General features: G+C 62.4%; 43 protein-coding genes and 1 pseudogene (1 of these 44 running past the window's edge). 28 read left to right on the forward strand and 16 right to left on the reverse strand.

Features of this window, described 5'->3' with window-relative positions:
* The first annotated feature begins 562 nt into the window (after positions 1–562).
* Entirely contained in the window at positions 563–1402 is an 840-nt protein-coding gene (locus ASF77_RS17845; RefSeq protein ID WP_056342352.1) for an HNH endonuclease, read from the forward strand.
* Positions 1403–1644: 242 nt separating this feature from the next.
* Here ASF77_RS17845 and ASF77_RS23800 read toward each other — a convergent pair whose 3' ends face one another.
* The 4 genes from ASF77_RS23800 to ASF77_RS17860 form a co-directional block, all read right to left on the reverse strand.
* Positions 1645–1899: a PAAR domain-containing protein gene (locus ASF77_RS23800; protein WP_082493871.1), complete on the reverse strand. Its 255-nt coding sequence runs from the start codon at positions 1897–1899 to the stop codon at positions 1645–1647.
* 84 nt (positions 1900–1983) lie between these two features.
* Positions 1984–3603: a tetratricopeptide repeat protein gene (locus tag ASF77_RS17850; RefSeq protein WP_056342356.1), complete on the reverse strand. Its 1620-nt coding sequence runs from the start codon at positions 3601–3603 to the stop codon at positions 1984–1986.
* A gap of 3 nt (positions 3604–3606) precedes the next feature.
* Positions 3607–5640, reverse strand: coding sequence for a phosphatidylserine/phosphatidylglycerophosphate/cardiolipin synthase family protein (locus ASF77_RS17855; protein WP_056342359.1), 2034 nt, complete (start codon positions 5638–5640; stop codon positions 3607–3609).
* A gap of 26 nt (positions 5641–5666) precedes the next feature.
* Positions 5667–8420, reverse strand: coding sequence for a type VI secretion system Vgr family protein (locus ASF77_RS17860; protein ID WP_082493872.1), 2754 nt, complete (start codon positions 8418–8420; stop codon positions 5667–5669).
* A 158-nt stretch (positions 8421–8578) separates the two neighbouring features.
* On the opposite strand from ASF77_RS17860, the gene ASF77_RS17865 reads away from it, so the two are divergent.
* The gene (locus ASF77_RS17865) at positions 8579–9196 is read left to right on the forward strand and encodes a hypothetical protein (protein ID WP_156648932.1); all 618 of its coding nucleotides are present in this window, start codon (positions 8579–8581) and stop codon (positions 9194–9196) included.
* A gap of 102 nt (positions 9197–9298) precedes the next feature.
* Positions 9299–9763: a hypothetical protein gene (locus ASF77_RS17870; RefSeq protein ID WP_056342364.1), complete on the forward strand. Its 465-nt coding sequence runs from the start codon at positions 9299–9301 to the stop codon at positions 9761–9763.
* Between the two features lie 198 nt (positions 9764–9961).
* Here the strand turns inward: ASF77_RS17870 and ASF77_RS24410 are convergent, their stop codons facing one another.
* On the reverse strand, positions 9962–12709 hold the full coding sequence (locus ASF77_RS24410) for an AAA family ATPase (RefSeq protein ID WP_156648933.1): 2748 nt from the start codon (positions 12707–12709) through the stop codon (positions 9962–9964).
* Between the two features lie 504 nt (positions 12710–13213).
* Here ASF77_RS24410 and ASF77_RS23805 point away from each other — a divergent pair.
* The 3 genes from ASF77_RS23805 (at position 13214) to ASF77_RS24415 (ending at position 16519) form a co-directional block, all read left to right on the forward strand.
* Positions 13214–13570, forward strand: a complete 357-nt coding sequence (locus ASF77_RS23805) for a CCCH zinc finger protein (protein ID WP_082493873.1) — start codon at positions 13214–13216, stop codon at positions 13568–13570.
* A complete protein-coding gene (locus ASF77_RS17880) occupies positions 13549–15705 on the forward strand; it encodes a hypothetical protein (protein WP_156648934.1) in 2157 nt (718 codons plus the stop codon). The genes ASF77_RS23805 and ASF77_RS17880 overlap by 22 nt, the downstream gene beginning before the upstream one ends.
* A gap of 400 nt (positions 15706–16105) precedes the next feature.
* Complete coding sequence (locus tag ASF77_RS24415; protein ID WP_156648935.1) at positions 16106–16519, forward strand: hypothetical protein; 414 nt, start codon at positions 16106–16108, stop codon at positions 16517–16519.
* Positions 16520–16634: 115 nt separating this feature from the next.
* Here the strand turns inward: ASF77_RS24415 and upx are convergent, their stop codons facing one another.
* Positions 16635–20450 (reverse strand): anti-phage protein Upx, encoded by a 3816-nt coding sequence (gene upx, locus ASF77_RS17885; protein ID WP_056342373.1) that lies wholly within the window; start codon positions 20448–20450, stop codon positions 16635–16637.
* Between the two features lie 119 nt (positions 20451–20569).
* Between upx and ASF77_RS24990 the strand changes: the two are divergent.
* Positions 20570–20688, forward strand: a pseudogene (locus ASF77_RS24990) (IS5/IS1182 family transposase); the annotation flags it as partial.
* A 467-nt stretch (positions 20689–21155) separates the two neighbouring features.
* On the opposite strand, the gene ASF77_RS17890 reads toward ASF77_RS24990, so the two are convergent.
* Positions 21156–22520 carry an integrase family protein gene (locus ASF77_RS17890; RefSeq protein ID WP_056342376.1) on the reverse strand — a complete coding sequence of 455 codons (1365 nt, stop codon included), beginning with the start codon at positions 22518–22520 and terminating at the stop codon, positions 21156–21158.
* A gap of 435 nt (positions 22521–22955) precedes the next feature.
* On the opposite strand from ASF77_RS17890, the gene ASF77_RS17895 reads away from it, so the two are divergent.
* From ASF77_RS17895 to ASF77_RS17905, 3 genes are read left to right on the forward strand one after another with little or no spacing between them, the layout of a single operon-like run.
* Positions 22956–23894 carry a GNAT family N-acetyltransferase gene (locus ASF77_RS17895; RefSeq protein WP_056342379.1) on the forward strand — a complete coding sequence of 313 codons (939 nt, stop codon included), beginning with the start codon at positions 22956–22958 and terminating at the stop codon, positions 23892–23894.
* A gap of 10 nt (positions 23895–23904) precedes the next feature.
* Complete coding sequence (locus ASF77_RS17900; protein ID WP_056342380.1) at positions 23905–24921, forward strand: GNAT family N-acetyltransferase; 1017 nt, start codon at positions 23905–23907, stop codon at positions 24919–24921.
* A gap of 1 nt (position 24922) precedes the next feature.
* Positions 24923–25579 carry an N-acetyltransferase gene (locus ASF77_RS17905; RefSeq protein ID WP_056342383.1) on the forward strand — a complete coding sequence of 219 codons (657 nt, stop codon included), beginning with the start codon at positions 24923–24925 and terminating at the stop codon, positions 25577–25579.
* A gap of 26 nt (positions 25580–25605) precedes the next feature.
* Here ASF77_RS17905 and ASF77_RS17910 read toward each other — a convergent pair whose 3' ends face one another.
* Entirely contained in the window at positions 25606–26571 is a 966-nt protein-coding gene (locus ASF77_RS17910; protein WP_056342386.1) for a hypothetical protein, read from the reverse strand.
* 99 nt (positions 26572–26670) lie between these two features.
* A complete protein-coding gene (locus ASF77_RS17915) occupies positions 26671–27744 on the reverse strand; it encodes a GNAT family N-acetyltransferase (protein WP_162244870.1) in 1074 nt (357 codons plus the stop codon).
* Positions 27745–28158: 414 nt separating this feature from the next.
* Between ASF77_RS17915 and ASF77_RS17920 the strand changes: the two genes are divergently transcribed.
* The 11 genes from ASF77_RS17920 to ASF77_RS17970 all read left to right on the forward strand — a co-directional run bounded on the left by ASF77_RS17920 (position 28159) and on the right by ASF77_RS17970 (position 40858).
* Entirely contained in the window at positions 28159–29451 is a 1293-nt protein-coding gene (locus tag ASF77_RS17920) for a nucleotide sugar dehydrogenase (RefSeq protein WP_056342392.1), read from the forward strand.
* Positions 29452–29556: 105 nt separating this feature from the next.
* Complete coding sequence (locus ASF77_RS17925) at positions 29557–30624, forward strand: SDR family oxidoreductase (protein ID WP_056342396.1); 1068 nt, start codon at positions 29557–29559, stop codon at positions 30622–30624.
* A 22-nt stretch (positions 30625–30646) separates the two neighbouring features.
* Positions 30647–32050 (forward strand): TIGR03013 family XrtA/PEP-CTERM system glycosyltransferase, encoded by a 1404-nt coding sequence (locus ASF77_RS17930; RefSeq protein WP_056342398.1) that lies wholly within the window; start codon positions 30647–30649, stop codon positions 32048–32050.
* Between the two features lie 58 nt (positions 32051–32108).
* Complete coding sequence (gene prsK / locus ASF77_RS17935; protein ID WP_056342401.1) at positions 32109–34214, forward strand: XrtA/PEP-CTERM system histidine kinase PrsK; 2106 nt, start codon at positions 32109–32111, stop codon at positions 34212–34214.
* 26 nt (positions 34215–34240) lie between these two features.
* Positions 34241–35602, forward strand: coding sequence for a PEP-CTERM-box response regulator transcription factor (gene prsR, locus ASF77_RS17940; RefSeq protein ID WP_056342403.1), 1362 nt, complete (start codon positions 34241–34243; stop codon positions 35600–35602).
* Entirely contained in the window at positions 35599–37017 is a 1419-nt protein-coding gene (locus ASF77_RS17945) for a right-handed parallel beta-helix repeat-containing protein (RefSeq protein ID WP_056342407.1), read from the forward strand. Before prsR ends, ASF77_RS17945 begins: the two co-directional genes overlap by 4 nt.
* Before the next feature lie 423 nt (positions 37018–37440).
* Positions 37441–37917 (forward strand): CsgE family curli-type amyloid fiber assembly protein, encoded by a 477-nt coding sequence (locus ASF77_RS17950; RefSeq protein ID WP_056342411.1) that lies wholly within the window; start codon positions 37441–37443, stop codon positions 37915–37917.
* A 13-nt stretch (positions 37918–37930) separates the two neighbouring features.
* Positions 37931–38380: a curli assembly protein CsgF gene (locus ASF77_RS17955; protein ID WP_056342414.1), complete on the forward strand. Its 450-nt coding sequence runs from the start codon at positions 37931–37933 to the stop codon at positions 38378–38380.
* Positions 38377–39258 carry a CsgG/HfaB family protein gene (locus ASF77_RS17960; protein WP_082493877.1) on the forward strand — a complete coding sequence of 294 codons (882 nt, stop codon included), beginning with the start codon at positions 38377–38379 and terminating at the stop codon, positions 39256–39258. The genes ASF77_RS17955 and ASF77_RS17960 overlap by 4 nt, the downstream gene beginning before the upstream one ends.
* Before the next feature lie 22 nt (positions 39259–39280).
* Positions 39281–39808, forward strand: a complete 528-nt coding sequence (locus ASF77_RS17965; RefSeq protein WP_056342416.1) for a hypothetical protein — start codon at positions 39281–39283, stop codon at positions 39806–39808.
* A gap of 54 nt (positions 39809–39862) precedes the next feature.
* The gene (locus ASF77_RS17970) at positions 39863–40858 is read left to right on the forward strand and encodes a hypothetical protein (protein ID WP_056342419.1); all 996 of its coding nucleotides are present in this window, start codon (positions 39863–39865) and stop codon (positions 40856–40858) included.
* A 73-nt stretch (positions 40859–40931) separates the two neighbouring features.
* Here the strand turns inward: ASF77_RS17970 and ASF77_RS17975 are convergent, their stop codons facing one another.
* Positions 40932–42320: an FAD-binding oxidoreductase gene (locus tag ASF77_RS17975; RefSeq protein ID WP_056342421.1), complete on the reverse strand. Its 1389-nt coding sequence runs from the start codon at positions 42318–42320 to the stop codon at positions 40932–40934.
* 168 nt (positions 42321–42488) lie between these two features.
* Between ASF77_RS17975 and ASF77_RS17980 the strand changes: the two genes are divergently transcribed.
* Positions 42489–43403 carry a hypothetical protein gene (locus ASF77_RS17980; protein ID WP_056342423.1) on the forward strand — a complete coding sequence of 305 codons (915 nt, stop codon included), beginning with the start codon at positions 42489–42491 and terminating at the stop codon, positions 43401–43403.
* 46 nt (positions 43404–43449) lie between these two features.
* On the opposite strand, the gene ASF77_RS17985 is transcribed toward ASF77_RS17980, so the two are convergent.
* Complete coding sequence (locus tag ASF77_RS17985) at positions 43450–44532, reverse strand: polysaccharide deacetylase family protein (RefSeq protein WP_056342425.1); 1083 nt, start codon at positions 44530–44532, stop codon at positions 43450–43452.
* Positions 44533–44920: 388 nt separating this feature from the next.
* Here ASF77_RS17985 and ASF77_RS17990 point away from each other — a divergent pair, with 388 nt between their 5' ends.
* On the forward strand, positions 44921–45979 hold the full coding sequence (locus ASF77_RS17990) for a polysaccharide deacetylase family protein (protein ID WP_056342427.1): 1059 nt from the start codon (positions 44921–44923) through the stop codon (positions 45977–45979).
* A 49-nt stretch (positions 45980–46028) separates the two neighbouring features.
* On the opposite strand, the gene ASF77_RS17995 is transcribed toward ASF77_RS17990, so the two are convergent.
* From ASF77_RS17995 to ASF77_RS18015, 5 genes are read right to left on the reverse strand one after another with little or no spacing between them, the layout of a single operon-like run.
* Complete coding sequence (locus ASF77_RS17995; protein WP_056342428.1) at positions 46029–46898, reverse strand: hydrolase 1, exosortase A system-associated; 870 nt, start codon at positions 46896–46898, stop codon at positions 46029–46031.
* Positions 46891–47727, reverse strand: coding sequence for a hydrolase 2, exosortase A system-associated (locus ASF77_RS18000; protein ID WP_056342431.1), 837 nt, complete (start codon positions 47725–47727; stop codon positions 46891–46893). Before ASF77_RS18000 ends, ASF77_RS17995 begins: the two co-directional genes overlap by 8 nt.
* A gap of 3 nt (positions 47728–47730) precedes the next feature.
* Positions 47731–47979 (reverse strand): acyl carrier protein, encoded by a 249-nt coding sequence (locus ASF77_RS18005; protein WP_056342432.1) that lies wholly within the window; start codon positions 47977–47979, stop codon positions 47731–47733.
* Entirely contained in the window at positions 47976–49031 is a 1056-nt protein-coding gene (locus tag ASF77_RS18010; protein WP_056342433.1) for a GNAT family N-acetyltransferase, read from the reverse strand. Before ASF77_RS18010 ends, ASF77_RS18005 begins: the two co-directional genes overlap by 4 nt.
* Positions 49028–50215 (reverse strand): aminotransferase class I/II-fold pyridoxal phosphate-dependent enzyme, encoded by a 1188-nt coding sequence (locus ASF77_RS18015; protein ID WP_056342436.1) that lies wholly within the window; start codon positions 50213–50215, stop codon positions 49028–49030. Before ASF77_RS18015 ends, ASF77_RS18010 begins: the two co-directional genes overlap by 4 nt.
* A 181-nt stretch (positions 50216–50396) precedes the next feature.
* Between ASF77_RS18015 and ASF77_RS18020 the strand changes: the two genes are divergently transcribed.
* The 5 genes from ASF77_RS18020 to ASF77_RS18040 form a co-directional block, all read left to right on the forward strand.
* The gene (locus tag ASF77_RS18020) at positions 50397–51983 is read left to right on the forward strand and encodes an acyl-CoA ligase (AMP-forming), exosortase A system-associated (protein ID WP_056344063.1); all 1587 of its coding nucleotides are present in this window, start codon (positions 50397–50399) and stop codon (positions 51981–51983) included.
* A 17-nt stretch (positions 51984–52000) separates the two neighbouring features.
* Complete coding sequence (locus ASF77_RS18025) at positions 52001–53236, forward strand: pyridoxal-dependent decarboxylase, exosortase A system-associated (RefSeq protein WP_056342438.1); 1236 nt, start codon at positions 52001–52003, stop codon at positions 53234–53236.
* A gap of 283 nt (positions 53237–53519) precedes the next feature.
* Positions 53520–55010, forward strand: coding sequence for a lipopolysaccharide biosynthesis protein (locus ASF77_RS18030; RefSeq protein WP_082493879.1), 1491 nt, complete (start codon positions 53520–53522; stop codon positions 55008–55010).
* Entirely contained in the window at positions 55007–56788 is a 1782-nt protein-coding gene (locus tag ASF77_RS18035) for a hypothetical protein (RefSeq protein WP_056342441.1), read from the forward strand. The genes ASF77_RS18030 and ASF77_RS18035 overlap by 4 nt, the downstream gene beginning before the upstream one ends.
* Positions 56785–57671: the 5' portion of a N(5)-(carboxyethyl)ornithine synthase gene (locus ASF77_RS18040; protein WP_056342445.1), read on the forward strand. Its footprint extends 103 nt past the window's final position; only the first 887 of its 990 coding nucleotides appear in the window; the start codon lies at positions 56785–56787; the stop codon falls past the right edge of the window. Before ASF77_RS18035 ends, ASF77_RS18040 begins: the two co-directional genes overlap by 4 nt.

Raw genomic sequence — 57671 nt, forward strand, 5'->3', positions numbered from 1 at the left:
TCGATCTTGAATTCTTCGGGATACCGCTTGCCGCTCATACTTTCTCCTTGAACCTATAATTATAGGCTCAGGAGTGTCTACTGAATTCGTGGCGATTCACCGTGCGCGAGCGGGGGAAGCTCGTCCGGTTGGCGCTTGAACGATACATTAAGGAGACAGAGCATCCAGCCGGAGATGTGGAGCAGCAAATCACCGCCGTTTCGGCATGGCTGAGATCGCGCGGCGCCGGCGACGCTGCCCGCGTCGGAGTCGTCCAACATCCGTTGGGTAGCTTTGTTCAGCATGTCGCTCAACAGACCACAAATGAAACCACACAGTCGCCAGCGCTCCTGGCTCTCGAAACCGAATTTGTCTCGGCCGACGCATCGCGATCGATAAGTCGGTGGCTGCAGACATAATTCAATGGCAGCCACGCTAACCACCGTTACAGGCGCCGATGGCAACATTGACGTCTTATCGGCTTTCTGTCGGCCCGGCTCTCTCACCGGATATGATCTGCTTTCACACTGCCGGGACGAAGCACTGATCGTGGCGGCAGCAATCGGCGTCACAGGAGGAGCTTATGAAAAATTATTTCATCAATTCGGATGCTGTATCCAACGAAAAGCGCAGCTATCACGATGAATGGATTGAACGAGGAATTGCCGTGACCAGCGGCGGTCAGGAATACCGTCTCCAGCTCGATAGTATTCCCAAGGGCAGCACAGTCGTTCTGCACGAACCGAACAGCGGGGTGGTGGCAGCGGGGACCGTACTCGACGACCGCTCTGTCATCGTGAAGCGAGGTGCCGGAACCGTCAGCCCGCTCGAAAGCGAGGAATATCATCGGAAGGTCGAATGGTATGGCGACTTGAGGTTGTACCCGCTTCCTTATAGCGAGATCATTCGGGTTTGGGGCACCAATCCGCGCCTGGCTGTGCAGCCGTTCGAAAAAAATCGAAACGAATTGATGGACCTGATCCACGCTTATGCAGAAATCGCGGACGTGGAACAACTAGGCGAGCGAAAACCGGGCGGGCCGACCCAAGTCAACGTGTTCGTACAGGCGCGACGAGGGCAGGGCAAATACCGCGATGAGCTGCTGGCTATGTGGGACCACCGTTGCGCCGTCACCGGTTGTTCCTTAGCTGCCGTATTGCGGGCCTCGCATGCCAAGCCGTGGCGTACGTCCAGCGACCAGGAGCGCCTAGATCCGCACAATGGACTGCCTTTGATAGCGACCTTGGACGTCCTGTTCGACCGCGGCTTAATCGGCTTTGCCGACGATGGTTCAATGGTGTGTTCGAAGTTACTTGCGTCGGCCGATCGCGAGCTGTTGGGCTTGCCTGCCTCGCTGCGAAAATCCCTTAACACCGCGCAGAAAACCTACCTGCGACATCACCGGGAAGCGTTCAGCCTCTAAGCACTGTAGCTGGCGCTGGAGCAGCATTGTAGACACTGCGCTGATTACAAAGGGCACCGCGACAAACTGCAATAAAGTCAGGGCGAAACCGAGAAACAAACGGGGCACACCATCTTTGAGAGAGGGTTTGGCCGGGCAGTCCACAAATCTTTAACCAGTAGAGTTCAGTCCGCTTTATGCCGGCCTATCGTGCATGAGTGGCAGCAATTACGCATTGATGCCAATGCGGTCGGTCGGGATCTTCATACCGAGGAAATCAGCTTTGCACCGCAAGCGGTAAGATCGTTGTCATAGGCGTAGGACCGACCCTTGTGTTTGGCACCGGCGCCGTCCGGCTTGATGGGAAACTTCCCTTTGCATTTGGGACAGAACGTCACATCGTCTGCAAGCGCTGCTTCTACACCCATCACGACAGTCCCGGATGAAACCGAAATGACCTGACCACCGTGGTCTGTCTTGTCATTCAAGCGAATGACGCCACGCCCCTCATGCTTCATATTCAAAACTCCGGATGCTAATTGATGAGAGAACCGCTGCGGTACGATGTCCGCAAGCGTGACGTTCCGATCTGTCGGCGTGAACTACTTCTCGATTGGCGTTTCGTCCTCCAGCAAGTGCCATTTCAAATCGGCGCGCTCCAGCGGAAGCATCCAATCGCGTTTCGGATCGGGGAAGGCTTGTCCGGCAGTCAGCCAGCGCTGCCGCCAAGCCTGGTTGACCTCCTGTTCCAGCGGATGGCCCGGCGCAAGCCATGGCTGCCACGTCCCTGTGACCGGACAGGCTTTGTTGCCAGCACATTCCACGGGCGGAGCCAAGCGTGGAACTTGCCGCGACAGCCTGAGCGCTGTGCGCGGCGCAACTACGCCACCTTCGTTGCGTATGGTGAGCACACGCTGCCAGACGATCCCGGCAATGGTTTTCGAACCCATGCCGTCCGGGAAGCGCGGCTGCTCGAACGCTTCGCCCTTGCCGTAGAGGCCGGGCGCGATGCCGGCCAGGAAGCCGCGCACATCGGCCGCGTCCTGCGGCGCTGTCGGTTGCCAGTAGCCGGCGACAGGCGCCTGCAGGGCATCGGTCGTTTCCTTGATCGGCCGGAACACGTAGGCGCTATCAAGGAAGTAGCGGCCCTTCCTGAGCGAGGCTTCGGTGGGCGCCGGGGCGTCTGGCGCGGGTACGACGGCCATGGCCGCAGCGAGCAGGCTTTCGCGTTTGCCGTCCCAGGGCGGCAGCGTGGCAGGCGGCAGGGGCAGGATCTTGTCGAGGTTGGGGAAGCGGCGGTCGGGGTTGAAGCTGAGTGCGTCGCCAAGCATGTCGTAGCGTTGGCCCCGTGCCTTGTCGATGAAAGGCACGAACATGTTTTCCAATTCGTCCGGACGAGCGAACTCGAGGAACAATCTGTCTGCGCAATACTTGCAGCCGCCCTTCACACCCTCGTGCAAAGCCCGCATTACGCGGTCGCGGGTTTCCGGGGTTTCGCTGCCGAGTTCCGTCCCGTCAGGCGCCCGGGGTACCTCATACATGGGTTTCATCTCCACCGCAGCCGGGCCGTAACCCTGGGCCAGCGCGCATTCGAACATCTTGATCGCAATCGGGATGTTGCCCCAGTAGCCGGGCTTGAGACCGTCCGCGCCCGCATCCATCTTCTCGCCAAGGAAGGCCATCGATTGCGGGTTGCCCATCTGGGCTGCCTTCTGGAAAAAGGCATACGCGCGGTCGGGGTCGCCACGCACGCCTGTGCCGTTGAGATAATACGTGCCCATCCTGTCGTAGGCAGCCGGAATGCCCAGTTCGATGGCCTGTGACACCAATGCCACCGCCTCATTCTCGCCATTGGGCGGATCGTGCCGTTCCACATACAGGCTGGCAAGGTTCAGCATCGCCTTCCAGTGATGCCGTTCGGCGGCCTGGCGGGTCAGCCGAACGACCTTTTTATAATCTACGTCGTCGACGTAGACAGACCCATCTTCCATCGCACGCGCCTCAAGGAACCAGTCGTCGGCTTGGGCGTCGATCGGCGGCACCTTGCTCGCTTCGGTCTGACATTCGAAGGAAGCGATGTGCGGATCGAAGGGCGGCAGTTCTTGTAAGTATCCGGGAAGCTTGGTCTTGTCCATGTCGCAGGCGGTCAGAAAAGTAAGCGTGATCAGGAAGGTTGCCAGATGGCGGCAACGCGATGGGGAAAAAGCGGAAAGGGTATCCATGGTTCAACCGAAGCGCATGGTCGAGCTTCGGCTATCGTCCAGCGGGACGATGAAGCCTCCCATCTGCTTCTTCTTCGGGTCGGTTGACGTCGACTTCTGTCTGTCCTTGTTTTCGTTCATAAGCTTTACCCATTCCTTGAAGGTTTCCTTGATTTCCTGTGGCGTCGCGTTTCCGCCATTGTTCTTTTCGGTCGCGAGCTGCGACCAGATCCGTTTTCGTAGTTCGGTCGCATGGCGCGGATCGTTGGTGGCAAGGTTGATCTCGCTGTCCACCACCATGCTGCGCTGGTTCAGGTTGGCACTGCCGAGCGTGAAAAAGCCATCATCGATCAGCAGCAGCTTGGAGTGGATATAAATTTCGCGGTAGCGCCACTGGCGTCGCGCCTGGTTGAATTCGCAGGCGTTGAGCACGGCAACGCACACCTGCAAGCCATAAGTTTTCTCGAGGATCAGCTTGGAAGGCTTGTCGATCCTGTTTGCTGTCGAGATCACGTCCGGCAAGGTTTGCTGCGTCGCCCGCATGCCGGTCACACCTCGGAACGCGTACTGCCTGGATGCTGCCTCGTCACGCCTGGCCTTCTCATTCGCCTCTTCGATCATCTTGACTTGTCCGGTCATGCCACCCTGCTGGCCCAGCGTCGCCAAGGTATCGTAGGTACGCGGAACCATCTGCGCTTTTTCGGGCGCCGGAATGACGACGAAGACGTGCATCACCGGCAAGTCCTCGTTGGTCTTTCCGATCTTCGCGCAGTTGCGTTTCCAGCCGGCGATCACCTTTTTTCGGATCGCGAGCAAGTGCTCGGCCCAGTCCTGATATTGGAAATATTGGTTTTCCATATACAGGTAGCCCGTCCCCGCGGCGGCAACGCGGGTCGCATTGAAATAGATGTCCTTGATCGTAAAATCGTCTTCCTCGGGCTGCGTCCTGACAATTTGTACCGTCGAGTCACCGGATGCGGCCTTGCGCAGCAACCCGGAAGGCGGCGCGCTGCACACGTAGGGCGTTGCCGGGGCACCACCACCAGCACGTTCCCAGGCCCGCTCGAAATTCTCGTGGACCGGTATGAGCGCCCGGCCACCTTCAATCCGGCAGGCGTAGTCGCGGTACGGTTTCAGGGTCTCGAAATCGAAATGGCCGTCGACGCCCTCCGCATGCTCCTGCATTGTCTTGGCGGCACCTTGTTCGCGCAGCGGATTTTCAACGCAATGTTCGGGAGTGTCCCAGTAGTCGGTCAGTGAATTCAGGCCCATAACGTAACCGACCGCTTTCTTGCCTTCGTTATAGGCGAAGTCGATCAGGATTGGCTTTTGATGATGGGTGCCGCCCAATGTGAACAGCTTGCTCTCGACAACGTCGGGCTTTCTCGTCTCCTGGCCAAGCGAATCATCGATGCTGCTGGAATCGCCGTCACGCGTGCGGATGCTGATGCCCTGCAGCCGTCCTGCGAACGCCGCCTTGTACCAGCTGCAGCAATACTCTTCCCTCGCCATCGCCGCCAGTTTGTCGCCCGGAATGTTCCACTCCTTTTTATGACGGTTATCCCGGGCATGCTCGCGTATCAGTTGCAGGCTGCGCTTGGCGTTGATTTGCTGGATTTCCACATCGCTTTGCTGGATGCGCCAAGGACTCGTTCCGTGACTGTGGCCGGGCATGTGCTTTTGAATCTTTGCGCCGCTGATGCTATGCCAGACCAGCAGGCGGACACGCACGCCCCGCCTTCCCGCTGCAATCAAGAGGTCGCCGTATGTTTCGGCGCGCGGCCACGTGTAACCGTTACGCACCAGTTCCATTCCTGGATCAAAGCCCCAGCACACCAGTTCGATGCTTTCCTTCGCTTCCGCGATGTCCTTGGCGATGGCCGCGAAGCCGTCTCTTCCGCAGATATGGACGGTAAGCTTGTTGTTGTGGGTAATGGGATGTGTGGCGTTTCCCTTTTTGTTCTTGTCTTCCACAAACCATTGGATGGTGGATGTCGCCTTGCAGCTGACCTCGTCGATATGGACCTGTTCGGTTCGCAGATATTTTTCAGAGCTCATGAGGTTCCCTGTTCTGTTCGCAGCTGTCAGGAGTAGGTGCGGCCTTCTGCCGATCCATCGAGAGCGCGCGCTCCCTGGTTCGAGAGAAGCTGCTCGCTGTGCAAGGCTTTGTCCTTTGGGTCAAATTTTTCCCAAGCCTTGAGATCGAATTTTTCGCCGTTCCCCAGCTCGACCGTGTATCCCTGGGTTCCGCTCGCATGTTCGATGGCGATAAGGCCAAGGTCGTCGGTGATGCCTTCGTCGACCTGGCTGCCGTTCTTGTAGAGGGTGTAAGGGACGTTCGCAAACGGGCGTCCGCTTTCAGCGTGCGTTTGCAGCATGAAGAGCAGCTGCTTCGGATCGTCCGGCGTCTTCGGCTCTACGATGTTGATCTTGTGCTCCGACGAAGGATGCGGTCGGTTCTGAGGACCAAGGGTCTCGAGGTTGCCATGGAACAGCGCTGGCTTGGCAGCGAAGACTTCCATCCGGTTGGTGATTTCGACCATGCACTCAGGGCCATGCAGCCGCACGCCTTTTTTCCCCTTTAGGTCGATCCAGTCGGTTTGACTGATCAGGGACAGAACCTTGTTGGCGATGATCTGGATGTCGTCGTCATGTGCCTGCACGGTGATCTTGCCGGAGGCCGCAATCAGCTTCATGCCTGCCTTATGGACGAACAGGCGCAAGGTCTGCTTGATGCTCGCGAACAGGCTGTCGCCTGTTGCGATCGAGAGATTGCGTCCGGTCGTCAACGCCGTGTGCTCGGCGCTGGCGATGTGGGTCGACTGTGCCGACGACGTCTCGATTCCGGCCGGGCTGGACAGGACGAGGTGCGGTTGGGACAGCTCGGGGAATTTTTCGCCAGTGCCGCGCACCTCGTCGTTTTGTACCTTTAGAGAATCGGCAACGTCGTGCTGCTGCCCACTCTCCTGCGCCAGGCCCTGCAGTGCGGCTGTCGCCTGGTCATCGTGTAGCTTGTGCGCGGTATCCAGCCGTTTTGCCGTTTCACCCATGTCCTTGATCGGACCGCGTGCTGTCTGCCTTGCCTCGGTCGTGATCAATAGTCCTTTGGCAGCGCGGGCCACGCCATGTCCATCGGTGCGCAGCTCCCATCCTTCGCCACGGGCATCCTTGCGGCCGGCATTGTCCTCGATGCGCGTGATGTGGCCGAGCGACAGCTGACTGCACTGGTGATCGCTTTTCAGCTGGGCCTGGATCATCTCCTTGGTGTCGTCGAGAACGAGGTGATTGCCGCGTGCCCCGCCACCCAGCTCCCGGCTGCGCAAGCCGGCAAGCGACTGCTGCTCCGGTAGCGACCACGGCGGCATGTGCGTTTGGTTGTAGAGCGCGCCGAGTACGAGCGGATGGTCGATATTCCCGTTCGGGTAGACGACGGCAACTTCCTCGCCGACGCGCGGCAACCGGATTTGCCCGAATTCGCTGCCGGCGGCCGGCGTCATCACCCGAATCCAGGGCGAGCTCTTTTCGTCGTAAGTACCCAGCCGGTCCCAGTGAGGCTGCAGCTTGATGCGCCCGTAGCCATCCGTATGGATCTCGGCGCCGACCGGCCCGACGACGATGGCCGTATGGAGCCCCGTATAGATAACAGGCTCACTATTGAAGTTGCGGCCAGGGCGCCAGCGGATGTCCTGGCGAATGCACGTAAAGCGATTTTCGTAGTGCGAAGGTGCCTCAGGACCCGCCTGATAGTTGTTGGAAACCTCATGGTCGGCCGACAGGATCAGGTAGTAGCGGTCCTCGATGCTGCCGCGGGGCTCGGAGTCGTATCGACGCGAGCGCGGCTCGGCGCTGAAGTGGCCGCCGAGCTTGAATGTGCGGCCCGGCAGCACGCACCTCTCGTTGCCGGCCGCCTCGAAATACTGGGTGTCCTTGTCCGCTTCGTCCATGCGCCGGCCCGCCAGCTGTGCGCCGTCGGTCTGCAGGCGAAAGCCATAGGCACCAAGGTCCTCGTAGACTTCGTAGGAAAAGAAATCACCTTGCTGGTTGACTGAAGGGGCTTCAACGAGTTGCGCTCTTGGATTCTTGTAATCGAACGACGCGAGCGTGGTCTTACCCGAACCGAGCCGTCGGATGGCCGTCCACTCGCGAATGCCGTCGTCCTCGCGCGAGCCGCCCTTGTCGTGGTACGAGATCCAGTACGCTTGCTCGTCGATCGGCTGGGCCAGGAAGCTGTCATCCGAAATCATGAGCCTGTGACCGTCGAATCTGTGTTCGTACCAGTAGTGCAGGCCTAGCGCTTCCCAGCGTCGGTGCAGGTGGTTGTAATCGGTCTCGTTGTACTGGTTGGCGAGAGTCAGCTTCGAGTCGTCGATGGGGTAGACGTGCCAGTCCGCCTCCCGGTAGTGCTTCAGCGTTTCCTCGGTGATCTCGCGCACGCTTTTATTGTGAAACGACCTGCTGTCCTTGCGCAGGCGAGCGAACGCGAGCCAGGGTTCGAGCACCATCTGGTAGAAGGCGAAGCCGCCATCCGTGCGCAGGAAACGGAACTCAGTGATGTAGCCGTTGAAGTAGCGCAGCGATCCGTCTTCCCGCACCAGGGAGATGGTCACCATCCGGCCCATCAGCATTTTGAGGGGAATCCGTGCCTCGTCCGACAGTACCTCAACCTGGAAGTGAAAACCGCGCGAGACTTCCTCATGAGCGACCAGCTTGTTCGGCAAAAGGACAGCGGGTGGTCCATCCTTCAATGGAAAGTCTAGCCGCATGAGGCGGTTGTGTTGAGATGCGCCACTAAACGCCGACCACGCGGCACCGCTAACGATTTCCTGGCTTTCGCCCATTAACTGCCTCCTGATGTCCCGCTGGCCGTAGCGCACGTGAAAAAATGGTCAGCTGACACGTTACCCGCATGCTGCCAAAAAAGGCTTGCTAAGAATCAATACGTTTCCCTGCGCCATGTCTAAAGTTTTTCTGACAGTCATCTTGGAGGAGCATGGCAATGCCGAAGAACCTGAAACGACGTGGACACGCACGTGCCGCGAGCCCGCTTGGCCGACAGCCAGTACCGAGGGATGGGTTCGTCAACATCGGGCCGGCGCTGGTGCGCAGTCCCATGACGCGGTTTTTTGGCCGGCCCTATCCGGTACAGTTCCGGGTGCAGGGCGCGCTCGACGCCTGGACGCATGCGCTCGGGAACACGGGGCTCTGGCCCCTCTGGCAGGATCCCGGCACGCTGTGCTGGCAGATCAGGCAGGAAGTCTTGCGGCAGCTGGAATGCGTGCATCCTAGCTCTTCGGTAGCTGGGCAGATAAGCGCCGAAGATCGCCAACGGCTCGCATTTCAGGTCAGCACGAACCTCAAGTACCATTTGAGCGAGGGCACAGTGATCGAGGCCACGCCCGCGCTGGAAACGCTGCTGGCGAATTCGGACGTGGATCTCAGTCTCCCGATGAGCATGGTCGCGCCGCCTTACCGGGCCCAGTACCTGCGCTTCGGCGAAGCGGCCATGCGGTATCTGAAAGTGCCGGCTCCGCAATCGCCCGATCACGCCTTCGACGGGGCATTCTGTTTCCTGACCCGGCACGGCATGTCTGGCGAGCCAGAGGGGAAATGCTAGACGCTGGAACTCGTCTTCATCGGCAAGCGCCAGAACCGCTACGCTGGCCATATCTCGCTGCTCGGCGAAACGGATCGGGGGGACGTTACGGTTGGCGAGTGGTTGGGCGAGGTCCTCGGCGGCTTCACCGCAGCAGACGAGAGCGAGCTTCATTCATCGATGCACGCCGCGGTCAGCTACGTGGTCCGTCTGTTTCTCTACATGGCTTTGAAGCAGGCGCGCGTGACACCGCACAGCGAATACGACGAGGCGCTACGCCGCGCCGCTGGCCTGGGGGAGCGCAAGCGCGCCAAACTGTTGCAGAGATCGGCATCCCTCTACAACGGCATTCTTGTCGGTCCTGAGTCATTGCTGCCGCCTGATCTGGAAGGTGCGGCGGGGGGTGGCGTGGCTCCGCATTGGCGCCGCGGGCATTTTCGTATGCAGCCCTTCGGCATCGGCAATCAGCAGCGCAAACTTATCTTCGTCGCGCCGGCCCTGATTCACGCGGAGCAACTGCAGGGCGACTTGCCGGTACCGAAATCGTACCGGGCCGGTGCCGCTGTCGCTGTCGCTAGTACGACTTGATCACGCCAGCCATTGAGGCTAGGCATAGAGAAAAGGGCGCCAGTGTTGCCCTTGGCTCCCGCTGGTTTGCTACGAGGATGTGCAGCTGAAGCTTAAGGAAACGCTGGTTTAGAACGCCTCGCAAAACCGTTCAACGTACCTCCAACAGATGAGAGAGTAGGCAAGCGAAAGAACCGAATTTTCCCCACGTTTCTTTCATTATGTAGGGTTATTTTCAGGCCGAGTGGGAAGTGCGTCTGCCGGATCTTTGTTCGTTGAAGGGTGAGGTGTAGCTAATGCGCTCAAGGCTTTCGAAGCGATCAACACACGTGACGCTGCCGCCGCGAGGCCATCCTCAGAACGTCGCTTCTCGGTGAGCTTCTTGTTGTCGTCGATCAGCTTAATAGCGGCAGCGAGTTCTTCTACATCGGCTAAGAATTCATCCGGATCCGGAAGCGCGGGTGGTGCTTCAGCCCCGCCTTCATGGGTGAAATTGGAGCATCGGCTCATACCGTTGTACACAGCGCTTGCTTCTTCATCACTGACAGATACATAACGCAGTTTCGATGTCTCGATGGAACGCCTGAAGCGTTTAACCGTTCCCGCAAAGAGGTGCTCTTCGATAAGCAATTCCCATGTGTCCCTCATGCGGCGATAACAGTTTCGCACGGTGTCGTTATAGAAATCGTGATCACGGTCTTCCTCGAGTGCGCGCTTAGCTCGTTTGCCTTGTTCTCTAAGTTCATTGATGCGCGCGCTCAACTTCTTGGCTTCGAAAGGTAGTCCGTCACTGCAGATACCTTTCTTCGCTCCAGCTGAGAAAATGTGCCGGCTTATGTTAGCGACACCGTTGTCGTCAGCGAAATCCTTTAACGCCCAGGCAAATGCCAGGTCATGTGTGAAGACGATGATTTGTCGCTCTTTCGCTTCCAGGACAAGGCGCTTTGCGATCTTCTCACGACGGACGTGATCTAGGGACGAAACGGGGTCGTCAAAAATAAGTCCAGAGCGCCCTGGCTCAATACCAACCTCAGCGAGGAATAACGCCATGGCGATCACGCGCTGTTCTCCTTCACTGAGGATGTCAGACACCTTAGCGCGCGCATATTGCGGAAGAGTCTGGAGCTTAAGCTGCTGCATACGCGCTCCTTTTTGCCCAGTCATCTCCAGTGTGACGTCGAGTTTTTTGAGTCCGAGGTTCGTTAGTTCTTTTGCGAGCGCTGCACGAAGTTCTTCGGTGACATTCGCTTCGTATAGCTCAGTAGCTATCGCTGTGACGAGGCGAGTGTTGCACCCCTTTATGGCCTCCCCGAATGCATGATCACGCTTGTGCCACTCGATCCCCTCAATGACTTTTGGAAGTAATTCCTTAAGTTTTGCTCTTGCCTCAAGTTCTGCGAGCAAATTTTTCTTGCGCTCGCGCTCCTCGGGCGTCGTGATCGATTCCAACCGGCCCGCTTCAGCGAGCTGCTTTGTGACCAGTGCATCGAGTGCGATAACCGGAGACGGAGGTAGCTCCGGCTGTGGCTCTAGTCGCCGGTCCGCAGCTGTTCCGACAACACTCGCGCGGCGAACTTCTAACGCTGCGATGTAGCTGTGAATAGCGGTCGCTAATGCTGGTTGGCTTTCGGCGAGCTCTTCGAGGAACACGCGATCGGTCGGAAAGCTCTCGAAGTTTAGCGAGGACACTGCGCGGTATAATTTTTTAGTTACCTCTCGCGCTAAAGTCGCCTTTTTTTGAGCGTCATCCTCAAGAAATTTAATGAAAGTCTCAAGGCGGGCTCTAGCTTCGGGAGCGATTGGTTGTTGGCATAGTACGCAATGGGCACCATCTGGCCCTGGGAATTCATACTGTGGATACGCCACCTCCGTCGCGTATTTTGTCGCGCTGCGCAGTAAAAGCTCCCATGGTTCAGTGCCAGTGCCTACTACATGCGCTCCCCCAGCATGCAGCATTTCGGCCGCGAGCTTCGATGCGCCCTCGGCTGCGGTCATCGAAACAAATGCCTCTGCAAGCTGATTAAGTGACGCGTCCAAAAGAGGAGCCTCGACCGCAGCAAGCTCGTTGCGTAGAGATTGAAGCCGAGCCGCGGTGCGACGCATAGCACCTGCCAGTTTGATTGGATCCTGGTCGTGGAAGAGCTTGTTGAGCGCTTGACGTTCGATGTCTTCTTCCTCAGATAAGGAAGCAAGCTTCCTGAACGTTTCTGGATCGCTTTTTCGACCAAGTTTCCCGAGTGCGAGACCGACTGCGGTTGAGCCCGCTAATGGTGTGAGCTGAGCATGATCGAAGATGTTTTCTTTTCTATCGGCTTCAATTAGGCGCTGTACGGTACCTAGCGCTGCAGAGAGCCCATGAATTACATCGAGCCCGTCTGGCACAAAAAGCACTTTTGCCTGATTGTCGACAAACACACGAGCACAGTGCGCATCGAAAACAGAAATCTGCGAAAGCGGTGCCGGCGGGACAGTATCTGCGCTCCACGTGTCGGATCGGGAAGCTTCACCTTCGTTCCATTCGAACGTCGCTCTGGCGGAAGTCGTTCCCTGTGCTGCAGCATACACATCTGGCAGGATACTTTCGACATTACGCGCGCGACAGGCTTTTTTTAGAGCTCGAGCGTAACCCGACTTGCCGGCTCCATTGTGGCCATACACAACTGTTAGGCCTGCAAGATGAAAGGTTAAAGACTGGCTTGGATCGATCGCATTGACATTCTGCGGATTGCGCAGGGCCGCAAGGCTAACGTCCGCGGCATCTTGGGAAAAGGAGGGCAATGACTTAGAGTCGAGCCGTACAGGGGTAAGACAGTTGTCAACTGCAAGACCATGACTCGATTTCGCAAGATCAGCTAGTTCTCGCATGTCAGTTTGCGTCAGAGTTCCGGCTATTAGCCGCCTCACAGCATCGTCAATCCATGCTGGCTGGTCGGCTGCCCAGGCCGCAATCCTCTGGATGATTTTCATCCGCGTACCCCCACTCCGTAACAAACTACCTTGTCAATTTGGCATACAGCTTAAGTTCTTCTAGGCAAAGTTGCAACCACAATCACCGCTTCCGAGCAACCCCGAACATGGACCTGCTGTGGGGGGCGGGCTACTGGCGAGTCATGGGCCTTTGATCGACAGCTAACGCGAGCGTTTCCGCCATATAATCACTTCATGGATTGGCTAATAAATGCACTGTTCTCGATAATTCTGGTAACGGATGTCCGCTCGCCGAACCCCGCCATCGCTGCGATGAAACGGGCGCGACTTTGGATGATCGTGTGCGCCATTGGGGAAGTAGTGTTTCTGGGACTGGCTTTCGCCATGAGGCCTGATGAAGCAGCCACCGTCTCCCCAGTGCATGTTGTTCAGGACTTCGTCTGCTGGTTGTACGTCAGTGGCGCCCTGTGCTGTTTCGTAGCGTTCGTTTGGAATACCTGGATATGGTGGCGCGCGAGGCACATCTACTAGAAGGAAATCTGTATGAAAGGTATGGCGCAATGCCGATTCGTGGGCGGCCCGAATGGCGATGAAATTCTGGAGTTGCCGGCGATCCAGTGCCTTGACCGGTTGTCGCTTGAACAGGCTTGTTGGCTCGAGGCGCGTCCCGACGGTGGAGTGAACATGGTTCGTGGCCCGCGCCCACATGACGCGAACTGGGAGTCCTATACTCTTGCGGTGTACGAAAAGGATCCGCCGACGGCGGTTGGTGGAGTCATTTATCGGTTTCAGGCAACCCAGACGGTGAACCGCTGCAACGCGATCCTAGCGTTGAAAAATCGTCGTTGCAAACATCCGGCGCTGGCTGAGCAAAAGTATTGCCGGCAGCACCGAAAGTGAACGAGCGAAATACTTCCTACGTGTCCGTGCGCCGCGTGGCGGAGGTGCGGCAACGCCAACAGGAACAGGTATTGGCCTGGGCCCGAGATTCGCAAACGAAGGCGCTGCGCTATATCCTCGAGTTAGGCCCACACCAGAACGGCGCAGCGTGCGAATGCACATGCATCAGCTGCGGGCACCCGTTGCAAGCAGTCAACGCTGGCAAGGCGATATTCAAAAACCGACCGCATTTCCGTCATGAGCCTGGTGCCGAGACGGAGCGCTGCCATACGCTGTCAGCGCGCGCGGCCCTCCTGGCCAGCCTAAAGGAAGGCGATTGGATCGAGCTGCCGCGGATGCGCCGAGCGGTTACCGTAATGGGCCTGTCGGGCGCACCTTATCAGGGCTGGATCGAATTGGAACCCCAGCGGGTGCGCATCGACCAGCTGCGATTTGCTGACACGACCACTGCGGAGGTGGTGCTGACGGACGGTCGTCGCCTGCAGGTGGTCGTGACAGGCAGCGCCGACGCCACTGAGTTAGAAAACGGACCCTGCCTAGTGCCGCGCATCGAAATAGCTACAGACGACCCGCAGTTGGCTGCGCTCGACGCCGCCAAGCTCCGTGAAATGTTGGTACCCGCGATCAGGGCGGCCCGTTGGTGCGGGCATTGGCCGGCCCCGGAGCTGGAGGAGGCTGCTCGCGACGACGCGCGGCGGACGGCAAGCGAAGCGCTTGACTGGGATTGGGAGGACCAAGAGGGCAATGCGCAACTGCCGGCCGACCTGCGGCGCGAATCGCTGCTGCATCGTGAAGTGAAGGCCATCCTTGCTACGGCGCAAAGCTTGCTGTTGCCCGGTTGGTGCGTGGCAGGCGCAGGTGGCGCAAACGGCGGAAAGCAGTTGGTGACCGTGGCCGACAATAGGACGCTGGCCCGTCTTGCCGGCGCTCGACTGGAAAAGAAGTTGGGGCGCATCATTCCGGATGTGATCGCGCAGCTCGCGGACGGCAGCGAGCTGCTGGTGGAAGTGACGGTCACAAACACCATCACTCCCGAGCGCCTCGAGCGCATCCGTGCGGTGAATCTGCCCGCCATCGAGATTGATTTCTCGCGCATGGCTGGTGTTCTGCACCGAGACCGATTGCGCACGCTAGTGCTGGACGAGGTGATCGGCAAGCACTGGCTGCACCACCCAGCCGCCATGCTTCCGTCGGCGATTCTTCCTACGGACGACTCCCTTGTGTACGGTCCGCGAGTGCCTTGGGATCCGGTGGTACGTCGCCATCGCCGGCGCGAAACTTCCGCTGAGGAATGGGGAGACATCTACGTTCAAGCAGTGATGGAGCTCGCGTGGCTCGACTACGTCGCGGAAAAGGAGGCGATGTGGGATTGGGATGATACTCGCCAAGAAGCGTACGACGATGTGATGAGAGCTGCCGATGGATTGCGCGAGCACGGCTTTGCAGAGGCGCTTGACCACCGCCTGTTCGACAACGGCCACACCATGCTGCATCGTTTGATATCGATCGCTAGAGGATCGGTAGTTGGCTACAAGTACAAGACCGTCTGGCAGGTGATCAATACTATGCTGACTGAAGTCAGCAACGCCTCACGGTCTTGGCATGGCCTATATCTGATCGCCATCCAGGCGTACCGGCCGAATTTGAGTCGGGCACAGGAGGAGCGGGTCGCTGAGTGGCGAGACCAGGTGCGTGCCAGCATTCAAGCGGGCGAGACTTTGTATTTGCGCGATCCGCGCTACGACGCTTTGTTCGGCCTGCTGTTCCCGAAGATGCTGCCGGCCTTGGACAAGCCCGCCGCAAAGCGCCCTCGAGCCACAGACGTGCCAGCGCTACTAAGGCGCGACGACAGGGAGGTGGATGAGGACTTGTTCACGCAGCTCTCTAGCGCGCGATGGCACTGGACTACCTCGTATGAGGAACGCCTGCGTGAACTGGAAATCGCGGCTAGCCAAGCGCGGTCGGAGGGTTGGTCCGTTGGACCAACCAGCATACTGCATCAACTGGCACACGCCAGGTTCGGTCCTTACCCTTGGGTCGTTGTTGAGCACGTTGCTGTCCAAACAGGTGTGGCAGACGCGGTCGTGTGGCGCTATTTGTACCGAGAGGGCTATATCGACCTGAAGACGCGCTAAGAGGGTGTGGACAAAATCAATGAAGTAGCCCTAGCATGCGCCGTCTACACCACGACAGCATGTCATCACTGCGCCGAGAATGAATACTAACGCCCGAATCCCCATGCAGAGCCCGCAATCTCTTATGCGTGCAGGCCTACTTCCTATAAGAAATGATGTGGTACGTTTTGCGGTAGGAAATCCAATGGCCAAAACTTCGAACGGTTGGCGTGTGTGAACCGAGGGGCCGGGAGATATCTATATCGCTTGCCGTGATAATTTTAAGGAAACCAAAGTCAGCCTTCATGTCTCAGGGAATTGGAGATTTGGTTTCACATCGCAGGCGGTAGACGCTCGGCCAGAACTGGTTGCAGACGGAAAAAACCGGGCCTGGGAGGTTTGGGAAAAACCTGGCGAATTCGTGGACGGAGTTATTCAAGCTTTCAAATTAATTTTTCCCTTGAGGGAATTGGCAATTAGTCCAGAGCAGCGCATCGGGAAAAACTGGAAAAATACAATTTATATTGAAGCTGGCAATGAGAAGGTTCACACAGTGCTTGCGTTATATGTAACCAAATCCTCGGTGCCCTTGTCATTTTCGAATCTGAAGAGCTTTTGCTTGGGAATATGGGATCTGCCTGACGGTACGTATGCCCAGCTTGTTGCACAGGCCGAGCCAAGCGATGCTAATGCACAAATTACGGAAGCAGTCTTAGCCGCAAAACAACAAGCTGCCGAAGCGGCAGTTGAGATGCCAGAGACGGCATATTTCCTATTTCTCGGCCAGGATTCACTGACTGGGGCTCGCTTTTTGCTCGCCGCGCAGGACCGATGAGGTTTCCAGTATCAGGTAGTGAGAACTGATCATCTCCAACATGTGCAAACGTGCCGTCGTGTTAGATAGGGAAGCCACACACTCAAACATGATTCAACAAGTTAGCCAGATTCCCTCAGAATTTAAGAAGATCGCTTGATCGCCCAACATGGGTATCTTCCAGCGCAGCAATCTGTGAATGAGCGTAGGCAACTGGGGACGCGCCACTGAAGACAAGCCAAGATACAATCTCAGGGTTCGTCACGGATGTGAAGCGAGCCATGTCAGCTTGGTTTTCTCGTGCAAGTGCTACGCGCTTCAAATGTTTTTTGAGTTTATCTGGTTTGCCTTTTATGTCCTCGCCTTGGTACTCGGAGAGCTGGGAGGCAACTTCCGAATAGTTACGGGCCAGTGAAAGATCCTTGCATTCGACCATAAGCACCTGCTTGCGATCCGAACGCCAAGCGAGAAGGTCGATGTCGCCTGGATTTACTGGCAATTTTCGCAGCAAGATTTCCGGAAATCCAATGCCGCGCCGGACAGTCCACCCTGCCTCACGGAGTTTCCTTTCCAAGGTCTTTTCAAACGTGTGCCCTTCTCGGGCCTCCCCCAACCAGTCGTCTCGCATCCCTTCCGTACGGAAGAACTCCCGTTTGAGCCTTCCCGTATGCGCCCCTTCCAAGATGTATTTCAGGGACGTGCGCAGGAGCCCAGGCGCTACAATTACTAACGAGTCATCGCTCTCGTCTATCTGCAACAAGGGGCGAGCTGCAACTGACAGGCGCCGCCCAAAACGCCACGGATAGATGTCGGAAAGCTCAAACCCGTTTGGCACCTCATCCCATTTCGGACGCGTGCTGAGTATGAACTGGGAGAGGAACGCGCCAGCGACGTCATCATCGAGTCCGGCCGATTTGCCGGCGTCCTCCAACTGGCTCCACGTCATCGTGAAAACCGCCGACTGTTGGGCCATGCCGATTGACTCGAGTGCATGGACGAAGCGGTGACCTTCTTCGGGCGTAAAGCCCATCTCTGCTTTCCAGAATGCCAGGAAGGTCTCTGTATCGGAATCGACCTCGGCATCGTCAGCATGGTTTTCTTCATCGGCCAGTTCTTCCGTCTCGTCCACTTTTGCATAGTGACGCTCAAATTGCGCTGCATGCGCTTCAAACCGCTCGTTGGTCGCCTTCGATAGTAGCGGTTCGAGCACCATCTCTCCGAGCTCGTCTCGGAAGAGAAGGTCACCCAAGGGAGAGATGTCGACAACGGCCGGCAGCGCGCCAAAGCGCACTGCATCCGACATGCCGCCGATGCGAAAGAGCAGTGATGCGCGAGCCAGGAGCCGACCGAGCGCCATGTCGGAGGCCTCAATCCCATCATTTACGGGGCACGCACAAAGCGCCATTTCGATGACAAGCCGGGATGTTAGTGCCGCGCCAGAAAAACGTCCCAATTCTTTGGCAATCGTCGTTTCGACGCCTTCCTCCCCGGTATGCAGACCAATAACGGCAGCGGCCGTGCGGTGCCATTGATTCTCGTCCCCACGTGCCCTCTCGCAGTTCTCAAGAAGTCGTATGAGAGTCTTTTTGCGATCAAAGCGGGAAAGCTCGTCCTGCATGTCAAACAGGAGCACATCAACCACGTCGTTGAGGAGCTTTCCAACCGCCTTTTTGCCCTCATACCGTGTTGGGCCATCGGCTGCAACCGCACGCCATCCAAGCTCAATTCGTGCCGCAGCCGACTCGACGTTCTCGATGGTCAAAAGACGCCGGGTCAGCGAGTTGCGCACGTAGTCACTGAAGTCGAACGACTGCATAAGGTGGAAGCTGCGAGCTCTGTCACTGGGAACCGCCATCTGCTCAACTGCTATTCCCTTGTCAGCCGGGGCATCGATACGAAAAAGGGTGGCAAACGCGGTGCCGAGTGCACGTACAAGGGCTCGTTCTGCACGGTTGTCCGGCGCACGAAAACCAGCAAGATACCCATCCTTAAGCACTACCCGAATCGCTCCCTGCTCACGGACACGCTCAAGTCGCCAGAAGGTATTTAGGTCACGGGGGATCGCTTCCATCTCGAATCGGTTGATGTCGTCGCTGTCCTCAAAATGCAAGTAGATCTTTACTGACTTGCCGGTTGTCCGCTCTCCAAAAGTCTCCAACGCCTCGCCAATCCGGCCGATCCATGTACGTACCATTTTCGCAAGTTCGATAACGATCTCGCTATCTCGCATGCTGGGGGCCTCAATCGTCACCCACAGGTTGCTCTGCCCTTCATACACACAGGTCAGACGTTGGGCGTCAAGTTCATCAATGGATGCATAGCATTTGCTTTCGCGCTCAGTCGGGAAGTAGTCCTCCGCTGACGGCCGGAGCACCCGGTGCCATTTGCCGCTATTGTCCAAGATACGGTGCCGGTCATATCCCGTGTCTGCCGCCATGCGCACGTCACGAAGCAGATTCGTCGGAATCGCTAGCATCAGCGGGCGCGCTGGTGTGATGCGCCCCTCCGGCAACTGGTTGTGTGGGACCATGTGGCCGTCATTAGCGCGTACCCAGCCAAGGAGGTTGAGGATGCCGTTAACGTTGATGATTCGAACACCGGCGCGTGCGATTGTCTCTTTTGCATCCTGTACACGCCAGAAGGCAAGGGGGGACATCTCGGACAACGACCCTATGCGGACGAAATCCGCGCTGGACATCCACTCAAACTGCCATCCCACAGGCAATTGCGGCACCGTGCCGACAAAGCCCGCACCCCAGCCACAACCAACGCGCACGACCATGCCGCGCTGGAAGCCATGCTCGTTGGCGAGTTCACCGGCGATCTTTGCAACGCCGGCGTCGAGGAAGTGCGCAATCTCCTCATCAAGCCGGAGCATGCTGCTGAAGCCGGTGTCCGGGTGCTGCTGCATGGAGGGCAAGACGAACTGAAGCATCATAACGTGGCCCACATCGACCGAGGAGACGGCGATCGCCGACCGGGTCGTCTTGTGCTGTTGCCATGACAACCGCAACCTCCTGCCGCCGCCGAAGACCGGCGTATCCCAGAAGGTGCGTGCATAGGCGTTGGACAGCGCCTTGTCGAGGTTACTCAGCTCCCCCACCTTCTTGGCAAACGCTATCACCGCATCACGAAGAGCGATCGAAAGGGCAGTGGGTAGGACAACGACAAGACCGTCCCGTAAGCGGAGCAGTGGCCTCTGCTCTAACATTCCCATCCCGGGCGCCTGGCTGCCGAGAGCTGCGATCTGTGTGTGGTCAAGAATGAAGGGGGTAAGGTCTGCGACTGCCACGTCCGCAGCTCGTAGCATGCCATTAGTTAACATGACTCGTGAGCGAAGCTCACTCGCATCAAGTCCGCCAGTATCAAGCGAGTCCAGAGCGTCTTCAGCACCAGGCTCGAAACGACGGAGACCAGAACGGGCACAGACGACGTCCGAAAGTTGAAGGAGCGACTGCACGGCGCGCTTGAGCGGGCGATAGTGGCCGACATCAGGCATGTCGGAAACAATGTCAACCATTAGCTGGGTATAAAAGCCAGCGGCCTCCCATACCCCTTCTAGCACGCGATAATCGCCTCTTGCGTTCCCGACGAGAGAGACAAACACGTCTTCTGCCGGGTCCTCCCCGCTTGCACTGTTCGACGCGCCGATGGCAGCATGCCAGCGCCGCGCATCGTCAACCGTGGCGACTTGCTGGCCTTTGCAATAAATAAGTGAAAGAACAGCTAGAAGCTCAATGCGCAAGCACTCAGATTGATGGGCAGGGAGCGTAAGAAGGCTAGCGAGCAAAGCCACTGTGCCGTCCCGTTCGAAGCTCGTGAGCTCTGCGATAAGTTCAGCGTTATCCTTAGCGATATCACTGAATGGGTGCTCGAGGTTTGCCCAAGCGACTGTATCTCGCATTGCCTGAAGGAAGGAGTGTGAATCCGGCGGAGTGACAGGGTCGCTCAATCGTGGCTCCAAACAAGGTATTTATCGTAGATCTAATTTTATATGAGACGTGACAACGATGCCGACCTTGGGATAGAGGGGTTACCTTACTTACTCAAACGGCCACGCCCACTAAAGGGATTAATACCGGATTGGTGGTCCTACAAAGCGCTGGGTCGGCGAGCGTACCCACGCGTGGACTGACCGCTGGCGGCATACGATGCATTACGACCGCAAACTGGATATCTCCGCCGCTTAGGTATGGCTAGCCGAAGCGCGTATGCTACTCAATAGACTCGCTTATCGAATTTGATTTCGTCTACACCTTCTAAGTCTGCGTGAGCAACGCTTTCCTTATCAAGTTTGCGTTAAAAACACCAAGTTGCGCCGAGAAGGAGGAAATCTACAATTTAAGCATTACTGACTTCAACAAGGATTTTTATGTCATCCAATTTGATGAACATGAGCAATGATGATTTCGATGATTGGCTCCGTGACATAAGTGGCTGTACCCCAAAAGATGGTCTGAATGAGGATCGTTTGGTGGAGCTTGTAAGTGCAACACTCCGTGAGATTGAACCGGCAGCCCGGGCAAGAGGCTTCGTCGACTTAGCGAACATGTGCTATGCAATGGCCGACAAGAGTCTAGGCTCCCAGACACCCGCGACCAAATGCCTAGAATTGGTGGTAAGCGTCGGCCAACGTCAATGACCAAGCAGTGAGTGGTTAAGGGCCACTGACCACCCGTAATCCCGGCGTGGCCGGTACATAGTCGATGCCGGCCTGTTCTAAAATCCAGGTCTCGATCAGGTCGTGCCATTTTCGTAGCAGGTCAAGTGGGCGGCGTCGGTAATGCTTTTCGGCCAAGGCGCTCGGCTTATGGCCCATGATCTGTGCAGAAATGCCGCTTGGCATTTCCACCCACTCGCACAACGTACCGAAGGAACGGCGCAGTCCATGCAGTGAAACATGAGGCAGTCCCGCAGCGGCAAGAGCCTTCGTGTGGGCGATGCGTGGTTCAGCGAGCTTGCCATCGGCGGCGGTGGGGCTGCTGAACACCCACTGATTCCGGCGGGGTAGAGCGGCCAGCAGCGATAAGAAATATAGAGTGAGTGGAATCACGCGCAGTCCTTCTACCTTGTCGTGAATGGTGAGGCTTCGCCATTGAAAGTCGACGTCATCCCAGCGCAGTCGGGCCAATTCCTCGCGACGTGCGCCTGTTATCAGCAAGCCTTGCAGGTAGGCGCTAATAACCGGATTTCTGATTGCTCGTACCGCGTCGAACCAAGCAGGTAACTGTTCACGCTGCAAGCTGTCTCCGTCTTTCGTTTTGCTGACTGGAACGATGTCCTTAACCTCATCGGTAAGACAGCAATCCACATGCGTGACAGCCTGAAATTGCGGTTGCTTAGCGCACCACCGGATAAAAGTTCGAAACTTTCGGAATGAATTGTGAGCGAAAGTTGGGCGGGCCGCGCACTCGGACACCAGCCATTCCTGCACGACTGGCGCGGTGATGGCGTACAGCGGGCGCCTCAGCAACGAAGCAAGCGGTGCGGCCTTTGTAGTGCCTTCGCCGATCTTGGTTTTGATGCCGCCTTCGCTTGCAGCTATGACGTGGTCGGCACGATGCTGCGCCCCCCATCTAGGGTGAGGCGCCGCCAGGTAGGCGTCCCATGCTGTTCTGGCCAGCAAGCTTTGCTGGGCCGCTTCGATCGCCTTTTGCTGATCCAATATTACTTGTTCGGCTTGCGCCGCAGCTTCGGCAGCGGCTTTGGCTTTGCGCTCCGCCTGCTCTGCAGCCAGACGATCAGCTTCGACCTCGCGCGGATCTTGGCCACGGTTGATCAACACGCGAAGTCGGATAGCTTCTGCTTGCGCCTCGGCTATGGTCCATGCGGCCGGGGCGCCGATTGTCGTGCGAATGACTTGACCTCGCAGTTTGGCTTGAAAGATATAGGACTTACTTCCGTTTGGTGTGGCCCGCAGGCCCAGCCCTGGAGCTACCGAGTCCCACAAGAAAGAGGGACGCTTGTCAGATTCACAGGTAAAGGCCTCAACCCGGCCTGCCGTGAACTTTACTTTCGCCATTCAATATGCCCTTGAGATGTATTGGTGTACCCGCTGTGTACCCCGATCTGGAGTATATCGATCAACACCAATGCACGCAAGGATGAGCTGCAACTTACCTATCTATCTGATTTTTATGGATAAAGGCAGATTTTCGATATGGCGATCAACGCCAATAAACACTATTTTGCTTGGCCTCCGAAGCCAAGGGTCGCTGGTTCGATCCCAGCCAGCCGCACCATTCATCATGCGCTTTTCTTGCGCAATCCCGCCGGGATTGGATCCCGTCCTCCTCCCCTGAAGTCTCGCCAATAGTGTTGAGAGCGTCCGCAAAAGTGTAGGATAATAGTAACTTGTCAATTTACCGGGCAACTGTCGCGTCATGCAAGTTCACTTCACTTACGATAGCGGGATCCGGGCCGATGCGCCGGCCGGTGGTCTGAAAAGGCGCCAAGGATGAGTTTGTCGCAAGAACGCGATGTGTCGTTCAAGTTTCAGCTGAGCGACTGGACCTTGTTCCAGACCTCGATCCGCCTGCAGCCGTGCTCGATCGGGCTGGCCGAGGCAGGCAATCCCGCCGCCATCGCCATTCCCGGCGAGGATCAGCTGGCGCCGGGCAGCCAGGGCTTTGCGCTGCGCCGCCTGCCGGTCGACGAAACCCTGCCGCGCCTGGCCCGCTCCGGGCCCTTCCTGCGCTACGTCCCGCTGCATTACCAGCACTGCTACATCGATTTGAACACCTCGTTCGAGGACTATCAAAAGAAGTTCTCGTCCAAGACCCGTTCGACCATCAACCGCAAGATCCGCAAGTTCACCGAGCACTGCGGCGGCACCCTGAAGTGGCATTCCTACCGCAAGCCGGACGAGGTGCCCGCCTTCTTCCAGCTGGCGCGCGCCGTGTCGAAGCTGACCTACCAGGAAAAGCTGCTGGACGCCGGCCTGCCCGATACGCCCGAGTTCATGGAACGCGCTCGCGCGCTGGCCGCCAGCGGACACCTGCGCGCCTATGTCCTGTTCGACGGCGACAAGCCCGTCTCCTACCTGTACTGCCCGGTGCAGGATGGCGTCGCGATCTATTCCTACCTGGGCTACGACCCTGCCTATATGCACCTGTCGGTCGGCACCGTGCTGCAGTGGCTGGCGCTGGAGGAAATGTTCAATGAGGGCGGCCTGCGCTACTTCGATTTCACCGAAGGCCAGTCCGACCACAAGCGCCTGTTCGCCACCCACCAGCGCCAGTGCGCCAACGTGTTCCTGGTGCGGCCCACGTTGCGCAATGCCGCCATCCTGCGCGGCCACGCGATGATGGACCGGTTCTCGGTCTGGACGGGCCAGCTGCTCGACCGTTACGGGGTCAAGGCCAAGGTGCGCCGCCTGATCCGCCGCCATGGCTGAGGGGCGCGGGATGCCGCTCGATACCCAAGCGCTGGCGCCGGCAAGGCGCGGTTTCGTGCGCGCGCATACGTCCGCGGCCTGGGAACAGGCGTATTTGCCGGGCAACGGCTGGCGCGGCCCGCTGGCGGTGGTGCGCGCCCCCGGCGCCGAAGTCGCCTTCGCCCAGAAACGCGCTGGCAAGCTGCACCTGTGGGCGCTGGCCGGCTATTACTGGCCGTGGCGCGGCGTGGCCCTCGAACCGGGTGCGGGCGAGGGCGCGCTGGCCGGACTTGCCGACGAAATGACCCGGCGGCCACCTGGCGCCCTGCTGCGCATGGGCCCGCTCATCGAGGACGATACCGATACCCAGGGTTTTATTTCTCTGCTGCGCGTGCGCGGCTGGCGCGCCCTGAAACAGGAAACCGGGCAGGTGTTCGAACTGGCATTGCCGGCCTCGACCGAGGCACTGCAGGCGCAGGTCAGCGCCTCGCTGTGGAAAAACATCGCTTATTTGCGCCGCCGCCTCGACAAGCAGGGCGCGGTGAGCACCGAACGGCACCGCCTCACCCCGGAACAAGCCGCCCTGCTGCTGCAGCGCGCGGCTCTGGTCGAGCAGGCTTCCTGGGTGGCCCAGCAGGGCGAGCAAGTCAAGCTCGTCGGCACGCAGAACCAGGCCTACTGGGCCGGACTGGCGCAGCACGGCGGGCCGGAGGTCGTGCTGTGGCTGCTCTCGACCGGCGGACGCGACATCGCCTATTCGCTGCACCTGGAGACGGAGCAGACGATGTGCATCGTCGCCAACGGCTACGACGAGGCTTTCAAGGCGTCCAGCCCGGGCTCGCTGCTCTCGCTCGACATCTTCCAGGAAGCGATTGGACGCGGCCTGCGCCTGGTCGACTGGGGGCAGGGAGATTCCGGCTACAAGCAGCGCTGGGGTGCGAAGCCGGGCGCGCGCATGATGGATCTGATCCTGTTCAAGCCGGGCTTGGTCGGCGCGCTGGGCTACCGGCTGGCGCAAAAGGCCCTCTCCAGCTGGAGCCCGCTCTAGCATGCGCGCGCTGCTGAACCACGAACGGGTGGCGCTGCTGCGCGAACGCGGCGGCCCGCGCAGCCTCGGTTTCTGGCTGCTGCGCAAGGCGCTGGCGCTGGACGTGTACACGCTGTTCGCGCTGCCGCTGCGCGACGCCGGCACGGCATGCCCGCCGGGCTGCACGCTGCTGCGGCTCGTCTCCGAAGAGGATTTGACGCACTGTCCGGACGCGCTGCTCGACCAGATCGGGCCGCATACCGGCATCGGCGTGCGCAAGGTGCTGGCGCAGGGTGGGCGGATTTATGCGCTGGTCGAAGACGGCAAGGTGCGCTCGCAGACGCGGATCGACGTCGGCAGCGCCCGCACCGACACGCCGTGCGCGCTCACCTGCGAAGTGGGCGCACGTAACGCCTTCCTGAGCTTCCTGTACACGCACCCGGCCAGCCGGCGCGGCGGCTGGGCCAAGAAGCTGCTGGTCGCGACCGCGTCCAGCATGGCGCGCGAAGGATTGCAAACCTGCTTCTCGCACGTGCAGGCAACCAACCTGCGCTCCATCAACACGTTTCTGAGCCTGGGCTGGCAGCGTGCCGGCTGGCTGCTGGCCAGCCGTGGCGGACGCTACCTCGGCACGGTCGGCGCGCAGCGCGCGCTGCGCGTGCTGCGCCGACGCGCCTGAGGCCCCTGACCTGGGCTAGCGCAGCCTCAGGCCGCGCGCGGCGTGCGCCGCCGCTCGGTGGCGCCGAGCACGGCCACCATGCGCGGCGAGACCGCCGCCGCCGACCAGTCGCGCGGTGCGCGCAGGCACCAGGCGGCATAGGCGCACAGGGGATTCTTGCGGAATAACTGGCGCGCCTGCGCCGGCTGCTCGGCGATCCAGCGCCCGACCAGGGTCTGCACCGTCGTCGCGATCAGATGCGGCGGGTGGCGCCTGACGACCAGGTGCTCGCGCACGGCCCGGCTTTCCAGCTCGCCCTGGGCCTGGCGCAGGATGCGCTTCCACTGCCCGACAATGCTTTTATAGGTGAGCCGGCCCAGCCCTCGTACCGTCCAGGTCGCCTCGGGCGCCACCACGATGTTTTTCTTGTCCCAGACATTCGAGGCCGGATCGAGGCGGAACATGAGCAGGCTGCTGGTGACCGAATCCGTCCGGTACAGTCCCAGCGGCAGGCGGAAACCCGAGTCGCGCAGTTGCTGCATCGCCTGTTTGCTGAGGACGTGCAGGTTGCCCTGGAAGCCGCCCTCGCGCAGCATGATGGCGCGGGTACTTGCCGCCGAGCGCCCGCTCGAGGGTATCCCGCTGGCCGCCAGCGCTTCCGGGGAGGCCGTCAGCGTGCGTTTCAGGGCATCGAGGGCGTTTTCCTCGATTTCGACATAGCCGTCGAGGAAAAACGCATCGCCCTGGCCCGGCCAGATGCGGTGCACGTATTCGTTCCAGGCATGCGCCTTGTCGCCCTGCTTGATGCTCCAGAAGCGCAGCTGGCAGGGCGGGCGGTTGTCGAATGGGGTCTCGGTGATGTCCTGCGCCAGGCGCTCGTTGCCATTGACCAGAATGTCGATGGCGACGTTTTTGCCCTTGCAGGCGCGGATGACGGAGTCGATACAGTTTTTCAGGGTCGCGACATCTTCGCGGGACGCGATGATCGCGACCGATCGCGGCTCGGCATGCATAAGTATTAAAATCCAGACAAAATTTTATTGTAGTGCTGGATCGTTTTTATGCGCCACGCGTTTGAACTGGCGCGCACGGCCGGCCTCGCCAGGCCGGTATCACAAGGTAATGTAACGGCGCAGGCGCGGCCCCAGGCTGTTGGTCACCGCCAGCGGCAATTTCTGCCAGGCGCTTTCGATCAGCGGGCGCAGCGACGCGGCCTTGCCGCCGCTGGCAGCGGGCACGCCGGCCGGCGCCACACCCTGCGCATCCCATTCCTTCCAGTCGAGCGCAACCGGTTGCGCGCCCCATTGCTTCTTGAATTTATACGTCCCCTCGCCGAAGGTCGAGCGGCCGAAGTCGAACTGGCGCACGCCGCGCTCGCACAGCTGCGCCTGGATCGTCCAGTACAAGAGCATGTTCGGCGCCAGCGCGTTGTACTCGGCCAGGGTCGAGGCCCAGGGAATGACGGCCTTGTCGCCGCACAGCAGCACCCAGCCGGCGCCGACCGCTTTGTTTTCATGCCGCACCAGCACGATGAACATGTCGCCGGCGGCGCCGTAGTGGCGCGCCACCGCATCAAACCAGGCACGGCTGTGCGGCGGGCTGCCCAGGCGGCGCATGTTGCGGCTGTAGATGTCGTAGAAGGCGGCGATCGCCTCGGCGCCGCTGGCCACTTCGGCAGTGAGGCCGTTCTTTTCCGCCTTTTTGACCTGGCTGCGCAGCTTGGGCGGATAGGACTGCATCAGGGCTGCCGCGCTGTCGGGCAAGTCCAGCACCATGCGCACTTTTCTGCCTTCCAGCGCGGCCTCGTCGAGGACGTGGTCGGCCGAGCAGCGCAGTTCCAGTCCGGCGGCGCGCGCCGGCGCCACGTCCTGGCGCAGGCGCGCCGCCAGCGCCGCCTCGACCTCGGGCGACACGCCCAGCGCGCCGCCGATGTCGCAAAACGGCAACGAGATCCAGCGTGGACGCGACAGCGGACGCGCGACTTCGCACAGGGGTAACAGACCCGCCAATGCACCGTCGCGGTGCGCCACCAGTACCTTGCCGGGATACCCGTAGGCATGCGCCACCGCCCGCCGCCAGGCCGTCAGCTGGTAGGCATTGCCCTGCGGATGCGCCCGTACAAAGGCGTCCAATGCCTCGTGGCCCGGGGCGTCGTTGTCGAGATAGGAAAAAATAAGGTCGTTCAAGCGCTGCTCCACGGTGGCGATCGGTGTTTCTCCCGACGCATGATAGATCGCGCAAGATTGTAAACGATCGACAACATATTTCGCGCTGCAATCCAAATGTGTGCAGCGCGCACGATTCATTTTCTTGCGGAACTTGTCAGACAGAAAATGCTATATTGCGCAGTGTCATTGAACGGCAGAGTCATCAGGCCGTGCGCTGCGACCGAAGTGCGCCTGACGGCAGGCGGCCAATATGGTCGAGCTGCGACAGAAGGGCCATCACGCACGCCATACGGCTGCAAATACAACAGCGGTCATCAAACTGTGTTGTTGATCGCGTATAAACGAGCTTGCTCAGTTGAGGCAAGTCTAGTTCCCATGCTATATTAAATATTGGCATAATTGCAAAATTTTATTCGATAACGGAAGCTGATAATGAAAGCAGATCAGGTCGTCGCGGTAGTAGGACTGGGTTACGTCGGGTTACCGCTGGCAGTGGAGTTCGGCAAGAAAGTACGGACGATTGGTTTCGACCTGTCGGCGTCGAAAATCGAAAACTACAAAAAATTCATCGATCCGACCGGTGAAGTCTCGACCGAGCAGCTGCAAGCCGCGCGTCAACTCGAAGTCACGACCGATGCCAGCCTGCTGGCTCAGGCGGACTATGTCGTCGTCGCCGTGCCGACCCCGGTCGACATCGCCCACAACCCGGACTTCACGCCGCTGATCGGCGCCAGCACCACGGTCGGTAAAAACCTGAAGCCGGGCGCGATCGTCATCTTCGAATCGACCGTGTATCCGGGCGCGACCGAGGAAGTCTGCATCCCGCTGCTGGAAAAGCATTCGGGCACCAAGTGGAAAGAAGGCTTCCACGTCGGCTTCTCGCCGGAGCGCATCAATCCGGGCGACAAGGAACACACGCTGACGACGATCCTCAAAGTGGTCTCCGGCGACGACGCCGAGACCCTGGAAAGCGTCGCCCAGCTCTACGAAACCGTGATCACCGCCGGCGTGCACCGCGCCTCGAGCATCAAGGTCGCCGAAGCGGCGAAGGTCATCGAAAACACCCAGCGCGACCTGAACATCGCCCTGATGAACGAACTGGCGATCATCTTCGACAAGATCGGCATCGACACCCTGGAAGTGCTGAAAGCCGCCGGCACCAAGTGGAACTTCCTGCCCTTCCGTCCGGGTCTGGTCGGCGGCCACTGCATCGGCGTCGATCCCTACTACCTGACGCACAAAGCCGAAATGGTCGGCTACCACCCGCAGGTGATCCTGGCCGGGCGCCGCATCAACGACGGCATGGCCAAGTTCGTGGCCGAAAAGACCGTGAAATCGATGATTTCGTCGGGCTTCCAGGTCAAGGGCGCGAAGGTCAACGTCATCGGCCTGACCTTTAAAGAAAACTGCCCGGATCTGCGCAACTCGAAAGTGGCCGACATCGTCCACGAGCTGCAGAGCTACGGCGTCGACGTCCATGTGTGGGATCCGCTGGCCGACGCCGACGAAGCCCAGCACGAATACGGCATCACGCTGGAGAAGGACTGGGCCAGCCTGCCGCAGGCCGACGCCCTGATCGCCGCCGTCCCGCACAAAGAGGTGCTGGCGATGTCGCTGACCGATTTCCAGTCCAAGCTGAACAACGGCGGCTGCTTCATCGACGTCAAGTCGCAGTTCGACGAGAAGGCCATCCGCGAGGCTGGTTACTGCGTCTGGCGCCTGTAATACCAGACCACTGCAAAGCCGCCGTCCGCGCGGCTTTGCTTCCCGTAGCGCCACATCCGGCACGGGAAGGTCAACCTCGCACTATCGAGAAAGTGTTCTGAAACTGTGAATAAGATTCAAGACGTTAGGCAGCAACTGGGCCAGCACAGCCATCATTGGCTGGTGACCGGCGCTGCCGGCTTCATCGGCTCGAACCTGGTCGAGGCATTGCTTCGGCTCGGCCAGCGCGTCACCGGGCTCGATAATTTCGCGACCGGACACCGCCACAACCTGGAGCAGGTGAAAGAATCTGTCACGAATGAGGCCTGGATGAAATTTAATTTCATCGAGGGCGATATCCGCAACCCCGCCGATTGCGCGCGCGCCTGCGCCGGCGTGGACTTTGTTCTGCACCAGGCCGCGCTCGGCTCGGTGTCGCGTTCGATCGACGATCCCGTCACGACCAACGACGTCAACGTCACCGGGTTCCTGAACATGCTCGTCGCCGCGCGCGACGCCAAGGTCACGCGCTTCGTCTACGCCGCCTCGAGCTCGACCTATGGCGACCATCCCGATCTGCCGAAAGTCGAGCACGTGATCGGCAATCCGCTGTCGCCCTACGCCGTCACCAAATACGTCAACGAGCTGTATGCGAACGTGTTCGGCCGTACCTACGGCATGGAGACGGTGGGCCTGCGCTACTTCAACGTGTTCGGCCCGCGCCAGGATCCGCATGGTGCCTATGCCGCCGTGATCCCGCAATGGGTGGCCGCGCTGATCCGTAACCAGCCGCTGCGCATCAACGGCGACGGCGAGACCAGCCGCGACTTCTGCTACATCGACAACGTCGTGCAGGCGAACCTGCTGGCCGCCATGGCCGCGCCCGAGGCCGTGAACCAGGTCTACAACGTCGCGCTCAACGAGCGTACCAGCCTGAACGGCCTGTACGCGATGATGCGCGACCTGCTGCGCCCGCGCTTCCCGCATGTGGACGGGCACCAGCCGCACTACGTGGATTTCCGCCGCGGCGACGTGCGCCATTCGCAAGCCGATATCGGCAAGGCCGCCACGCTGCTCGGCTACGCGCCGACGCACCGGATCGGCGAAGGCCTGCGCCAGGCCATGGACTGGTATGTCAACGATCTGCAGAAGCAGGACGCCTCCGGCGCGTCCGCGCAGTCTGGATCGCAATAAGTAAGAAGAATCGGAGGCTGACGTGTTCAGGATTTCTAACCATTACGTGTCGAAGATCGTATCCGTCCTGCTGGTCGTGGAAGTGCTGGTGCTGCTCGGCGCCGCCTACGCGGGCGCCGCGCTGCGCTACATGGACATCGGCACCACGGTGACGGTTCCGTCGCTCGACCATTTCTTCACCTCGGCCGTCGCCTTTGCGCTGGCGATCGTGTTCAGCATGAGCGCAATGGGCATGTACCAGCTCGATTTCGAGGAAGGCCTGCGCCACCCCTTCCTGATGAAGCTGATGCCGTCCTTCGTGATGGGCTTCCTCATCCTGACGCTAGTGTTCTATGTCGCGCCCGAGCTGTCGTTCGGACGCAGCATCCTGGTGCTGGTGTTCGCGCTGTCGGCGGTCGGCATCTTTGTCGCGCGCATGATCTTCTTTAAAACGTCGGAAGCGCGCTTCCTGCAGTCGCGCATCATGTTCCTCGGCGGCGGCCCGCTGGCCAAGGAATGCAGCGAGCTGGCCGAGCGCGCCAACCGCTACCACCGCTACGACATCGCCGGCTTCATTCCCGCCCCGGGCGAGGAACTCTGCGTCGAAAGCAGCAACCTGCTCAAAATGCGCGAGGACGATTCGCTGGTGAAGCTGGCGCGCCAGTACAACGTCTCGGAAATCGTGGTCTCGGTGCAGAACCGCCGCGGCGGCTTCCCGATCAAGGAACTCCTCGACTGCAAGCTGCAAGGCTACAAGGTCACCGACGCCGCCACCTTCTTCGAACGCGAAACCTGCCAGATCCGCGTCGATTCGATCCAGCCGAGCTGGCTCGTCTTCGGCGGCGGCTTCGACCAGAGTTTCGTGCGTATCTTCATGAAGCGCACCTTCGACCTGGTGTGCAGCACGTTGATCCTGGCGCTGACCTTCCCGCTGATGATGCTGGCCGCGCTGGCCGTGTGGCTGGAAGACCGCGGCCCCGTCTTCTATTCGCAGGAGCGCGTGGGCAAGGACGGCAAAAGCTTCTTCGTCCACAAATTCCGCAGCATGCGCGCCGACGCCGAAAAGAGCGGCAAGCCGCAATGGGCCGCCCAGAACGATCCGCGCGTGACCCGCGTCGGCAACTTCATGCGCAAGACCCGCATCGACGAACTGCCGCAGATCCTGAACGTGTTCAAGGGCGAGATGTCCTTCGTCGGCCCGCGTCCGGAGCGTCCCTATTTTGTCGAGCAGCTGATCGAAGTCGTCCCGTACTACAATGTCCGCCACAGCATCAAGCCGGGCATCACCGGCTGGGCCCAGGTGCGCTACGGCTACGGCTCCTCGGCCGAGGATGCGCTGCAAAAGCTGCAGTACGACCTGTACTACGTGAAGAACAACAGCCTGTTCCTCGACTTCCTGGTCTTGATTAATACCTTGAAAGTTGTCCTCTTCCGCAGTGGCCGTTAATCGCCGGTTGCAGGCGCGATAACGTTTTATACCGGGCCGGCGTGCCCGGTTCGTCTACATGGATAGTGTCTCTCTCACCAGTATCGCCACCTACAGCTATGGCCTCGCGGCCGTCGGCTTCCTGCTGCTGGGCGTGCCGCTGCTGACCAGCTGGCGCGGGCGCGCGCACGGCCCGCTGCTGGTGGCGGCCTGCCTGATCTCCTGCTTCTGGTCGGCCTCGCTGGCCTGGGCCGCCACCGACCTGCTGATGTGGACGGATCTGTCCGATGGCTTCGAGGTGGCGAGAAATGCCGTCTGGTCGCTGTTCCTGGTGGTGCTGCTGGGCGACTGGCGCGATCCCGACAGCAAGCTGCCGCTGAAATTGCGTCCGGCGCTGTTCGCCGCCGCCGTCTGCTACTGCCTGGCGCTGATCGCCGCCACCCTCGGTTACTGGGATCTGGCGCTGATGGAAAGCGTGCTGCCGGTGATGGCGCGCGTGGCGCAGGCGGTGGGCGGCATGCTGCTCGTCGAGCAGGCCTACCGCAACAAGACCACGCAGGAACGCTGGGCCATCAAGTTCGCCTGCCTCGGCATCGGCGGCATGTTCGCCTACGATTTTTATTTGTACAGCCACGCGATGCTGTTCCGCGAGGTCGACCCCGACATCTGGGCCGCGCGCGGCGTCATCAACGCCTTCACGGTGCCGCTGCTGGCCCTGTCGATGCGGCGCGCCAAATCCTGGCGCTCGCCGCTGGCCGTGTCGCGCCGCGCGATGTTCCATTCGGCCGCCCTGTTCGGCTCGGCCATCTACTTGCTGGCGATGGGCTCGGCCGGCTACTACCTGCGCTATTTCGGCGGCAGCTGGGGCACGGTGATGCAGGTAACCTTCCTGTTCGGCGCGCTGCTGCTGCTGGCCGGGATCCTGTTCTCGGGCACCTTCCGCGCCTGGCTCAAGGTTTTCATTTCCAAGCATTTCTACAGCTACGGCTATGACTACCGCGAAGAGTGGATGCGCTTTACGCGCACCCTGTCGGAAGCGGGGCCGCACCTGGGCGAGCGCACCGTGCAGGCGGTGGCGGCGCTGGTCGAAAGTCCGGGCGGCGCTTTGTGGCAGCGCCGCGAGGGCAGCAACGGCAGCGGCAACTTCGAGCCCGTCGCCGGCTGGGACGTGCCGCTGCCGGACGTGATCGAGGCGGCCGACGGCTCGCTGTGCCGCTTCCTCGAATCGACCCAGTGGGTGATCGACCTCGGCGAATACGCCGATGCGCCCGACAAGTACGAGGGCCTCGCCTTGCCCGAATGGCTGCTGTCCTGGCCGCGCGGCTGGCTGGTGGTGCCGCTCATGATGGGCAATAAACTGTCCGGCTTCGTCGTGCTGCAGACGGCGCGGAGCCGTGTCAAGCTGAACTGGGAAGTGCTCGATCTGCTCGAAATCGCCGGCAGCCAGGCCGCCAGCTACCTGGCCCAGCAGGATGCGGCCAACGAACTGATGGTGGCGCGCCAGTTCGAGTCCTTCAATCGCATGTCGACCTTCGTCGTGCACGACCTGAAAAACCTGGTCTCGCAGCTGTCCCTGATGAATGCGAACGCGGAAAAGCACAAGCACAATCCGGAGTTTCAGGCCGACATGCTGGAAACGGTGTCCTTGTCGGTGCAGAAGATGCGCCTGATGCTGCAAAAGCTGTCGCGCATCGACGTCGAGGAAAAGCCGGTGCCGCTCGGGGTCGACCAGGTGGTGCGCCAGGCAGTGGCGAACAAGGCGGCTTTCGAGCCGCGCCCGCAGCTCGACGTGCGCGACACCGGCCTGCGCGTGCTGGCCGACCGCGAGCGCCTGGAACGCGTGGTGGGCCACCTGATCCAGAACGCGATCGAGGCGACGCCCAAGGAGGGCAGCGTGACCATCGTGCTGGCGCGCGACGAAGGCGCCGCCGCCGATTCGGCGGTGCGTATCGAAATCACCGACACGGGCGAGGGCATGAGCGAGGAATTCATTCGCGAGCGCCTCTTCAAACCATTCGAATCGACCAAGTCGGCCGGCATGGGCATCGGCGTGTTCGAAAGCCGCGAATACATCAACGAACTGGGCGGCCGCCTGGAAGTCTCCAGCAGGCCGGCGCTCGGCACCACTTTCAAAGTCATCCTGCCCCTCTACAAGCAGGATGCGCTGCTCGAACGGGCAGCCTGATATCGGGATTAGCTACAAGGATTATCGTGACCCAGAATAAACAGAAACTCCTGATCATCGAAGACGATCCCGGCCTGCAAAAGCAGCTCAAATGGAGCCTGGACGCCTACGACGTCGCCGTCGCCGGCGACCGCGAAGCGGCCCTGGCGCAGATCCGCCGCCACGAACCGGCGGTGGTGACGATGGACCTGGGCTTGCCGCCCGATCCGGACGGTTCGACCGAGGGCCTCGCCACGCTGCAGCAGATCCTGGCGCTGGCGCCGGACACGCGCGTGATCGTCCTGACCGGCAACCAGGATCACGCCAACGCCGTGAAAGCGATCGGCCTCGGTGCGTATGACTTCCACCAGAAGCCGTGCGACCCCGAGGTGCTGAACCTGGTGATCCAGCGCGCCTTCTTCCTGCACGAACTGCAGCAGGAAAACCGCCGCATGCAACAGCAGCAGGCCGATTCGCCGATGGCCGGCGTGATTTCGCGCGCCCCGTCGATGCTGAAAATCTGCCGCAACGTGGAAAAGGTCGCGCCGACCTCGGCCTCGGTGATGCTGCTCGGCGAATCCGGTACCGGTAAAGAGGTGCTGGCGCGCGCCGTGCACGCCCTGAGCCCGCGTGCCAAAGAGCGCTTCATGGCGATCAACTGCGCGGCGATTCCGGAAAACCTGCTGGAGTCCGAACTCTTCGGCTACGAAAAGGGCGCCTTCACCGGCGCGGCCAAGCAGACCAAGGGCAAAGTCGAACTGGCCCACGGCGGCACCTTCTTCCTCGACGAAGTGGGCGACTTGCCGATGCCGCTGCAGGCGAAACTGCTGCGCTTCCTGCAGGAGCGCGTGATCGAGCGCATCGGCGGGCACGAAGAGATCCCGGTCGACGTGCGCATCGTCTGCGCGACGCACCAGAAGCTGAAGGAATTGTGCGCGCAGGGGCGCTTCCGCGAGGACTTGTATTACCGCCTGTCCGAGATCGTGGTCACCATTCCACCGCTGCGCGAGAGAGAAGGCGACGCCGCGCTGCTGGCCCACCATTTCAAGAACAAATTCTGCGCCGCCGAAGGACGCCCGTCGCTGCACTTCGCACCCGATGCGATCGCCGCGATCGAGGCCTACCCATGGCCGGGCAATGTGCGCGAAATGGAAAATTACATCAAGCGCGCCGTCATCATGGCCGACGGGAACACGATCGTCGCCGACGACCTGGGCCTGCCGGGAGAGGGTGCGGAGGAGGAGCCGATCAACCTGCGCCAGGTGCGCGACGAGGCCGAATACAAGGCCATCGTGAAAGCGCTGGCGCGGGTCGACGGCAACATCGTCAAGGCTTCCGAAATCCTCGGCATCAGCCGCCCGACCATGTACGACCTGATGAGCCGTCACAACATCAAGACCGGCCCATGAAGCTGTTGACGGTGCTGGCCGTGCCGCTGGTGCTGGGGGCGGCGGCGGCCGGCGCCGGCCTGGCTTTCCTGCAGTCGGAGGGCGTGACGCCGCGCGCGCTGGCGCCGTATCTCCTCAAGCGCAGCAGCGGCCATAACGACCTGATCGAAGCGGCCGGCCGCTTCACTGCGGCCACGCTGCTGCGCTTCGACCGCGGCGAGATCGCCCCGTATGCGCCGCCGGCGCTGGCCATCGGCGCCCAGCCGGTAAGCGCCGCCGCGCTCGCCGGGCGCGAGCGCCTGGTCGCCACCAGCGAGGAAGCCTGGCGCGCCATCGCCAACGCGAGCCCGGGCGAGGTCATCACCCTGCTGCCCGGCGTATACCCCCTGCGCACCACCGTCTATGCGAGCCGTGCCGGCAGTGCCGCCGCCCCCATCGTCGTGCGCGCCGCGCGGCCCGGCACGGTGCGCATCGACGTCGCCGCCGCTGAAGGATTTACGGTGACGGCGCCCTACTGGCGCTTCGAGAATTTAACGCTGCACGGCGCTTGCCGCTACGCCGACAGCTGCGACCATGCCTTCCACGTGGTCGGCGATGCCCACCACTTCGTCGCCCGTAACAACACGCTGCGCGACTTCAACGCCCACTTCAAGATCAACGGCGAGCGCGGCGCCTTTCCGGATCACGGCCTGATCGAGTCGAACACCCTGGCCAACGGGACACCGCGCCAGACCTCGCATCCGGTCACGCCGATCGACCTGGTCGCCGCCAGCGACTGGACGATTCGCGCCAACCTGATCCACGATTTCATTAAAACCGGGGGCGACCGCATCAGCTACGGCGCCTTCGCCAAGGGCGCCGCCGAGCGCACCGTCTTCGAGCGCAACGTGGTGCTGTGCGAGGCGCTGCTGGCCAGCCAGCCGGGCCAGCGCATCGGCCTCTCCTTTGGCGGCGGCGGCACCGGCAAGCCGTATTGCCGCGACGGGCGCTGCATCACCGAGCACGATGGCGGCAGCATGCGCGCGAATCTGGTCGCGGGCTGCGCGGACGTCGGCATCTACCTGAACAGCGCGGCGAATACGCACCTCACCGACAACACCGTGCTCGACACGGCCGGGATCCAGGTGCGCTATTCCACCAGCGGCGCGAGCCTGAACGGCAACCTGGTCGACGGCCCGCTGCGCGCCGACGAGGGCGGCGTGCTGCGCGTGGGGGACAACCGCGCCACGCCGATCTGGCAGCTCTATGTCGGCCATCATCCGCAGCGCGGCCTGTTCGCCGATCCGGCGCGGCTCGACCTGCGCTGGGACGGCACGCCGCCGCGGCGCACGGCGCAGGATCCCGCAGCCGGCCTGTGCGGCGCGGCGCGCGGCCCGCAACGCGCGTATGGCGCTTTCGACGACTTCCGCTCCTGCCTACGCGGCGTCACACCCTGAGGCTGGTACGCCTTCGCTCGACGTGGCCGGCGCGCTGTCGCGAATAAGGTGAACAGGAGCGCTACGCTAGCGAGGGCCTCGGTATCCGCACGACGCGTTATTGACGAAAAAAGCCATTCTCATCCATTGCAAATATTTATCAAAGAATATCTTCTATTAGGGCTTTGCATCTGAAGCGATTCCGGCATCGGCATTATCGGAATTTATGTAGAACAATATTTTTTAATAGAAACTTGGTTGTGTATGGCACTAACCACTTGGTCACAAATATCTGTTGTGAATAATTATTTTGCATGCTACCTTTAAAAAAAATGCAGGCAACATAAAACAAAACGGGGATTCACAGGCATTACTGCCATTACCGCTGCCAATTCACTGGCATATCGTGGTTATTACAGATTTTTTCTTATGCAAGGATGCCGGATGCGCGCGTTCTGCTGGTTTGTCACGTCCTTTATTTTATTCGCCGGCAGTGCGCCATCGGCGCATGAGAGCCAGGACGTAAACGCATCGGGAAATGCATCGACAGCCGCTTCCGCAGTAAACAATGCATCGAAACCGGTATCGGCACGCGATTTATTCGATGGCATCGTCATCGATCAAACCATCACCCGGGCCGGCAAGGATTTTTATCAGTTGTTTTCCGCCAGCTGGTTTGACCAGCCCCTGGCGGAGCGCTACACCGTCAGCGTCAGGGAATTACCCTCGGCGCGCTTCGGCAGCCAGATCATTGTCACGTTCGGAAATAGAAGAATCTACCAGGGACAGATTTCGCCCAACCGCAATCAAAACAAAAGGGTGAGTGAAACTGCCGTGGAGATCGCCTATAAGGCGGTAACGGAAGGCGAAATGCAGAGATTGCTGTTCAAGGATCCGGATTTAGGCCAAGACGAGATTTAAACTGGGGACAATTATGCGTTTGTTCGATCAAGGCCGCGGACTGAAAGCCGCGGTTGCCGCCCTCTGCTTGTCCGCGTTCGGCGCCGGTGCCGGAGCGACGGAACTGGTGTATGTGCCGGTGAATCCCTCATTCGGAGGAAATCCGAATAACGGCATTGTCTTGCTCAACGCGGCCAATGCGATTAATAAGCACAAGGATCCGGCGGCCCTTGCGCCGGGCGGCGCCGGACAGAAAACCGCGCTCCAGAGTTTTAACGAAACCTTGGAGCGCGCCATCCTCGGCCAACTCGCTTCGGCAGCGGCACAGAAGCTGGGCGGCGGCGTAACCGGCGGCCTCGCGCCGGGCGTGGTCGAGACCGGGAATTTCATCATCAAGATCACCGATCTCGGCGGCGGTACGCTGCTGGTGACGACAACCGACAAGAGCACCGGCGCGGTGACCTCGTTTGAGGTGAGCCAGTGAAGGGGCGTGCATTTCCGCTGCTGACCGCGGTGGCGTCGCTGATCCTGCTGGGCGGCTGCGCCCATCCGCCTTCGGAAACGGCCTCGAATGCCGTGCTGACGCCACAGACGGCCTTCACCAAGGATTTGCTGCTGTTCCCCAAGCCGAAAGGGAAGATCACGGCGGCCGTCTATGGCTTTCGCGACCAGAGCGGACAATACAAGCAAGCGCCCGAGAGTTCGTTTTCGACGGCGGTTACCCAGGGCGGTTCCGCCTTGCTGGTCAAGGCCTTGCGCGATTCGGGCTGGTTCGTGCCGGTCGAGCGTGAGAACCTGCAGAACCTGCTTACCGAGCGCAAGATCGTGCGCGCGCTCGAGGTGGCGCCGGCCAAGGATGCGCCACCGATTTTCGTCCCGCAATTGGTCGCGGCCTCGATCCTGATCGAGGGCGGAGTAATCTCTTTCGAAAGCAATATCCGCACGGGTGGCGCCGGCGCCCGCTTCCTGGGCATCGGGCTGTCCACCCAGTACCGGGTCGACCAGGTCACGATCAACCTGCGCACTGTCGATATCCGCGGCGGCCAGATCCTGCAAAGCGTCTCGACCACCAAGACGATCTATTCGTACGAGGTCAATCCCAGTGTGTTCAAGTTCGTGAACTTCAAGGGTTTGTTGGAAATGGAAGCGGGCCTGACGCATAACGAACCGGCGCAAATGTGCGTGCGCGAAGCGATCGAGGCGGCGGTGGCCCATTTGATCGTCCAGGGCATCGGCGACGGCAGCTGGCAATTGGCGAACGCCGCTGAATTCGATTTGCCGATCATGCAGAAATACGTGCGCGAAAATGCGAACCAGTCGATGAAGATCAGTACCGCCACCTCGGATAACCGGGTGCGGTGACATCAGCGAGATCGGTGAAAAAATGAAGACGTTCAGGAGTCATCGCGCCGACTGGCTGATAGCGGCATGCGCCATGCTCGGTCTGTGTGGCGGCGTACGCGCGGGCACGCCGGATCTGGCGGCCCCGGAAATCACCTTGGTCACGCAAGAGGGAGTCCATCGGGCGATTATTGGCGCGGTCGATCCGTCCGGTGCGCGCGGCGCCTTCGTCCTCAATGCCAGGCCGCCCACGATCGCACAGGTGACGCAAAGCGGCAATGCGAACGAGGTGAATATCGTGCAGTCGAGCGGGTCGAATACGGTGGGGGTGCGCCAGGAAGGCAATGCCAATTCCGTCAAGGCGAGCCAGCAAAACCAGTCGAATAGCCTGGAAGTCATCCAGCAGGGAAATGGGAATCACGCGAATTTTACCCAGGCCGGTGGAACGCGTGCGTCGGTGATGCAAACCGGCGATGCCCATCAGGCCAATATTTACCAGACGTCGGCGTCGCCCAGTATCGTGATCCGGCAAAGCGGCGCCGGAACCCTAGTCCAGACTACCCAGTATTGAGGGCCACTGGGAGCGTTTTAACCTATAAAGGCCTTCGTCCAACAGGAGAGTGTCATGAAAAGCAAATTGTCCCTGGTCGCCCTCGCAGTCAGCCTCGCCTTTTCGTACAATGCAGCCTCCGCCGCGGATCAGTCCGTGGTAACCCAGAGCGGCAGCGGTAACAATACGTCGGTTACCCAGTCCGGCAACGCGGCTTTGAATATCGGATTCGTCACCGTGACCGAAGCCGGTAATGCGAACAACACGACCGTGGTGCAAACCGGGAATGCCAGCTATTCCACGGCCCGGGTGACCGATAACGCCGGCGCCAACAACAACACCTCGTCCATCTCCCAGGGCGGAAACATCGGCGCGAGCGGGAATATCCAGAACTGGGGTTCCCTGAACACTGCGGGCATTTCGCAAAGCGGCGTCGCCGGTCCCTACGGCGCCTACGCCTCCATCAACCAGAACGGCAGCGTGAACAGCGGCGCGGTCAACCAGAGCGCCGGTACCGACCAGTCGGCAACCATCAACCAGAGCCAGTATGGCCAGTTCGGCACCTATAACACGGCGTCGGCTACCCAGACCGGCAACATGCAGACGGCCGCCATCGAGCAGGGCCCGGGTTCGTACAACGTCGCCGCGACCAATCAGTCGAACACCAGCAACACCGCGAACGTCACCCAGAGCGGTGCGGCCAACACCTCCTATGTGACCCAGGTCGGCACCGGCATCGCCAACCTGGCCGACGTCATCCAGAGCGGCGACAGCAACTACGCGGCGCTTAGCCAGAACGGCAGCAACCTGAGCGCGTCGCTGACGCAATCGGGCGACGTCAACAACGCCAACGTCAACCAGAGCGGTCTCAACAACAACGCGCTGCTGACCCAGGGCGGCGACCTGAACGTCGCGAACATCTCGCAGAACGGCGGGGGCGGCCTGAACACGGCGAGCCTGGACCAGTCCGGGATCAACAACCTGGCCAACATCACCCAAAGCGGCCAGAACTTCGTGAGCACGAATATCCAGTCGGGCAACAACAACGTGCTGAACGTCGTGCAGAACTAAGTTCCGGTCTGGATGGGCAGTACAGCCGGCACGCTTCCTGGCGTGGCCGGCTTTTTTGCTATCTGCGCCGCGGCTAGGGGCCGGGCCGGATGTTCTGGTTACTCCTGAACAGGTTGTTCGGATCGTAGCGCGTCTTGATTTCCCGGAGCCGCCCATAGTTCGGGCCATAGGCGTCGGCGATGCGGTCGACTTCGTCCTCGTTCAAGAAATTGATGTAGACGCCGCCGGCCGCGTGGGGCGCCGCGGCCTGGAAAAATGCGCGCGCCCAGGCCAGGCAGGCGGCGTCCTCGCTCGGGTCTTCCCAGCGCGTGTGCACGTTCATGGCGTACATGGCCGCGCGGTGCGGATAGGCCGTCTCGTGCGGCGCGTGGCGGTTGGCAGCGCCGCCCAGCAGACCCAAAAAAATCTCGCTTTGCGCGGACGGCAGCCGGCCGGCGTAGTCGACCACGATGTCGATGGCGGCGTCGCTCAGCGTATTAAAATTGTGCGACTTCCAGTAATTGCGCGCCGGCGGCACCAGCAAGGGATCGAAGGCCTGCTGCCAGGCGCTGTAGGGCACCGCGCCCACGTGTTCGCCCACTGGCGTGCCGAAGCCGCGCACGGTGGCGATCTCCTGCGCCACCGCTTCGGGCGGCGCGGGCGAGAAGAAGGCGAGCGCCACGATCCCCGTGCCGTGCACCGCTTCGGGCAGGAAGGGCAGCGGCGGCGCGCCGCGCAGCACGGCCCAGACCGACACGTTCTCGTCCAGCGCCTCCACGTAGTCGCGGTAGTTGCGCAGCAGCGTGCGCGCCTGCTCGAAGGGGAAGACGATCAGGCCGGCGGTCACCAGCGGGCCGACCGGGTGCAGGGCGAACTCGAAGCCGGTGACGACGCCGAAATTGCCGCCGCCGCCACGCAGCGCCCAGAACAGGTCGGCATGGCTGCCGGCGTCCACGTGCAGGCGCTCGCCGGCGGCGATGACGACGTCGGCCGCGACCAGGTTGTCGACCGCCAGCCCGTATTTGCGCGTGAGCCAGCCGAAGCCGCCGCCCAGGGTCAGGCCGCCGACGCCGGTGGTCGAATTGATGCCGAGCGGGGTCGCCAGTCCATAGGCCTGCGCCTCGTGGTCGAGGTCGCGCAGCAGGGCGCCGCCTTCGACCCAGGCCCGCTTCGCCTGCGGATCGACCCGCACCGCGCGCATCGCGGAAAGGTCGATCACCAGCCCGTCGTTCACCAGGGCGCTGCCGGCGATGTTGTGGCCGCCGCCGCGCACCGCCAGCGGCAAGCCGCGTTCGCGGGCGAAGTCGAGCGCGGTATGCACGTCGGCAGCGCCGGCGCAGCGCACGATCATGGCCGGGCGCTTGTCGATCATCGCATTCCAGATCGTGCGCGCCTCGTCGTACTGCGGCTCGCCCGGCAGCAGCACGCTGCCGCGCAGCCGGCCCTGCAATTGCTCCTTGTCGCTCCTTTCGACGGTGTCCATCACGCACCTCGCATTGGCTCGTTGACGAACCTTCAGGATAGGGAAGCGAGGGCGATATGCAAGCGGGGCCGGCTGAGAAGGACGCCACCCGGATATCATGTAATATTGCAATTTCGCAAATCTGCGCATGCCGTTTCGGCCTGCTGCCATTACCTTTTGGAGGCACCCATGGATCTCGACCCGGTCGTATCGTCTGCCAGAACCCTGCTGGAGCGCCTCACGGGGCGCCTTCCCGGCCCGGCCAGAACGGCGATCCCCGACTTCGTGCGCGCGGCCCAGGAACTCGGCCCGCTGGACGACTACAAGCATTTTTCGGACACGGCGCGCCGTCTGATCCCGCAAGGCGAGCTGGCCGATGGCGGCCAGGCCTCGGAAGTGTTCTTGAAAGCGGCCATCCTGCACGGCATGCTCGAAACGCTGACCACGGGACGATTCGAGCGCCTGCCGGCGCGCGTGCAGATCCAGCAGCTCAGGCAGCTGCAACGGATGCTGGCCGACGGCGAGGCGACGGCGGACTGGCTGCGCGTCGACCACGACCTGTTCCACAAGGAATTCGGCATCGCCACCCTGCGCCTGTACGTGGCCGGCGCCCAGCTGATCGATGCGCGTTGCGGGATTCCCCGTTCGATCGTGGCCAGGGGCGGCATCGGCCAGGTGCCGAAGAACCTGGCGGCCATCCTGCGCCTGGGGGGCTTCCGGAATTACTTCCAGATCCATACCCACAAATTCATGCTCGACACCTTCAACGAGGAAGGCTGGGAGGAGTGCTACCGTTGCTGCGCCGAGCTGTATGCGCTGCATCCGGAAGTGCTGGGCATGTATGGCAGCAGCTGGTTCTACGATCCGGTGCTGGACGAGGTCAGCCCACGCTTGTCCTACCTGCGGGCGACGCCGATGGCGGGCGGCGCCGAACTATTCTTCGTCGAAGAGGGCGGTTCCGCCAAAAACAATTCCCTGTCGACGTCGCCGACCCGGCGCAAGCTGTATGAAGAAGGAAAATACATCCCCAAGAGCTATATGCTGGCCTGGGGCAAGACGAAGCAGATCGCCTGGGCGAAGGAACACGCCGGTTCGGTGTCCTAGCGCCGCCTGAGGACAGGCCCGCGCCAGCGCCCGGCCCGCCGCTGCCTCAGGCCATGCCGGGCTGCAGGGCGCGGCGCGGCTGGCGAATAAAGCGGATCGCGTTGCGCATCAATTCCGAAAAGCCGCTCATCTCCGCTTCAAATTCGAGCGGATGCACGTCTTCGCCATCGAGGAAGCGCGGCAGGTAATGGTGGCGGTTGCCGCCGATGTCGCCGATCAGGCCGGGAATGCAGGTGGTGGCCGAACGCAGTCCCAGTGCGCCCAGCGTGGCGGTCGCTTCCGGGCCGAAGGAGCCGCTCGGATAGCAGTAATGGCGCGGCTGCTGCAGGCCCATGCCGACAATCGCCTCCTCGCACTGGCGCAGATCGTCGGCGAACACGGCCGGCTGGCCCTTGGGATACTCGTGGACGTGGCCGTGCGATTCGATGCTGCAGCCCTGCTGGGGCAGGGCGCGCAACTCCTGCTCGGTCACGTAATCGAAGCGGCGGCTGGCGAGATCGAGCGCCGCGGCCGGCACGCCCAGGCTTTCGGCGAAGCGCAGCAGTGCCGCGCAGACCTGTTCGCGCCCGTGCGCCGACGCCTGGATCGCCGCCACCACGCCATTCGCCAGGCGATTGCGCTCGCCGGGCTGGCGCAGGTCGTAGTCGCCGTCGGCGGCGCCCCATCCCTGCAGGGTCAGCGCCCGCCCGCCCGCCTTCCATATGGTGTAGCGCACCGTCACGTTCAGGATCGGCCAGCCTTCCAGGAAATTCTTGGTGCTGAGGTAGAGCGTCGACGGAATCTGCAGCGCCGACAGCACCGGCACCAGTTCGCTGGCGGTCGAATACCAGCCGTCGTCGAAGGTGACCACGGTGCGTAGGGGCGCCTTGGCGCCCGGCGCGGCTTGCTGGCTGACGCCGTCGTCGAGGGTGACGAAGCGAAAGCCGCGGCTTTGCATCCATTGCATGCGCGTGTGCAGCGTCTTCGCCGAGCAGAACAGTTTCGGATTGAAACCGTCTTCGTCGCCGATGACCCCGCCGTGGTAGCACAGGATGCGCAGCTGGGACCGGGTCAGGTAGCGCGACAGCTTGAACAAGCCGAGGGTACGGGCGCTGAACAGGACGAGGATCTTCGGACGGAGTGTGGTCATGGAAGTAGGCACAGCGAAAGGCCGCGGGTTGATCGATGGCTGCCTTGGTCGGGTCATCGCCTTGGCAGGGGCCAAATGTGACAATCTGACAAAACAGGCATAAACCCTGAATGTTACCGTGCCGGCGCTGCCCCCACCAGTTATTTTGCTGGACGTGCAAGCCCCTGTGCCGGCAAGACGCCGTGCACACGGCAACAGCGCAGGTGTAAAGCGCTATTGGCGAAAAATTATTATGATAAACTACCCGTAGGTAATATTTAGCCTATCCACAAGGCCAATTCCAACCCTTCCACGCCTCGAACTCGCTGCGCCAACCGGCTTGTCCGATGACTGAAGCACGTGCCTCCGAGATCGGGCACAGCCAGGCACAATCGCATCAACTGAACCCATGAGCACAGCACCAGTCCGTACCCGTGTCTGCATTACGATCGATACCGAATTCAGCATTGGCGGCGCTTTTTCCGACAAGGCAAAGCAGCCAGTCGCCGAACCGCTGGTGTGGTGCAATGTCGACGGTCGTTCGCAGGGGCTGGGCTTCATGCTCGACACCTTCCGCCAGTACGCCATCCAGGCGACCTTCTTCGTCGAGACCCAGCAGCGCCACCATTTCAAGCACGACCCGATGGGGCCGATCGCGCGGCAGATCCATGCCGAGGGCCACGAGGTGCAACTGCATGCCCATCCCTGCTGGACGGTGTTCCAGCATGCCGACTGGTGGACGATCGCCCAGGGCCAGAAGGAACGTGACGATATCGGCAAGCGCAGCGTCGACGAAGTGGTGAGCCTGCTGAAGCAGGGGATCGAGACCTTCAAGGAGTGGCAGCTGCCGCCCCCGCTGGCTTTCCGCAGCGGCAACCTGAATTACAGCGACAACGTGTACCGCGCGCTGGCGCAAAGCGGCATTCCATACAGCTCGAACATCGGCGTGGCGATCCACGACAACGGCGACCCGAACTACAAACTGTACAGCGGCCGGCACCAGCGCCATGGCGTGGACGAATTCCCGGTGCTGTCGTTCTCGGATTGGAAGATCGGCCGCAAGCAGCACATCAAGTCACTGACCATCGCCGGCTCGAGCTTCGCCGAGACCCGGTATCTGCTCGAGAAGGCCCGCAGCGAAGGCATTCCGCTGGTGGTGCTGTTGACCCATCCGTTCGAATTCGTGCAGAACCGCGACCTCGCCTTCCAGCAGACGCGGCGCAACGCGCTGACGCAAGCGCGCCTGCGCAAGCTGTGCGAGTACCTGCACCAGCACCGCGACCGTTTCGATGCCTGCGGTCTCGCGGCGGCGGCGGCCAGTCTGCCGGCAGCGACGCCGCCCACGAATGCCCTCCTGAAAGGCACGCTGTGGCACGCCGTGCCGCGCATGGCGGCCCAGGTCGCGAACGACCGCCTGGGCCGCTGGGTGCTGGCGCGCAAACACGGCGCCTTCAAGAAGCCGGTCTGAAGAACCGGACAGGGTGTCTCAGAACGCGGAGCGCCGGTGCGTCATGTCCTCACCAGGAGCGCAGCCAGTCGCGCGTCCAGCTCGATACCTGATCCTGCCAGGAGCGGCGCGAAAACGTGTGATCCGCCTTGTCGATCTGGCGCCGCGTGAAACGCGCAGCGCCGAGCAGCTGCTGCCAGGCGCCCGGGCGGCTGGCGAGGTCGGCGAATTCCTGCGCCGTCAGGTCGGCGCCGCTGAGCACGACGAGGACGCGCCCGCTGAAGCGGGTCAGCGCGCCCTGCATGCGTTCGGGCAGCGGCGCGGCCTCGCTGCACGCCGTGTCTCCCTCCGCTTTCGAACCGAAGGCCTTGCCCACGTTGTCCCACAGCGAGCGCACCGAGCCCTTCACGTCGAACTGGCCGCTGCCCACCTTCTTCCACAGGGCCGCGTCGAACAGGCGCTCCTTGTAGTAATGCTTGATGGTGGCGCGCGCCGCTCCTTCCTCGGTGCGCACCCAGGGGTTGAGCAGCACCAGTCCGCTCACGCGGGCATCCTGCGGCGCATACATGGCCGCCGCCGAGGCGCCGTCGCACAGGCCCCACAGCACCACTTCCTGCAAACCCGGCACTTCTGCGCAGAAGCGGTCGATCGCGGCGCGCAGGTCGTCGTCGACGTTCTCGAAGGTTTGCAGCTCTCCCTCGCTGTCGCCCATGCCGCGGTAATCGAAGCGCATGGCCGGGATGCCGGCGGCAGCCAGGTCGCGCGCCAGCAGGGTGAACTGGCGGTGGCTGCCGGCGCGGTATTGCGGGCCGCCGACGACGATCAATACGCCGCGCGGCTGGGGTTTGATGGCGGCCGGCGGCAGGCTCAGGATGCCGTACAGCCAGGCGCCGCGGCAGGGAAAGGCGAGGGCGCGCTCTTGTTCGCGTTCGTCACGCATCGGGTTTCTCCAGGCAGGCCAGCGTGGCCGCGAGCAGGGCCGGGCAATCGACCGTTTCCGGCGCGGCCCAGAACTGCGGCCCCTGCACGGGGTGGACGTCGACCCGGCTACCCTGCAGCCTCCAGGTGTCGGCCACGCGCACGGCGGCCGGCGGCAGTGAGCGGCCGGCGCTTGCCGTGACTTCGAACCAGTGGATCGGGCAGCGCGGGCCGAGGGCGCGCGCATCGGCCGCGTCCAGGCCGGACGCCAGGAGTGGACTCAAGCAATAGCCGGCGATCTCGAGCGCTTCCCCGGCGCCGAGCGCTTCGCGCAGGGCATCGGTGCCGCCGCTGTCGCTGCCGCCGGCCAGCAGTTCGCCGGCCAGGCGCAGGCGCAGGAAGCCGTTCAGGTAGCCGGAGCCGTTGGTGACCGGCTGCCACAGCAGCAGGCGCTCGGGCGGCACGCTCGCCTTTTGCGCATGCGCGATCGCCAGCAGGGCGCCCACGCGCAGGCCCCACAGGCCGGCGCGGCAGCCCAGGCGCGCCTCGATCCAGGCGCGCGCCTGCGCGATGTCGCGCAGCCAGCCGTCCCAGGTGGCGTCGCCGAAGTCGCCCGCACTGTCGCCGCAGCCGTGCAGGTCGAGCAGCAGCACGCCATAGCCTTGCGCCGCCAGGGTGCGCGCGCCCAGCGCGGCCATGCGCCGGGAGCGGTTCATCTCCTCGGCGAACGGGTGGATGTAGACCAGCGCGCCGCGGCAGTTGCCGGCGGGGGCGTGGTACAGGCAGAAACGCGGTCCGTCGGGCGTATCGAGAAAGAACGCGTCCGCGCTCGCGTGGGCGGGGGCGCTCATCCCTTACTCGGCGCGTTCGGCGACGAAGGCGGCCAGGCTGCCGAGGGTGGCGAAGGTGCTGGCGCTGATGTCGTCATCGTCGACCATGATCCCGAAATGCTCTTCCAGGGCGCCGATCAGGGTCACGACCGCCATCGAGTCGAGCTCGGGCAGGCTGCCCAGCAGCGGCGAATCGGCCGTCAGGGCGGCGCCGGCCGGGCCGAGGTTGAGCACGTCGATCAGGAGGGTTTTGACTTCTTCAAGGTACTTCATAGGCTTGTCGTCGTTGGGTGAGCCGGGCGGGAGCGCGCTTCAAGCATCAGGTGCAGGCGTTTGACACCCGGCCAGCGGTAATAATTGACATGGTACATAGTGCGTACCTCTTCCGTCCAGCGCGTATGCCACTCCATCACGCGGCCGTAGAACTCCAGCCGCTCGAAACGGCCGCCCTCGAACAGGCTGCGGCAGGCTTCCTCGCGCATGAGCAGGGTGGGCGACAGGTTGGCGGGCACGCGCTCGTCGTAGGCGGTTTTCAGCACCACGATGCTGTCGGCGTCTTCCACGCACAGATCCATGGCGACCAGCTGCTCGCCGAAATAATAGCGGTAGACGCTGGCGGCGCCGCGCGCGGCCAGCGCTTCCAGCATGGCGCGGTAGTAGCGGCCCTGCGCGTTGCCGGCGCTGACGGCCGTGCCTTCCTGGCCCTTCCAGCCGGACGTCTCCAGGCGCCCGTAGTCGGCCACGGCCTGCGCCATGGCCGCGGGCGCACGGTCGACCACCATGCGCGTGGCAACGCCCTCGCGCTCCAGGCGCGCGCGCTGCTTTTTCAGGTTGCCGCGCAGGTTTTTGCCGCGCGCGTTCCAATAGTCGTCGAAGCTGCCGTGCAGGCGTACGCGCGCCGTGTCGATGTAATCGAGGCTGCGGGTGCAGGGGCCGTCGGCCGGGCGCGGATGCAGCATCGGGTCGAGCTGGGTGAGCGCCAGCAGCAGCGGGAAGCCGGGCAGGGCGCCGAGCAGGCCGCGCGCCAGGGCGGCGGTGTCGAGACCGGGCTGCTGCAGCCAGAGGCCGAGCGGCGCCTGCGCCGGCTGAAAGGTGATCCAGGCGCCGCGCCGGCTCGGATGCACGAGCGCCATCGCGCGCACGGTGTCGCCGTCGCGCAGGCAAGCGAGCAATTCGTCGCCGCGGCCGAACTGATCGAGCAGGGGCGCGACGAAATCGGCCGCCAGCAGGCTCGAAGCATGCGGCGCCGGGAGCGCGGCGTGCAGGCGCGCCCAATCGTCGGCATGGCGTGCGAACTCGCGCGCCGGGTATAAAGTCCAGCTCATGCCGTGGCCGCCGCGCGCAGTTGTTCGATCAGCCAGGCGATTTCGCGCTCGGTCAGCTCCTGGTGGCAGGGCAGGGCCAGCACCCGGCGCGCCAGCATGGCGCTGTTGGCGCAGGTCTGCGCATCGACGCCGGGCCAGAACGGCGTGCCGAAGCGGGTCAGCGGCACCCCCAGCGCCTGCAGGCGCGCGGCCAGCAGCTCGGGTTCGTCGGCCAGCAGCGGGAATACCCAGGGGCAGGCGCCGTCGGGCAGGCGCGGGTGCAGCGGCCGCACGCCGGGCAAACCCTGCAGCGCCGCCTGCAGGCGCGCGTAATGGCGCCGGCGCAGCGCCGCGATGCGCCCGGGCGCGGCCAGCTTCAGCATGGCGCGCGCAAACAGCGAGGAGCGCTTGTCGACCCAGGCTGGATCGAAATTGAAACTGCTGTCCGAGGAAGCGGGCGCCAGCGCCGGCGCCGCGGCGCCGCGCCCGCGCTTGAGCCGTCCCCACAGCGCGCTCTTGGCGCGCAGCGGCAGCGACAGGGCGGCGCGCACCAGCGGCAGGCGGCCATAGTCGAAACCGCGTTCCAGCGAATTGAGGGCGATCTTCGCCTCGAACGCGGCGCCGGCCGAGCGCAGTACGATGCGATCGAGGCTGTGGCGGGCCGAGACCAGCGCGCCGCCTTCATAAATCGGTAAAAACTTCATGCTGCTGGCGATGGCGTAATCGCCCCAGGCGCCGACCGGGCGGCCGCCGTGCTCGCCGATGAAACAGTGGGCGCAGTCCTCGATCAGGGCAATGCCGCGCGCGTCGCACAGGGCGCGGATCGGCGCCATGGTTTGCGGAAAGCCGAAATAATGGGTGACCATGAGGGCGCGGGTAGCGGGGCCGATCTTATCGGCCAGGTCGTCCAGGTCGACCGCGGCGTCAGGCCCCACGCGATAAAACACGGGCTCGGCGCCGCGCCAGAGCACCGGCGGCACCATCGAGGCGCTGTGGTAAGCAGGCACCAGCACCTGGTCGCCCGGTTCGACGCCGATCTCGCGCAGGGCCAGGGCGATGGCCACGCGTCCGCTCGTCACCAGGCGTGCGTCCCCGGCGTCGAGCACGGTGCGCACGGGGGTGCCGGGCGCGCGCCGGAACGAGGACGCCGACAGGATCGGCGCCAGCGGAATCAGGGGCCGGCCGGGGAGCGGGTTCGCGAGCATCCGGTCAGTATAAACCGGGGGTTGAAAAATTTGCCACGGAACATGCCGGATTGCCACGGAATCCGCGCAATCGGCGCCGCCAACAAGCTGCGAGCTGTTAACAAGGCGACGAGCTGTTAAGATTGCGGGCTGCGCGGCCGGAGCCGCGCGCTTGCGTACCGACTCCGCACTCATTCCCGACATGGCTGACCTGATCCACGATTTCCTGTTCGATTCCGCGCGCCGCACGCCTGGCGCCGAAGCGCTCGTGCACGGCGCGGCGCGCCTCGACTACGCGGCGCTGGCCGCCGCCGTGGAAGGCGCGGCCGGGGCGCTGATCGGCGCCGGCGTGCAGCCGCGCGAGCGCGTCGCCGTGTTCCTGGAAAAGCGGATCGAGAACGTGGCCGCGATGTTCGGCGCGGCGCTGGCCGGCGCCGTGTTCGTGCCGGTCAATCCGCAGCTCAAGCCGGAGCAAGTCGCCCACATCCTGGCCGACTGCAACGTGCGGGTGCTGCTGACCTCGAACGAACGTTTACTACAACTGCACACGGCGCTGCCGGCGTGTCCGGATCTGCGCACGGTGTTCGTCACCGGCGCGCCAACCGACACGGCGCAGGCGGGATATGCACTGCGCGATTGGGCGACGGCGCAGGCGTCCTGCGCACCCGCCGCCCTGGCCGCGCGCCGCCCGATCGACGCCGACATGGCCGCGATCCTGTACACCTCGGGCAGCACCGGCAAACCGAAGGGCGTGGTGCTCTCGCACCGCAACATGGTGGCCGGCGCCCAGAGCGTGGCGAGTTATCTGGCCATCACCCCGCAGGATCGCATCCTGGCCGTGCTGCCGCTCAGTTTCGATTACGGACTCAGCCAGCTGAGCTGCGCGTTTCTGACCGGCGCGACGGCGGTGCTGATCAACCACCTGTTCGCGAAAGACATCGTCAAGGCGGTGCTGGAAGAACGCATCACCGGCCTGGCGGCCGTACCGCCGCTGTGGCTGCAGCTGGCGAAGTTGACTTGGCCGGCCGATTGTTCGCTGCGCTATCTGACCAATTCGGGCGGCGCGCTGCCGACCGCCACCGTCGCCGCCCTGCGCGCTGCCCTGCCGCGGGCCGAGCTGTTCCTGATGTACGGCCTGACCGAGGCCTTCCGCTCGACCTATCTGCCGCCCTCCGAACTGGCGCGCCGTCCTGATTCGATGGGGCGCGCGATCCCGAATGCGCAGGTGATGGTGGTGCGCCCGGACGGCACGCCCTGCGCGCCCGGCGAGCCGGGCGAACTGGTGCACCGCGGCGCCCTCGTCTCGCTCGGCTACTGGAACGATCCGGTCAAAACCGCCGAGCGCTTCAAGCCGGCGCCGGGACAGGATCCGGCCCTGCCGCTGGTCGAGATGGCGGTCTGGTCGGGCGACACCGTGCGCATGGACGCGGAGGGCTACCTGTACTTCATCGGCCGCAGCGACGACATGATCAAGGTGTCCGGCTACCGCGTCAGCCCGCTGGAAATCGAGGAAGTCGTGTACGCGAGCGGGCAGGTGATCGAGGCGGTCGCCTTCGGCGTGCCCCATCCGCAGCTGGGCCAGGCGATCGTGCTGCTGGCGCTGGCGCAGGATCCGGCCCTGGACGCGGGCGCGCTGATCAAAGAGTGCCAGCGCCGGCTGCCGGTCTGGATGGTGCCGGCGCACGTGGCGCTGCACGCCGCCCCTTTCCCGCGCAACCCGAACGGCAAGATCGACCGCCCGCTGCTGCGGCAAGCCTTCGTGACGATGTTCGACCATGCAGTCCAGTAGAGATAGGAAGTGAAGCCATGAACGCGAAACCGGTACACGCCGCCCAGACCCTGTTCCCGGTCGAGGGCGATTGCCTGCAGGTGGGCGGCATGCCGCTCACGCGCCTGGCGCAGCGCGTCGGCAGCACGCCCTTCTATGCCTATGATCGCCGCCTGCTGAGCGAGCGCGTGGCCCATGTGCGCGCCCACCTGCCGCCCGCCGTCGAGCTGCATTTTTCGATGAAGGCCAACCCGATGCCGGCGCTGGTGCAGCACATGGCGACACTGGTGGACGGCATCGACGTCGCTTCCAGCGGCGAACTGAAGGTCGCGCTCGACACCGGCATCGACCCGGCGCGCATCAGCTTTGCCGGCCCCGGTAAATCGGACGCGGAACTGGCGCGCGCGGTGGCCGCCGGCGCCGTCGTCCACGCCGAATCGGAGCGCGAACTGCGGGCGCTGGCGCGCGTGGGGAACGAACTGGGCATCGCGCCGCTGCTGGTACTGCGCATCAACCCGGACTACGAACTGAAAGGCTCGGGCATGCGCATGGGCGGCGGCGCCAAGCAGTTCGGCATCGACGCCGAGGAGGCGCCGCGCGCGATCCGGCTGTGCGCCGAACTCGGCCTGACGGTGCTCGGTTTCCACATCTTCAGCGGTTCGCAAAGTTTAAAAGCCGAGGCGATCATCGAGGCGCAGGCCCAGACTTTCGCGCTGGCGCAGCAGCTGGTGCCGCATCTGCGCGATCCGCTGCGCATCCTGAACATCGGCGGCGGCTTCGGTATTCCGTATTTTCCGGGCGAGGCGGCGCTCGACCTGGCGCCGATCGGCGACGCCCTGGCTGCCGCCCTGCCGCGCGTCAAAGACAGCCTGCCCGAAGCGCAGGTGTCGATCGAACTGGGGAGATATCTGGTAGGCGAGGCCGGCGTGTATGTGGCCCGCGTCGTCGACCGCAAGGTCTCGCGCGGCCAGGTCTTCCTCGTCACCGACGGCGGCCTGCACCACCATCTGGCGGCATCGGGCAATTTCGGCCAAGTGATCCGCAAGAACTATCCGGTCGCGATCGGCAACCGCATGCGCGCATCCGGCGCGCAGGAAACCGTTTCGGTCGTGGGCCCGCTGTGCACGCCGCTGGATTTGCTGGCCGAGCGCATGGAACTGCCGCAAGCCGAGGTGGGCGACCTGGTGGTGGTGTTCCAGTCGGGCGCCTACGGCCGTTCGGCCAGCCCGCAGGGGTTTTTGAGCCATCCGGAAGTGCCGGAAGTGCTGGTGTGAGCCCTGGCATAAGTACTTGTTCGCCTGTCCTGAGACCGGCGCGCAACACCCGCTGAAAGAGGGCGCGCACGATTGTAGCGTCCGTTGACACATGTTGACACTTCATCTACTCTGTACCAGATAAATTTCCAACGGTCAAAGTGAAATGCGTTTGACCAACGATGGGCGATCCGGCACCTGCCGGAAACGGCGCGCGACGGCGACTACCTGTCTCCGTGGATCAACTGCCGGCCTGGCGGGCAACGCTTGCCGGTTCCCGTTCCCGATAAGGTAGTGGTAAAACATGTTGCGCAAAAATAGTAGTAGTCTCAGCAATGGCGCGGTCATCATGGTCGCGATGCGCTGGATCGATCGCTTCATCGGTATCGCCAGTACCTTGGTTCTCGCCCGCATCCTCGTCCCCGAGGATTTCGGCATCGTCGCCATGGCTTCCGTGGTGGTCGGCTTCGCCGACATCATCTTCGACCTCGGCATCAACGTCGCCCTCATCCAGCGCAAGGATCCCAGCCAGGCCTATTACAACACCGCCTGGACGCTGCGCATCATCCAGTTCACCTGCGTCGCGGCCGTGCTGGCGATCCTGGCGCCGTTCGCGGCCGACTACTACAAGGATGTGCGCGTCACCGCAGTGGTGCAGGTGATGGCTGCCTCGGTCATGGTGGTCGGATTCGAGAACGTCGGCATCATCAATTTCCAGAAGGAGCTGCGCTTCGCCGAGGACGCGAAGTTCGTGCTGTTCAAGCGCCTGGTCAGCTTCTTCATCACGATCGCGCTGACGCTGATCCTGGAAAACTACTGGGGCATGGTGCTGGGCGCGCTGTTCGGCCGCCTGGCCGCCGTCATCCGCAGCTACATGGTGCACCCGATGCGGCCGTGGTTCGGGCTCTCCGAGTGGAAGGAAATCTTCGGGGTGTCGCAGTGGATCCTGGTGAAGAACATCAGCCAGTTCCTCGACCGCAGGCTGCACGTGTTCCTGGTGGGCGGCATCGCCACCACCGGTGTGACCGGCGGCTACACGCTCGCCACCGAGATCGCCGACATTCCCGGCACCGACCTGCTGGCGCCGATCAACCGGGTGCTGTTCCCCGCCTTTGCGCGCGCCCGCGACAACATGCGCGAACTGACCAAGCTGCTGGTGAGCGCGCAGGCGGTGCAGGTGATGATCACCTTTCCGACCTGCGTTGGCTTCATCATGACGGCCCACGAATTCGTGCCAGTGGCGCTGGGCGAAAAATGGATCTTCATCGTTCCCTTCATCCAGATCCTGGCGCTGTCGAACATCATCCAGTCGATCAGCAGCAGCGCCAATTACGTGCTCACGGTGATCGGCCAGATCCGCCTGCTGGCGCTGACCAGCTGGATCCAGATCGGTGTCTTCGTCGCCGGTGTGGTGCTGTTGCGCACCGACCTGAGTCCGGAACGCATCGCCCAGGTGCGCATGGCCGCCATCGTCCTGACCTTCGGCGTCTCCTACGCGCTGCTGATGCGCCACGTGCCCGGGCTGACGCTGGCCATGCTGGCGCGCGGCACCGGCCGCCCGGCGCTGGCCTGCCTGGCCATGGTGGCCGCGCTGATGGCGCTGCAGTCGGCGATCGTGGCGCCGCTCTGGATGATGCTGTTGCTGAAGGTCGCCGTCGGCGGCGTCGTGTATTGCGCCGTGGTGCTCGGATTGTGGCGCCTGGCGGGCCGCCCGGACGGCGCCGAAGCTTTTTTCCTCAGCAAGCTGAGACGGACGCCGCCACCGGTCGTTGGCGCACCTAACGAGGTCAAATGAAGATCGACCTGGACAAGATTGCCGCGCAGTTCGCGGACGTCGAATTTTTCCTGGCCTGTGTATTTCCCGGCAGCGCCCCCGAATTCAGCGGCAGCCATGCCGGCCTGGCCGTCGCCAGCACGCCCCAGTTCTGGGCCGTCACCTCGCGCGCGCGCAATAACGGGCTCGGACTGGTGCACGAGGTGGCCGGCGCCCAGCTGGTGTTCCGCGGCTACGAGGCGGCGCTCGGCGTGCATTCGTATTCGCATGCGGCCGACCTGGAACGCATCGCGGCGCCGGACACGCTGCAGAACGGCGCCTTCGCCTATCTGAAATTCGATCCCGCGCTGGGACAGGCCACCGCCAGGAGCGACGCCTTCGGCTTCGGGCCGATGTACTACCGCCGTCACGGCGAGGCCTGGCTGTTCGCCTCGCATCCGAGCCTGATCCATTTCGCCGGCGACGAACCCGACCTGACCGCCTGGCTCAGCCTGATGCAGAACGGCTCGGCCCTGGCCGACCGCAGCTTCTACCGCGACATCGCGCGCTTCCCGGCGGGCGGCCAGATGACGCTGCGCCGCGGCCAGGCCGAGACCGTCCAGTGGTTCGATTTCGACCAGCTCCCCGCCGGCACCGAGAAGATCGACGACGACGCCTTCCGCATCGTCGAAGACGCCTACATGGCGGCCATGGAGCGCTGCCTGAAGCTGAACGTGGGCGAAGTGACGCTGCCGTTCTCGAGCGGCTTCGATTCGCGCCGCTTCTTCGGCACCCTGATCCGCAAGGCGGTGCCGTTCAAGGCCGTCACCTGCCAGACCTTCCACCGCAAGAACGGGCGCGACTACGACATCGATTCCTTCTTCGCGCCGAAGATCGCCGCCGCCTTCGGCGTCGATTGCGAGCTGGTGCGGGCGGTGCCGCCGGAGCAGATCGCAGCCGACGCCGCGCGCCGCCAGGCCCTGATCGGCACCGAGACCTTCATGCACGGCTGGGCGCTGCCCTTCATGCGCTGGCTGGCCGAGCGCCCGCCCTCGCTGGTGTTCGACGGTCTGGCCGGCGACACCTTCGGTAATTCCGGCTTCGAGATCGACGGCCTGCACGAGACGCCGGAAAAGGACGCCGAGCTGGTGCTGGGCAAGACGGCCGGCGCCGAGTTGCTGAAACAGCTGTCCGGGCGCTTCCCCGCGCATGGCGCCTTCCGCAAGGAGTACCGCCGCTTCCTCGGGCAGTTCGCACCGAACATCAACCAGGCCGAGATGGCCTTCCTGCAGTCGCGCACGCGCCGCTGCATCAGCCCGTGGATCACGATGATGCATCCGCCCGGCCACGTCGTCGTGTATCCGTACTGCGACCTCGAGTTCGCGCTGGCGACGCTGAAATACCATCCGGCCGAGAAGTACAAGTACTTCTTCCAGAAGGAGTGTTTGCGCCGCTTCTATCCGGAGTTCTACGACTTCCACGGTTCGCGCAACCTGCCGGCGAACCACGCGCCGCTGGACGAAGCGACCAGCCGCGCGCGCGACCTCGCCGACGAACAGTACGCCTACGGCGACCCGGCGGGCGTGCGCGCCGCCTTCAACTATCTCAGCCTGCCGAACAAGGCCGTGCTGCTGCTCTCGCGCCTGGCGCCGGGGCTGCGCCGGCGGCGCGACTGGCTGCTGCGCCCCTTGCTGCTGCTGATCCGCACCCAGCATGAGGCGCCGACATTTATCGATGCCGGACTGGCGCCGCAGGATGCGCGCCGGGCCGGAACAACTGGCTTGAACAAGGTGGAAACCGCGAAAAGGGGAATGGCATGAAAACTGTGGGACTGATGATCAGCACCAAGGAGAACGAGAAGCGCCGCGCCATGCTGCCCAAGCATATCGCGCGCATCCGCAACCGCGACCAGCTGTACTTCGAGGCCGGCTACGGCGCGTCGTTCGGCCACCAGGACGACGAGTACCGCGCGGCCGGGGCCCACGTCGTCTCGCGCGAGGAAGCGCTGTCGAAGGACGTCATCGTCGACCCGAAGATCGGCGACGCTACCTATCTGTCCGAGCTGCGCAGCGGCCAGACCGTGTTCGGCTGGGTGCACGCGGTGCAGAACCGCTCGATCACCGACAAGATCGTCGCCAAGGAAATCACGGCGATCGCCTGGGAAGACATGTTCGAGGGCGGCCGCCACGTGTTCTGGCGCAGTAACGAGCTGGCCGGCGAAGCGGCGATCATGCATGCCTTCACCCTGTACGGCAAGCTCGTCTACGAGTGCAACGTGGCCCTGATCGGGCGCGGCAACGTCGCGCGCGGCGCGCACCGCGTGCTCTCGTGCATGGGCGCGCACATCAACGTCTACGAGCGCAAGACCGAGTCGCTGCTGCGCCAGGAGCTCGGCCAGTACGACGTGATCGTCAACGGCCTGCTGTGGGACGTGTACCGCAAGGATCACATCATTTACCGCGAAGACCTGCCGAAGCTGAAAAACCCGGCAATGATCGTCGACATCAGCTGCGACCGCGCCGGCGCGATCGAGACCAGCCGCCCGACCACGATCGAAGACCCGGTGTACATGGTCGACGGCGTGCTGCACTACGCGGTGGATCACACCCCGGCCCTGATCGGCTACTCCGTGACCGCCTGCCTGGGCGAAGAGATGGTCAAATACCTCGACACCATCATCGAAGACCGTGCAGAACAGGATCC

This window comes from Massilia sp. Leaf139 (genome assembly GCF_001424165.1).
Taxonomy (GTDB): Bacteria; Pseudomonadota; Gammaproteobacteria; order Burkholderiales; family Burkholderiaceae_D; genus Telluria.

Excerpts from the sequence above, each read along its gene's own strand:
- ASF77_RS17845 (WP_056342352.1), top strand. The coding sequence starts at position 563 with ATGAAAAATTATTTCATCAATTCGGATGCTGTATCCAACGAAAAGCGC.
- ASF77_RS23800 (WP_082493871.1), bottom strand. The coding sequence starts at position 1,899 with ATGAAGCATGAGGGGCGTGGCGTCATTCGCTTGAATGACAAGACAGAC.
- ASF77_RS17850 (WP_056342356.1), bottom strand. The coding sequence starts at position 3,603 with ATGGATACCCTTTCCGCTTTTTCCCCATCGCGTTGCCGCCATCTGGCA.
- ASF77_RS17855 (WP_056342359.1), bottom strand. The coding sequence starts at position 5,640 with ATGAGCTCTGAAAAATATCTGCGAACCGAACAGGTCCATATCGACGAG.
- ASF77_RS17860 (WP_082493872.1), bottom strand. The coding sequence starts at position 8,420 with ATGGGCGAAAGCCAGGAAATCGTTAGCGGTGCCGCGTGGTCGGCGTTT.
- ASF77_RS17865 (WP_156648932.1), top strand. The coding sequence starts at position 8,579 with ATGCCGAAGAACCTGAAACGACGTGGACACGCACGTGCCGCGAGCCCG.
- ASF77_RS24410 (WP_156648933.1), bottom strand. The coding sequence starts at position 12,709 with ATGAAAATCATCCAGAGGATTGCGGCCTGGGCAGCCGACCAGCCAGCA.
- ASF77_RS23805 (WP_082493873.1), top strand. The coding sequence starts at position 13,214 with ATGAAAGGTATGGCGCAATGCCGATTCGTGGGCGGCCCGAATGGCGAT.
- ASF77_RS17890 (WP_056342376.1), bottom strand. The coding sequence starts at position 22,520 with ATGGCGAAAGTAAAGTTCACGGCAGGCCGGGTTGAGGCCTTTACCTGT.
- ASF77_RS17895 (WP_056342379.1), top strand. The coding sequence starts at position 22,956 with ATGAGTTTGTCGCAAGAACGCGATGTGTCGTTCAAGTTTCAGCTGAGC.
- ASF77_RS17900 (WP_056342380.1), top strand. The coding sequence starts at position 23,905 with ATGCCGCTCGATACCCAAGCGCTGGCGCCGGCAAGGCGCGGTTTCGTG.
- ASF77_RS17905 (WP_056342383.1), top strand. The coding sequence starts at position 24,923 with ATGCGCGCGCTGCTGAACCACGAACGGGTGGCGCTGCTGCGCGAACGC.
- ASF77_RS17910 (WP_056342386.1), bottom strand. The coding sequence starts at position 26,571 with ATGCATGCCGAGCCGCGATCGGTCGCGATCATCGCGTCCCGCGAAGAT.
- ASF77_RS17920 (WP_056342392.1), top strand. The coding sequence starts at position 28,159 with ATGAAAGCAGATCAGGTCGTCGCGGTAGTAGGACTGGGTTACGTCGGG.
- prsK (WP_056342401.1), top strand. The coding sequence starts at position 32,109 with ATGGATAGTGTCTCTCTCACCAGTATCGCCACCTACAGCTATGGCCTC.
- ASF77_RS17945 (WP_056342407.1), top strand. The coding sequence starts at position 35,599 with ATGAAGCTGTTGACGGTGCTGGCCGTGCCGCTGGTGCTGGGGGCGGCG.
- ASF77_RS17950 (WP_056342411.1), top strand. The coding sequence starts at position 37,441 with ATGCGCGCGTTCTGCTGGTTTGTCACGTCCTTTATTTTATTCGCCGGC.
- ASF77_RS17955 (WP_056342414.1), top strand. The coding sequence starts at position 37,931 with ATGCGTTTGTTCGATCAAGGCCGCGGACTGAAAGCCGCGGTTGCCGCC.
- ASF77_RS17965 (WP_056342416.1), top strand. The coding sequence starts at position 39,281 with ATGAAGACGTTCAGGAGTCATCGCGCCGACTGGCTGATAGCGGCATGC.
- ASF77_RS17970 (WP_056342419.1), top strand. The coding sequence starts at position 39,863 with ATGAAAAGCAAATTGTCCCTGGTCGCCCTCGCAGTCAGCCTCGCCTTT.
- ASF77_RS17975 (WP_056342421.1), bottom strand. The coding sequence starts at position 42,320 with ATGGACACCGTCGAAAGGAGCGACAAGGAGCAATTGCAGGGCCGGCTG.
- ASF77_RS17980 (WP_056342423.1), top strand. The coding sequence starts at position 42,489 with ATGGATCTCGACCCGGTCGTATCGTCTGCCAGAACCCTGCTGGAGCGC.
- ASF77_RS17985 (WP_056342425.1), bottom strand. The coding sequence starts at position 44,532 with ATGACCACACTCCGTCCGAAGATCCTCGTCCTGTTCAGCGCCCGTACC.
- ASF77_RS17990 (WP_056342427.1), top strand. The coding sequence starts at position 44,921 with ATGAGCACAGCACCAGTCCGTACCCGTGTCTGCATTACGATCGATACC.
- ASF77_RS17995 (WP_056342428.1), bottom strand. The coding sequence starts at position 46,898 with ATGCGTGACGAACGCGAACAAGAGCGCGCCCTCGCCTTTCCCTGCCGC.
- ASF77_RS18000 (WP_056342431.1), bottom strand. The coding sequence starts at position 47,727 with ATGAGCGCCCCCGCCCACGCGAGCGCGGACGCGTTCTTTCTCGATACG.
- ASF77_RS18005 (WP_056342432.1), bottom strand. The coding sequence starts at position 47,979 with ATGAAGTACCTTGAAGAAGTCAAAACCCTCCTGATCGACGTGCTCAAC.
- ASF77_RS18010 (WP_056342433.1), bottom strand. The coding sequence starts at position 49,031 with ATGAGCTGGACTTTATACCCGGCGCGCGAGTTCGCACGCCATGCCGAC.
- ASF77_RS18015 (WP_056342436.1), bottom strand. The coding sequence starts at position 50,215 with ATGCTCGCGAACCCGCTCCCCGGCCGGCCCCTGATTCCGCTGGCGCCG.
- ASF77_RS18020 (WP_056344063.1), top strand. The coding sequence starts at position 50,397 with ATGGCTGACCTGATCCACGATTTCCTGTTCGATTCCGCGCGCCGCACG.
- ASF77_RS18025 (WP_056342438.1), top strand. The coding sequence starts at position 52,001 with ATGAACGCGAAACCGGTACACGCCGCCCAGACCCTGTTCCCGGTCGAG.
- ASF77_RS18030 (WP_082493879.1), top strand. The coding sequence starts at position 53,520 with ATGTTGCGCAAAAATAGTAGTAGTCTCAGCAATGGCGCGGTCATCATG.
- ASF77_RS18035 (WP_056342441.1), top strand. The coding sequence starts at position 55,007 with ATGAAGATCGACCTGGACAAGATTGCCGCGCAGTTCGCGGACGTCGAA.